Origin of the sequence: Rhizobium sp. L51/94 (assembly GCF_019355555.1) — a bacterium.
GTDB classification, from domain to species: domain Bacteria; phylum Pseudomonadota; class Alphaproteobacteria; order Rhizobiales; family Rhizobiaceae; genus Rhizobium; species Rhizobium rhododendri.
On the sequence record NZ_CP072141.1, the window covers coordinates 1,363,792 to 1,419,636 of the forward strand.

The window sequence follows — 55,845 nt, forward strand, 5'->3', positions numbered from 1 at the left end:
CGATCGCTCCGGAAGCGCGCGGGACGGCAATGCGCGCTTCTCCTCGCTCGGAGAGCAGATGCTGGCCGTCGTCCGTGCCGGTCATCCGGACCATCGCGTCATGGACCCGCGCCTGATGGTTGCTCCGAGCGCCGGCCCGACCGGCATGTCGGAGGGCATCGCAGCCGACGGCGGCTTCCTCGTGCAGACGGACTTCGCCAACGACCTGCTCCAGAACACCTATGAGGGCGGCGAGATCGCCAGCCGTATCATGCGCATTCCGATCGGCGCCAACTCCAACGGCATCAGCATGAACGGTGTCGACGAAACGAGCCGCGCCAATGGCTCGCGCTGGGGCGGCGTGCAGGCTTTCTGGACCGGCGAAGCGCAGCTGAAGCTTGCATCCCGTCCGAAGTTCCGTCGCATCCGCATGGACCTCGATAAGCTGACCGGTCTCTGCTACGCGACCGACGAGCTGCTGCAGGACAGCACGGCGCTGGCTGCCTGGCTCTACCAGGCTTTCTCGGACGAATTCCTGTTCAAAATCGAGGACGCCATCGTCAACGGCTCCGGCGCCGGTATGCCGCTCGGCTTCCTTAACAGCGGTGCGGTCATTACCGTTCCGAAGGAAACCAACCAGGTATCGGCCACGATCGTTGCGGAAAACATCTTCAACATGTGGGCGCGCATGCCGGCGCGCTCGCGCAAGAATGCCGTCTGGATCGTCAACCAAGACGTCGAGCCGCAGCTCTACCAGTTCAACGTCAAGATCAAGAACGTCGCCGGCACGGAAAACGTCGGCGGTATTGCCGCGCCGCAGATCATGTTTACACCGGCCGGCCAGGGGGGCAATCAGTATGCCACGCTGATGGGTCGCCCGATCATCCCCGTCGAGTATGCAGCAACGCTCGGCACGGCCGGCGACATCATGCTCGTCGATCTGACGCAGTACCTCGCGATCGACAAGGGTCCGATGGAGGCCGCATCCTCCATTCACGTCCGCTTCATCTATGACGAGACCTGCTTCCGCTTCGTCTACCGGTTCAACGGTCAGCCGATCTGGTCCGTGCCGATGACGCCCTACAAGGGAACGAAGACTCAGAGCCCGTTCATCGCGCTCCAGACGCGCTGAATTCATCTTCGATACGGCAGACCCGACCTGCCGTCTTTCTCAATCCGGTTCCTAGAAAGGAAAGCGTGCAATGACTCGTGTTACTCTCCCTCAGCAGATGAAGGTGGTCGAGGCGCTCGCGCCTGCCGCCGACGCCGCCGGCCGCAGCTCCGACATCGTGTCGCTGAAACATGCCGGTAAGGTCTACATCGTCGTCTCTCTCTCGCAGGGCAATGCGGCGACCGTCGCCCTGACCCTGATGCAGGCGCAGGATGTATCGGGCACCGGTGCCAAGGCCGTCGCCAATGCCGTGCCGATCTGGGCAAATCTCGACACGTCCATCTCGGATACGTTGATCCGCCGCACCGACGCGGTCAGCTACACCACTGACGCCGGCGTCAAGAACAAGCAGGTTATCTTCGAGATCGATCCGGTCAATCTCGATTTCAACAACGGCTTCGACTGCGTGTACTTCACGACGGGCGCGTCGAACGCTGCCAATATCACGGCGGCGCTCTTCATCCTGGCTGACCTGCGTTACCAGCAGGAAACGCCGCCGAGCGCGATCATCGACTGATCCAGGTTCATGCCTGATGTCGCCGGGCAAGATGTCCGGCGACACCTTTTTCATCTCATTTCCCACTTGAGGTTAGTGCCATGTATGTGAGACAGCTGATCGGCCGCGAAGCCGGAAACATCATTGTGATGCCCTATTCGGCGGCGACGTCCTGTCTCGCCATGGGTACTGTCGCAGAGGTCACCGATGAAGAAATCGAGGCTGCAGGCCTCGAGGTCGAGGTGTTCTCGGCAAATCTCCCGGACGCGCTCCCGCATGGCTTCCGTGTCGAGGCGCTGCCCGAGGGTGGCTTCGACCTCTATGATCCAGGCGGCGTAAACCTGAGTGCCGATATCAGCCTTCCGAACATGGTCGCGGCCCGCGACTATGCTCATTCCATCGTAAATCCCGTGGATGCGGCGCCAACGCTGGCGCTTCCCGCGCCGACGGCATTCGACAAGCTGAGCAAGGCCGAACTGCTGCAGGTCGCCGAAAGCGCCCATGTCGAGGTTCCAGCCTCCGCCAAGAAGGCCGACATCATCGCTGCCCTGATCGACGCCTGCATCAATGCGCCGGAAGACGTGTCCGCTGCTACTGGCGGCGAAGATCAGTCCGGCGCTGAAGGTGGTGGCGACGCTGCGGAAGGTGCGGCGGACGGCGATGCCATCGAAGCCGCAAGCGAGCCCGACTCCAAAGAAGCGCAGGCGTAACGAAATATGGGCCGCAACTCTCCCAGGAGCACGCTCGTCATCACGACGCCAGCGCCGGCGCTCACGCTTCTGACCGAAGAAGAGCGCCGCGACGCGGCCGGTCTCGAGCCAAGCGACACGAGCAAGGATGCGGCGCTTCTCCTGCTCGATCAGCGGGTCGCCGCAGCTATCTGCTCGGCCTGCAACATTGCTGTCGGGAGCGGTGGCGAGCCCACATTGCGCAAAGAGACGCTGACTGAAACGTTTTATGGCGTGCATGCAGGCCAGCTTATCCTGGCCCGCCGCCATGATGTCTTGATCACGTCCATCTCGGACTGCGGGCAGGATCTGACGGAGGACGATTACATCGTCGATCCGGAGTCCGCGATGGTAGCCAGGATGCGGTCCGGCTGCGAAGCCCTCTGGCATAGCTCGAAAATCGTCGTCGTTTACAAGGCAGGCTTTGAGACAGTCCCGGGCGACCTGAAGTTTGCGGCAATGGATTTCATGCGCTCATCATGGCTTGCCAAGAATCGCGATCCCTTCGTGAAGCGCGAGCAGACGGACGTCTTCGAAGTTCAGAGCACGACAAAGGAATACTGGGTTGGCTCCATCCCCGGCCAGGCAAACGAGGGTGCTGTTCCCGATATCGTTGCCGGCCAGCTGAAGCGCTTCCGGAATTTCAGGGTCTGAGATGCTGACTCCAGAAAAGATCATTGCTGACCTCGACGCCTTCCTTCTTGAAACCGGGGAAGACATTGTCGTGCGCCGCGTTGTAGCAAACATCAAGACCGATGTCGCATGCCGCGCGCGCGCCAGAGGTGTCAGTGCAAAAAAGGTCGTCGGCACGATCGCGGCGACCGACCTCGAGGTGATCATTTCGCCGACGCAGATCCTGGCGGCGGGATGGCCCGGAGAGGCGCCGCAGGATGGTGCTGCCGATCCGCGCATTCCGCGCATCAACGACTATGTGCTCGTCAAGGGCAAGCAGCGGCAGGTCAAGTTTTCGGACCCGATCTTCGTCGGCAATGAGTGGGTGCGCTGCAATCTGGTGGTCGCCGGCTGATGCGGATCTCGGCGTTGCAGAGCGATCCGGGGTATGCGGCTTATGCCGAACTTCGCTGGGCGCGACGGGGGTTTTCCATCCTGTTGTTCGGCGTTCATGTGCATGACGTCATCACGGCCGACGAGGAAGAGGGCGTCGTCGTCAAGTGCCTGCGCGATCCCATCTCCGGCCGATACATCGTCGATCACAGCACGGGCATCGGCCTACAGTTCAAGCTGCGCGGGCCTGTGCAGATCCTGGTAAAATAGCATGGCGTCGTCGTTCGAGATCTTTGATCGTGAATTGAAGCTGGCAACGCAGGATTTCGAGCCGGCGGTGCTGCAGAAGGCGCTGGCGACTTTTGCCAAGCAGAGCGTTTCGGAGCTGATCTCTTCGGGGCAGGCCACCGACAACTACGTTCGCTATGTCAACGGCCGCCAGGGCGTGGCGGAAGAGATGGTCGAGCTTCCCGGCCCGATCGTCTACGAATTCGCGCTCTGGGATTCGGTGATCAAGTTCGCGCTCAACGAATTGCGCTCGCGCTCGCCGGTCAAGTCCGGACGCTTCCGGGATTCGTTCATCGTGCTGGCCGACCAGAAGATCGTGACGGACTATGACGCGATCGGCGCGGGCGCCGAGGTGATCATCACCAACTTCCAGCCGTACATCCGCAAGGTGGAGGCCGGCGTGATCGGCAAGGGCAAGCGCAACCAGGTGTTCGACGCGGCCAAGCGCGTGACCGCAAGCGCCTTCGGATCGGGCGGAAGTCGCAATTCGGCTGGTGCCTTCACGTTCGAGACCAAGTGGCTGAACGTCGCCTCGGGCGTCCATGCCGGTATGCCGTACATCCTCAAAGGTTCGCAGGGGCGCCGCAAGGGTCGGCAGTCCGGCGATCCTATCACCTATCCCGCAATCGTCATCAACCAGGCGTTCTGATGTCATCTCCCGCGACCTACGATTCGTTTCATGACCGGCTGGTCGATGCGTGGACGGCGACGCCGCTGCGCTTCGAGAACGAAGATTGCCAGGACCTGATCGACAGCAACGTTGAGGCCTTCGTTTACGTCGAGATCTACGGCGACACCTACAATCAGGAAAGCGTCGGTGCGCCTGGCGAAAACATGTTCCTTGAGCAGGGTGTGACCTACATGCATGTGATGGTTCCCTCCATGCAGGGCAGCCGCCAAGCGCGCGTCTATGCCAATCAGCTGCTCAACCTGTTTCGCGAGCAGCCGATCGGACAGCTGTTCATGCCGCAGCTGTCGATCGGCGCCGGTGACCCTGGCGGCAACTTCCCGAACTATTTCTCAATCGCCGCGACGATCACCTGGTATCGCCGCGACATCACCAACCTCGGCTAAGGCCGTCAGGAGGCTCCCCATGAAGATGTTTCTTCCGACCGTATCCTTCACCTTTCCCGAAGGCAGCATCACCCGCTTCGAGGCGGGCATCATGTCGCTGCCCATCACGGATGAGGAAGCGGATCTGCTGGAGGCCAAGGGGCTCGGGACAGCCAATGCGGTGGGCGCCACAGACGCGCAGCCTGCTCCGGCGGAGGTGCCCGCGTCCGAGCCCGTCCAGGCAACTGAAGTCACCGAGGGCGGTCAGTCCGAAATCTGAATTCCGGCCTAGCCGGTCGCCGAAAACGAGCCTTCGGCAAGCTCGCCCGGCCCGTCACTGACGCGCCAAGCCCTTAGATGGAGCCTATATCATGACCGTATCAGACGGCTCACAGGTACGCCTTGCCGACATCTCCGAGGTGACGATCGGCACGACCCCCGCCACGCCGGCCTTCCAGATCATGCGCTACCTGACTGCCGACGTGCGCATCAACAAGCAGACCGATATCCCGAACGAAGTCCGCGCCGATCGCAACGTCGCATCTATCGTCGACGTCGGTCGCTCGGTGCAGGGCACGATCAATTGCGATCTGTCCTACGGCACGTTCGATACGTGGCTGGAGCGCCTGCTCTGCTCGGCGTGGGCAACCGATGTGCTGAAGAACGGCATTATCCAGAAGGCATCGACCCTGGAATTCTTCTATGAGCAGGGTGCCACGGATACCTATGTTCGGTATCAGGGTTGCCGGATCAATACGCTTGCGATGAACCTGCAGGCGCGCCAGCCGATTACTGCGAACTGGGGTATCATGGGTATCCGTTCGCCGACCCCGACGACAGCGATCATCGCCGGTGCCACCTATACCGATCCCACGACGACGCCGGTCATGAATGCCGGCCTCAACGTCGCTAACTTGGCGCTGACGGGTATCGCGAGCTCGCCGATGATCCGGTCGATGTCGATCAACATCACAAACAACATCTACCAGAACGATGTGGTCGGGGCCTATGAGCCATACAGCCATGGCCTCGGTCGCTTCGAACTGACGGGGTCGCTCGAGACCTATTTCGAGAACCTCGATGCCTACCAGGCAATCCTCAGCCATTCCGATGTTGGTATCTCGTTCACGGTCGGGAATGCGACCGGCCAGAAATACACCTTCGCCTTTCCGAAGGTGAAGCTGATGGACGGCGGCCCCGGCGCGCCTGGCAACGGCCAAGCCGTGATGATGACCGTTCCATTCCAGGCCTATTACGACGCGACGAGTGCGGCTTCGCTCTCGATCACACGTAACGTCGCCTAGGTGAAATCGGCGTCCCGACAGAGTTGACGCCTCAGAGGCTGACGGATCTTTCGAGTTCTGTCGGCAAACCGGGAAGCAGGATCGTCGGGAGCCTGCTTCCCACCCATCCCGACAATCAAAGGTAATCCAATGACTATCAAGCTACGCTCAGTTGCTGCCGACGTCGCCCAGGAAAAGAAGGGTATCTGGATCTCCTCCGCCGATCTTCCTGGTGTCGACTTCCTGGTCTCGTCGCTCTATTCTCCGGAATACGAGACGGCGCGAGACCTTTTGCTTCAGCGCCTTGGCGCGCAGTTCAAGGGCGCGACCGTGCCGACCGAGATCCTGCTTCCTCGCCTGGGCACCCTCTATGCGGAGCATCTGCTCCATGGATGGCGTGGGTTCGACGAGGAATACAGCCGCGAGGTCGCTGCGGAGATCCTGGGGCAGTTCCAGTATCGCGATATCATCAAGGCCGTCGAGTGGTGCGCCGGTCAGGTGACCCGGATCAATTTCCAGTTCGTGGATAAAGACGCGGGAAACTCCGGAAAGCCTTCCGCGCGCGCATAAGGAAGGCAAAGCCGGCGCTGCAAGGATGGCTTGCCGAACTTGCCGCCGAAAACCCGGATAAACGCTGGCTGCAGCCGGTAGCCGAGAGAGACTATGATCCGGAAGCCTGGCACAACTTATATTTCAGGGCATTCGATGCTTTGCAATATGAGCGATTTATAGGGTCCTTCGGTGGCGAGGGGCCGATCTACTACACGGCCATCAGCGCTTACGCCCGGGATCATGGGATCGTAGGCGATGACCTGAAACTCTTTCACATCTTCATCAATGCGGTCGACGCAGAGTACCTCGCCATTTCGGCCGAGGATGCAAAGCGGCGTGCCGACGCGGAGAAAAAGACCGGTGGCAGATAATAGCCAGACAAGAACGCTGCGCGTGACGCTCGACGGCGATTCTTCGGGTTACGTCAAGGCGATAAGCGACAAGGTTGCAGCCGACAAAGCTGCGACCGCGTCGAATAGCGCCTTCGCGGGAAGCTCTCAGCTTGCCGCTGCCGCCGCCCTGTCGTCCAGCCAAAAAATCACCAGTGCAGCTGACGGCGTCGAGCGCCTTAGGCGTACGTTGATTGCCGGATATTCGGCGACGGCGGATTTTCAGAAGGGGCTGGGTAATATTTCGCGGGCGCTTGATACCGGACGGTTTTCGACAGATGAGGCCGTCGCTTCGCTCGAAGGGCTCTATCGTAAATACGGCCAAATGGCCGATTCATCGAAACTGGCGGCGACCAATCAGACAGCGCTTGCCAAGGCGGTTGATCAGGCAAACTCCAAGATCCAGGCACAGCAGAAACTGCAGCCGGCCAATAACAACGTCAATCATTACCAGGCGCTGAGCGTCGCCTATCAGGCGCAAGACACGATCGTTCAAGCCGTCGGCGGCACCAACCCGGCAGTCATCGGGCTGCAGCAGGGAACTCAGCTTTCCAGCGCGTTGGCCGGACAGGGAGGCAAGCAAGCGCTGGCAACGCTAGGTACCGGTCTTTTGTCGCTCATAAATCCCGTCAGTCTCCTATCGGTCGGCTTTGTTGCTGCCGGTGCTGCGGCTATCCAGTTCGGGTCGAGAGCGATCCAGCCGGTGAAGACGCTCGATGATGCTATCAAGGCGCATTCCGATAACATTGATCTGCTGCGCAAGCGCTATGGAGAACTGGCCGACCAGATCAAGGTCTCTTCCTCGCTCTCGGGTTCTGGCTTTCTCGATGCGAACATTCGCGCCAACGAGCAGATCCTGCGTGCGGTATCGCGGCAGGAAGAGAAGAAATACGTCACGACGCTCCAGTCGAGTGCCGGCATGGCCGGCTACCTGCCGTTTTCATCGACGAATATCCAGCCAAAGGCGCTGACGGGCCTGACCGGTGGTCTTGCCGATTTTCAGCAGCCTGTCGACGCTCTGCTGAGTTCGATCCGTCAGGGCAATCCCGACCTTAAGCAGTTTCAGTCGTCAGTCGATCAGACGTTCAACAAATTGCTCGGCTCGTCGGAAAACCCCGATAACCTGGCGCGGTCGGCCGATGCTGTAAAGCTATTGGGCCAGAGCTTTCTGACTGCGGCGGGTTCGATCAAGGTACTTGGTGATGATGGAAAGGAGACGACGCAGTCTCTAGAGCCATTCTCGGCTGCAATCGCTCGTCTCAAGCTCGGATTGGCGGACAACTCGACCGATGCCTTTGGGCACTTTATCGAGGATGTAACGAAGGTCGGTCAAAGCCGGGGAATCCAGAACGTCGCAGACCAGGTCGTCGTGCTTGGTAAGGGCCTTATGGAACTGAACCAGCAGACGCGCGAACTGGACGCCAAAAAACTTGCCATCTTCAACAATATCGGTCCAAACGGTCAGTTGCTGTCGCAGGGCACGACCAACCAGAACGACATGGGCGAGTACGAGCTGTTCAAGTCTCGTCAGCGGATTTCCCTTCAGCGCTCTACGCAGTCGTTCGACGCGCAGGTCGCCGGCGTCAACGCCAGGTCGCCAGGTGAGCGGGCCGATGCGGCGCGCAAAAGTGCTGCGGCGCAGTACAACAATGACGAGACCCCGGCGCAGCGCAGCCAGCGCATAAACCAGGCCGGGCAACTTGCAGAGATCCAAGCTCAGAAGGCGCTCGCGGATGCGCAGCGCGATCGAAAGATGAACCTCGAAAAGACGGTCTCCGATCAGCAGATGGAGATCAACCTAATCGGTAAGACGGCAGGCGAGGCAGCAAAACTACGCCAGGAATATCAGCTGACCGAGCAGCTGCGCCAGGATGCTGCGAAAAATAATACTGAGGTCGATCAGAGGGAAATCGAACTCATCAAGCGGAAGTCGGACGAGCTCGGCAAGCTCACTGACCAATATAACAAGGCCAAGCTGACGAAAGACCTTAGCCTTGAGCGAGACCAGATCTTCCGCAGCCCACAAGATCAGCAGATTGCTTCGCGCCTCCAAGGCGCTGGATTGCCGATAGATATGCAATCAAGTGAAGCGAACCTCATTCGCCAGAACCTCAGAACCTCTGCGATCAAGGATAGTGTCACCGGTTTCATGAGTGACTTTCGTCAGCAGTTGGTCTCAAATGGCGGGAAGGTCGGCGAAGCCTTTGGTTCCTCACTAAAAAATGCAGCTCTGAGCGCGCTGTCGAAGATCGGCGATGACGCGGCGAACACGCTGAGTAATCTTGTCGTTCGACTGCTCACTGGTACGAGCGGTGGTGCAACATCGACTTCCTCACTTGCTTCGACAGGTGGTGGTTTGCTGGGCTCGATCTTCGGAGGAAAATCTTCAAGCGGATCTGGTATCGCGCAAGCCGCTAACGACAACTCGCCGGCAGCTGCCATCACAGGCGCTGGTGGCGTACAAGGTCAGGTCTGGAACTTCTTTGCTGGGAAGGGGCTGCAGCCGCACCAGATTGCCGGCATCATGGGCAATGTTGGCGCTGAGAGTGCGTTCAATCCGCTAGCAAAGGGCGACAATGGCAATGCGCTTGGTCTGTTTCAGTGGAACAGCCGTTCGCCGCAGCTGCTGAATTCGATCGGCGGACGTCAAAACCTCGGCGACGTCAATTCGCAGCTCAACTTTGCATGGAGCGAATTACAGGGCCCGGAAAATAAAGCGTTCAAGGCATTGATGTCCTCCAAGGACGTCGGTGGCGCAACGGCGGCGTTCGCAGGATTTGAGCGTCCAAAAGGCTTTACCTGGGCAAACCCGCAAGGAGCGGACAATTTTACGGGCCGGCTGAATGGCGCCGAAAACGCGTTGGGTAAGTTCGGTAGCACAGCGTCGCAGGCGACGCAGGGTGTCGGTCAGTTGGGTGCTGGTCTTAATCAGCTTGGCACAGGTCTAAGCCAGGCCGGCGGCTCATTGGCCAGTGGCGTCTCTGCCGGCGGCTCATCTGGTGGCGGCCTGTTTGGCTGGCTCGGCAACCTCTTCGGTGGCGGCACGAAAGGTTTTGATCTTGGTGCAGGAGCGACAGCGTATACTGGCGCAGCGCTTCCTGCATTTGCAAACGGTACAGACTTTTCTCCAGGTGGCGCTGCCATGGTCGGCGAAAACGGTCGCGAGCTTGTCAATTTGCCGCGTGGCTCGCAAGTGGTCCCCAACCACAAAACAGAAGCCATGATGCAGCGAGCAGCCAATTCGAACGGCGGTGGTGGCGGCGTGTCTGACGTCAATGTCGGCGTCACGGTCGACGACGATGGTAACCTGCAGGCCTACGTCAAGAAGGTCTCCAAGCGCCATGCCGATGATGCCGTCAACAGCGGCCTATTCAATTATAGCGAAGGCATGCGGCGGCAGGGTATCGGCACGATGAATGCAAGATATGCGTCGCAGAAGGGCTGATTATGGCGTCCTATATCAACCTCGACACGCTCTACATCGACTACCTGAAGCCGAGCCGGTTCGTGCTCGACGTCGTCGGAAGTGCGATCGAAGGCGGACGTAATGGGCTCAATCAGTCAATCTCGATCGAGATGGCTGGCGGCGGCTTCCTGACGCATTCGCTGGGACCATGCTTCATCCAGGACCGCGAAGAGCATGAGTACCTGAACTACCTGGGCGCGCTGTTGAACGGGTCGTTTCGGTTCATCAACGTGCCGATCAAGTCCGACTGGATGGGCCCGTTCCCGACGTTCGATCGCTGGCCGATCCCGGTCGTCAATGGGATTCCGCATTCTGACGGCGCTCTCTTCTCGGATACGTCCGGATACAGCCAGGCAACCGTCTGGGGCAAGGTCATCGAGGATGCGCCGCTCAACGCCGGGCAACTGCATCTGCGGATCTACAATCCATCGCGGCCGCTTCGCTGGTCGGACTGGTTTTCGATCTACCACTCGACGAAAGGCTGGCGCGCCTATCGGTATTGGCAGGTCGTCACTCGTCTTGATGATGGCATCGAGACGATATCGGGCACGCCAAATCCCTATCAGGAATATATCGTCGCGCTGGCGCCGCCGTTGAGGGAGGCGGCTTCAGCCGGAACGCGCATTGAATTTGCGCGTCCGCGTTGCGCCATGAAGCTAGCGCCGGGATCGACCGTTCCTTGGGACGTGCAAGGCTGGTGGCGTGCGAGCCCGACGCTGGATTTTGTGGAAGCCTTCTGATGGGGTGGGTCCGCGACGATATTATCGCCGAAATGCGCGGTAGCCATCAGCTTGGGATCTTCCTGCGGATGGCGACAGCGCCGGCGCTGCATCTCTGGCTTGGCGTGAACGATATCCCGGCCGGAATAGACAGCATCGATCCGTCCGGCACGGTCTACCTGGGCGGCGGCAGACTGATTGGCGTCCCGACACTCGAAGTCCTTGTCAACGGCACGGCCGACAGCGTCGACTTTACCGTGAGCGGTATCGATCCCTCGGCGGCGCAGCGCATGATCGACAGCATCCCGACTGTACGCGGCGCCGAAGTTCACATGGGCCTGACCACGCTCGATCAGTACTTCCAGCCGATGAGCTCGATCATTCCGATATGGCAGGGTACTGCCGCCTATCTCAGCGAGGCGAGCAGCTCGGTCAGCGGCACGGACAACCAGACACTCAACCTGTCGCTCACGGTCGCGACGGGCGAATCCACCCGCTCACGGGCCTCGCGCTCCCTGTGGTCGAGCGCGATGCAAAAGGCGATCGCGCCGACCGACAAGTTTTGCGACCAAACCGCGCGCATCGCTCGCGGCGTACAGCCGGCCTGGCCGAACTACTGATTTTCCGACACATGAAAGCAATGCCATGATTCTAGAAGAATTTCTGGAGGCGCATCACCGTTTCCGTTTTGGTGGGATCGGTGGCAATGATTGTATGACGTTCGCTGCGGCCTGGGTCAAGGAAGCAACCGGCGTCGATGTCATCGCGCATCTGCGGGGTAGTTACAGCGATGCTGTCGGCGCCGACATCGTTATCCAGCGTCATGGCGGCTTGATCGCGATCACCGATAACCTGCTTTCGGCACATGGATTCCAGCGGACCCGCAAGCCTTGCGACGGCGACGTCGGTATCGTCCGTATTCCGGCCGATCTGGCCTTCGGAGGCGAAGCCGTCAAGGAAATCGCGGCCGTGCGCTGGGGACCGTTGTGGTGCGGTCTGACACCGAAGGGCGGCGTGGTGCGCAAGCGGATGGAATGGGTTGCGGCCTGGAGGATCGCGGCTTGATGCGCGACGATTTTCCAATATCGCAATTCGAGGAATTGAACTGCGGGATGGCGAATACGCGCCGGCGCACGATGCGGCGCGGGCCGCACCGCAAGGATCCGATCTTCACACCGATCTTTACGTCTATCTTCTCGTCAATTGGTATTACCGGATCAATCTTCGGGGTCTCTGCGGCGTCGATCGCCGGCGCGATCGCAACGACGGCGGTCGTGACCGGGCTGCAGATGCTGCTGACGTCCAAGCCGAAGCTACCTACGCCTGACGATGGCAAGGTGCCGCTGACGCAGTCGACGCCCTATCGCCAATGGGTCGTCGGAACGACGCGCGTCGCCGGGGCCTATATGCTGTGGGAGGCCTTGGGATCCCGTCTGTTTGCCGTGCAGGCAGTCGCAGGCCATCGTATCCATGCCGTCAATCGCTGGTATCTCCACGACGACCAGGTGACGATCCAGTCGGATGGCACGGTCAATGGGCTTCCGGATGGTCGCTATGGCTCCAGCCAGGTGCACCTATATGCCCGTCTCGGCGTCAATCCGGAAACAGCGTACGACGTCATCGTCGGGTATTTGGGCGGTCAAGGTATATGGACAAGCGGGCATCGCGGCGATGGGCAGGCGTCCGTGGCGATGATCGCGACGACCCCGAAAGCGCAGGATTTCTCAAAGCGCTTTCCGTACAATATTCCGCGCCTGTCGGTCGAAATCGACGGCGCTTATGTCTGGGACTTCCGGGATTCGGCGCAGGATCCGGCGAACCCTTCGACGTGGACATTTTCGAACAATTCAGTGCTCGTCATGTGCTGGCACTGGTGCTTCAACGAATTCGGCCACCGACGCGACTATAGGGTAGCGATCCTGCCGTTGCTCGATATGTGGATCGAGGAGGCGAACATTTGCGACGAGGCTGTGCCGCTGAGTGGCGGCGGCACGGAGAACCGCTACGAGTGCAACGGGTTCGATACAGCCGACCATGATCCGAAGATCGCGACCAACGCAATCCTGGCGTCCTGCGACGGTTGGATCTGCGAGCGCGGCGATGGCGCCCTCCTGCTCACGGTCGGAAAATTCCGCGAAAGCCGCGTTCAGGTCCTGACCGACGAGGATATATCCGGCCATCAGGTGCAGTACGATGTCCTCTTCGAGGACGAGTGCAACCGCCTCATCCCGAAATTTACCTATCCGGCGACCGACTACACGACCAGCGACACGGACTTTTTCGAGGATATGTCGCGTCAGCTTTCCGCCGGCCGGGTTCTGGCGCAAGAGGCCGATTACGGCTGGGTCCATCAATGGCGCCAGGCGCGTCGTCTTGGCAAGCGTGAATGGTTACGCATCCAAATGCGGGTCAAAGGATCGCTTGATGTGCGGCTGTCCGGCGTCAATGGTATTTATGCTCGTTGGCTGCGCCTCGATACGCCCAACCGTATACCGCGGCTCGACGGCAAGCTGATCGAAAACCGCAAGTCGACGCTGAACCTCACCAAGGGCGGCTTCTCGATGGAGTTCAATCTCCATCCAGACAACATCGACGACTGGGCGCCGGCGACCGACGAAGGCCAACAGCCGCCGGTCCCGTCTGCGCCGAACGCAGCCGGCCTCGACACGCCCGTCATCAGTTCGGTGGTCGCCGTGCCAAACAATGGAACAGTTTATCTGCAGGTGACGATTAACGATCCGAACGACAGCAGCTTGACGCCGTCGGTTCGCTACCGCGTCGCTGACACCGGTGGCGGCGTTCCGGGGGGCTGGGTCGAAAAGGTTAATAATAGTGTCACACCCTCGGCTGGTTCTATCCTGCTGACGACCGATATCGTGCCATCCGACAAGGTGCTGGACGTGCAGGTCGCGTTCGTCAATGCCAAGGGACAGTACTCTGACTGGTCGGCGACCGAAGACGTCACGTCGACGTCTGACCCGACACCTCCCGGTCCGGTGACGAGTGTTTCGGTTACGCCTGGAACCGGCACGGCGACCTATGCCTGGACCGCGCCGAACAGCGCAAACTATTCCGGCTCCCGTCTTTACTGGAACACGACAAATAGCTTCAGCACGGCCACGGCCGTCGCGCCGCCAACCTATGGTGGTCCCGGCCTAGTCTATTCCAAGGCCGTCACCCTGACCGCTGGTGTCAAATACGGATGGATCGTTCCGTTCAATCGCTCCGGTGTCGCCGGCACACCGGTCGCAACCGGCGTATTCACCGTTACCTAATCGAGGAAAGACATGGTCAACCTTGCTGTTAACATATGGGCTGATGGCCCTTCATCTGCGCCCCTAGAGCCGTTCAAGGCCGATATACGGGAATGGGGTACGTGGATTGAATCATTTCTGGCTTCGATTGGCGCGAATAGCGGCTCTGTCTACACGTCCCGCAGTTCTCTTTATGCTGATCTTGCCCACGCAGCCAATTCGATGGCCTGGGTTATCGGTGACGCGACAGCAGCATATAACGGCATCTACACGAAGTTGGGCGGTTCAGGGGCTGGCTCATGGTCCCGCATTGCCGATCTTCCATACTCATTTGTTGTTGCATCAGACGCAGGCACCGGATCGCCCAATGCAATTCAAGCAACGACACCTATCCCAGTTTCGCCCTCGCAAATAATTGTTCTTTCCATCTTCGAAAATAACGATTCTTCGCCGGTGACAATTGCCTTCAATGGCGGATCGCCGCTCACGGTGAAGGACTTTCAGGGTAAGGACGTAGTTCAAAATGAACTGATCGGCGGAAGTGTCGTGACCGGAGTAATCAAGGGGTCGACGTTCCGGTTGCTGTACGACCAAAATTATCCTTACGCAAAAGCGACCAATACGGGTGCCGGCACAGCGGATGCTATTCAGGCGACTATCCCTGTAGGGGTTGATTTCAACTCGTCCAATAGCCTCATCAGCGTCAATGTCGTCGCGCCGAACACGACAACCACGCCTACGATCGCTTTCAATGGTGGAAGCGCGTTGGCGATTAAGACCAACAGTGGCAATAGCCCAGTCGTCGGTGGCCTTGTCGGAAACCTTTTGGGTTTTGTATCGGGATCTACCTTCCGTCTTATCAGCGATCAAGCCAGTGCTGCCATCTTGGCTGGTGCGGAAGCTGCAGAACAGGCGGCATCTGACTATGCTGACTTTGCCCGGAATAATTGGGCCGTCATGGGACCGTTCACGGGCACTGGCGTTGCCGATGATCTTTATCCGCTGACGATCGATCCTGGGTCCGCTAACAACATGTTCCCTATCATGGGGCGCACAGCGCAGATGATTTCGACGGGGGACTACGGACTTGTATACGTTTCCGGCGCGCCAAAAATAAAAATCAGCGTGCCGCTTGGTGTGCTTTTTGAAGTGCGCGTGTCGAATGCGATACCTATCGGGACGCCTCCTGATGGATCAGTCACAGAAGAAAAACACGCGACTGGTGGCGTAAGCACCAGAGCGCTGGCGAACAACGCCGCAACCTACGCCAAGATGCAGGCTATGTCCGCGCTTCGATTGCTTGGCTCGGTTGTTGGCGGCATCGTTAGCGAGATAACGCCGGCTGTTCTACGTGACAGTTTCTTCCCGATCGGCTCAGTTATAGATAGCGTTTCTACGACGTATGCTAGTGCAGGCGCTATAACAACCATTATCCCTGCTGATAACAGCGTTCCTCAGATCGGAGAGGGAACGATGATTATGTCCCTGTCCATTACGCCGAAGAGCACCAGTAATAAGCTGCGCTTGCGCGTCAGTGGAATTGGGTCGTGTGGGGCTGTTTCATCGTGGGCGGTATCGTTGTTCAAGGTGGGTACGGCGAATGCACTCGACTGCGTGCCTATGAATACCAAGGTAGCAGGTACTACCGATAACTTTTTTTTCGAACACGAGTTCGTTCCTGCGTCAACCACGTTGCAGAGTTTTCAAGTAAACGCGGGACCTGGTGGCGCGACATCCCTTGTTCTTAACCTTCCCGCGAGCGGAGCGGGTGCGGCAGGCGCGCACTGCACATTCACCATTGATGAAATAAAGGCTTGAACCAATGAGCAATTTAGTTCCCTCGTCAGTGCTGGCTCCGTTCACCCTCGTTGCCGCGCCAGCGCTGCGTACAACAGATGCCCGCTTTTGGGACAAACCGTCAATTCGCGACTTTGATGTCGGCGATACAGATCAAGGCATTTCACTTCAGTCGGCAATCAATGCAGGCGCATCTAACAAGAAATCTGTTTATATCCCTGCGGGCGATTATACCGTGGCGACAGGCGTTACCTTGAGTAGCGCCTTTGGTGTGCAGGGTGATGGAGACGGTCGTTCAACGATTACAACCGTCGACTTCAATGGGCCGTTGTTCTCTATTCTGACTACAGGCACATCCATCGAAAACTCTTTCATGAAAGATTTGAATGCTCGTGCCTATTTCACCTCTGATGCCGTTGCTGGTGATAATGCTGCTTTCCTCGAATATGCGAATGGTTCCCCAAACTATATCCAGCATAACAAATTTAAAGGCATCGGCATCGAGGGCTTCCCAGCCGGGTTCCGTGATGTTGCGACGACGGGCGAAACCGGCTTTGGCCGGGAAAGCTATGTAAACTGGACGCGGTATGAAGATATTCGCATCACAACTTTTTCGCGATCGGTAAAGGTTGCATTTGATTTCAGGGCCGGTTCGGGCACAGGAAACGTCTTTACTGGCTTTGATACCAATGTCGGGGGGCGTGATGCAGACGGCGTCAGTAGACCAGGAACTGTCATGCGAGTGGGTGGGGTCGGCTGTGTGGTTGGCGACATCATTATCAGCAACTCACATCTCGGTGGGTATCCGGGCTCAGTTCTTTTCGAGGGCGCAGTTGGAACGGCATATCGACAGAGAATAGGTGTTGTCGGTAGCCAGTTGGATGCTGGTCTAGACTATGCGTTTTCGCTAGACGCAGCAGGCGTTGAGTGGACGAACTTGGTATTCAATGGCAATAACGTCGGCGGCAATGCTCACATAGCTGATAATATGCCGGCGATAAGATCATCTATCGTTGATGACCAAAATGTCTCTCATTGGCGTTCGGGACACTTTGTTAGAGATCTACCTGCGGGTCCGCAGACTATCCAATTTTTCGATGTCGCAGTTGGTGACTACGATGGGACGTTCTTGACAATAACAGCAAGTGGTCTGGTACCGGGGGTCTCAGGAGGAGTGACGATCTGGCGCGGCACGATCTCTAGGACTTCTGCTAATGGCGTGGTCTCTGTGCTGGACAACAACATCCAAAACCCAGCGAATGCAGCATTTTTTGTAATCGGTGTTGCACCAACCTCCTACGGCGCACGTGTGACGGTAGCTTTGGCGCCAACCTCAGCAGGAGGGTACGTCGATGCTCAGATCCAGGCTATCGGCGGCAAGGTGAAAATTGTGCGAATTTAGGACATATCAGTTGATGCTGACCACGTCCTGATTTGCAACCTTGTCTCTAAGCCATATCCAAGGTAGCACGGCAGTCGGCGTATATCTCTACAGTGGAGAGAACTTTGACGATTCAAATTTTGCTGACGGCCATATTTTCTGCTTTTGCCTGCATTCTTCTGCCTGGGTGGGGGATGAAGCAGATCTTGCAGAGGAATGGCGTAAAATTCAGGACTGAAGCGATTTCAGGCTTACTGTCGGCATTCTCTCTGGGCGTTATCATCAATGCGATTGTCTATATCGCAATCTGGACTATTGGTAGTTCTGACAGGCCATTTCGTCTAGCGGTAGTGGTAGTCGGGATAAATTTACTGATAGGTATCTTGGGTGTTTGGTTTTCGGGGCTACCTAAATTCCGCATAGATCGAAGACTCGCAGTGCTGCTGCTGGCAGGATCCGCGATCGGATTTTTTGCCGCTTTTCGCTTCCCGAGCACGCTTGATTCGGTCCAAATATTTCAAATCCAAACCTTTATGCTGAAGACAGATGGCGGGCAACTAGTTGACGGCGGCCCCTTCTTGGCGATCTGGAAGCTATTGTTCGGCGGCCTTGGTGTTCCAATGCAGTCCGGGTTTGCGGGGTTAACACTCGTGCCCTCCCTGCTCGGATGGTCGCTTCCAGTTACTACGGTTGCCGCTGGCAATAAGGTTTTGCTTTTCGCTCTGGCCGCAATCGTTTCGCTTTATTCGGCGAGACAGTTTGGCTTGAGGCCGACTCTTCTTGCGGCGCTTCTAGTTTTTGTTAATTTCGCACTTAGCCAGTTTGGCCTCTATGGTCTGTTTGCTACGGGAAAGGACTCAATATTCTCCATTCTCATGGGCATCGCGTCCGTTGCTGCACTAATTGGCGACGATGAAAAGTCGAACGAATCTGGTCTGTTTATGTGTGCCGCCATCCTGCTCGGCGCGGTAACAGTCCCATTCCTGCTGCTATTTTGGGCACTCTACTTCGTTTTTTCCGGAGGAGCCATTTTCAATCGCGCAATCAGGCAAGCGGCGTGGTGCATATGCCCGTTGGTAATTTCTGTCGTTGGCGTTCATGCGGCCTTTGCTGCGCCGGGTACTCACCCGCTTGGTCTGCTGCCTGCCGTTGTTGCGGGTTTTGTTTTTGTTGCCGTGCTGGCTTGGGTTTCCAGACTGATAGATGGAAGGATGCTGCCGGTCTCGCCGTCGCTTTTGTCCGTTGCTTCAGTATTCCCAGCCGTCTGCTTGATCGGGATATCGCTTATGATGCCGGTAACCGGGCACATCATCATGGGTTATGAGGATGGCGCTCCGATAACTGTTTCTCATGCTCCACTCGACGGGACCACAACCGCGATCGGTTTTCTCTTGGGGCAATATCCGACCAACAACCCATGGCTTTCCGTACTATTGATAGTTGTGTTAGCCTTGGCTCCAATGCTATCGACAAGGCTTCGGACACCTTTCAATCTAGCATTGTTCTCATTCCTTCCATTGGCAGCAGCTTTCGCCATTGTGAACGTCAAATTCGGCATTCACATATTGCCGGACTTCAACCTTTGGGACATCACGCGTGACACCGTGCAATGGTTCGTCGGTGCATTCGGCGCGCTGCTGGTCATGATTGGGCTGGCTGCTGTTCTTCCGGGAAATCGCTCAGCTATTGCCGCCACAGCTATTGCATCCCTCGTTTTCATCGGGGGAACATTTCAGAATTATCAACACCATCTATGGCTTCTAACTCAGTCGCCAACAATTACATCATCCGGCGGCTTTGATGAGCCGGTATCTGCTTTCGGCATGGATTACACTTGGCGGCAGGGTCGATATCTTCCCCTCTACGTGTCCTCAGGTTCTGACTTTGACCCGAATTTCTATTCGTATCAAATGTTTGGTGCAAAGTCGGTCGCCCACTTTGAGCCTGGCGTTGTCGGACGCGAGAAAGAGCAGGTCTTCTTCGTAGGGGCGAACGACGCTGTTGCGATCCTCTCTGCGGCCCAGAAGGCGAAAAGCAGCGGATCGGCACAGCCAGTTGGGAAGAATTCCTTCGTTTTGAAGGTCTCAAACGACGGCAAATCAGCCTTCGATTATTCATCGCTTCCGGAGGTCGTTGTAGAACCAATAGGAACGTTCAATACAGAAGCTTCCGGGGGTACCTCGTTTGCGTGGGCATCTCAGGAAGCTTCATTGCGAGTAACCAAAATTTCGCAGCCAGGATCGAAGTATTGCCCTACAGTGAAAATTGTAAACGCATGGGCCGATCCTGACCTTACGGTAAGGTTGTCTAGTAATCTTGAAAGCCAGATATTGCCAGTCGCCAAAGATACGTCATTCGATCGTCCGGCTGAACAAAAAATATGTTTGCAACTGGATGACAATGGCAGCGGGATAATCAATTTAAAGTCTAATCACCCAGCGAAACAGTTCCCGAACGACACGCGGACCGTGGCCTTTGGCCTAGTATGGCCCGTCAAGTGAATCCAACATTGCAGCACTAATATTGGTGGGCCGAGATGGCCCATCAATTACTTCTGACCTGTCGTTCACGCAAAGTGAAATAGCCAGATGCAGTAAAGCTGGACCAGCAACCGTGAAGCATATTGCCGCTAAAAGAAATGCGCTTTTTAGGTTGTAATCCACTCTAGCAAAAACTCCAGGCGCGATGGGAGTGGATAACGTGGATACGATGCACGTTTGTTTCAATGACACTCCCCAAAAATAGATCAATCCGCCCGCCAGATTTCAAAAATGATCTTTAAAACGAGCTGCAAAGACATCTGAAGTAAGGCTGTAGGCCCTACTGCCATCCCCAGCAATGGTGCGGTGAGGCGAAGCTTTGCCTCATCATCACGACTGAACGCGCCTTCTCCAAGTAAGGACATCCCATGCCTTCCGAGCCACAGCCCATCAAAGGGGCGGCGAAGCGCAGCTTTGCCGCGTCCCTACGCGCGTTCGGCCTAGAGCCGATCGATCACTTCGCCCACGTCTTCAAGCGTGCCATGAGCGTCAAGCTCATCCTGATCGCCGCTGCATTCTCCGGCCTTGAGGTGGCGTTGCCATATATCGACGAGTGGATCGTCATCCCGCGCGGTCTGTTTGCGGCGATCTCTGGATTCACCACGATGGGCGCCTGCGTCGCCAGACTTACAGTTCAGTCCAAAATGACCATGCCGAAAGGACCTGAAGATGCCGATCAATAAATCGACACCAAGAGGTAAGGCCGCCGTCGCTGCGTCTGTCGTTGCGGCCGGGATTACCGGATGGGCGACATTTACCGGGAGTCATCTGACGCCCGCCAAGCCGTCGATGACGCCGGCGCTCATTCATCAGGCGATCGACCAGGGTGTGACCCCGCCGGCTGTGTTTGCCGCTGTTACCCTCATCAAGAAGTGGGAGGGGCTGCGCACCTCGGCTTACCTCGATATGGTGGGCGTGCCGACGATCTGCTACGGCGAAACGCTGCTCGACGGCAAGCCCGTCAAGCTGGGCACCATGCGAACGGAAGCGGCATGCGAGGCCATGCTGATCACCCGGGTCATCCGCGACTATTACCTGCCGCTCGTCGATGGCGTCAAAAACTTCGCCAAGGCCCCGGATAGCGTCCAGGGCTCGATGACGTCACTCGGCTACAATATCGGCACGAGCGGTGCGCGAACCTCGTCCTCGGCGAAGGATATCAGCCGCTATGACTACAAGGCCGCCTGCGAAGACTTGTCAAAGTTCAACCGTGCAGGCGGCCGGCCTATTCAGGGCCTCACCAATCGTCGCGGCATGGGCGATCCAGGCCGGGTCGGAGAGGGCGAGCTCTGCGTTTCGGGTCTGCCGGGAGCCCGCTGATGAGCAAGGCCACCAATGTCGTCGCCGTCCTCGTCGAGACCGACGAGCAGCATCGCTATGATGAGATCAATGCCACTCCTGGCGCTTTCTTCTGGTTTACCGACGAGGGCGAAACTGCTGAGGGTGGGATCTTTGCATCCTGCCCCTGCGGTTGCCAAAAGCCGATCAAGCTGCCGACGTTCGTTTCCGAGAAGAACAGAATCGCTTGGGAAAACGAAGGGACTCGTCAGCAACCGTCGCTCATACCGTCCATCGGCATCTATCCCTGGCAGGGCGAAATCGACAAGGAAGCCGATGGGTATCACTGGCATGGCTACCTCCTCAACGGCGTCTGGGTGTCAGACTGACCGGCTCCATCCGCTCGATTAAAGAAAGGCAGAGGCAGTACAATGTTCGCCAACCTCTCAGATATTATCAAGATCCCGGCGGCGCTGATCGCCGGCATGATCGTCTCGGCCGTCTTCCTACTCTTTTTCTACGAGGGCCTCAGGCTGCCCTTGATTGGGCAGGTCATAGACGGCCGCGTTGCCAGCCAGGTCAGGTCCGCGACCGCCACCATGGTCACCACGTTCGAGCGCGACGCTCTTCAAGCTCAACTCGACAAGGAACGGGCAGACAGGCTGGCCGCGGAACAGGCTGCGACCGAAGCGAAAAAACGCGCGGAGGCAACGGCCACCGCCAAGGCGCAAGCTGATGCCAAGATCAAGGATCTCGAGGCCGCAGCCAAGGCCGACAACATGCAGGGCTGGAGCCCGGAGGAGCTACAATGGTACGAAAAGCACTGATCCTTTTGCCGGTGGTCATTCTGCTGACCAGCGCCAAGGGCTGCCAGACGCTCGATCAGCGGGCGACCGCCGCCGCAGAGATGCAAGGGCAGGCCAAGGCTTCGTCCGAGCTCCCCGAGCATCAAGACGGATCCTGTACAGTTCATATGGAGCGCGTCAAGCCGAAGGCTGATGAGCCGCGCGTGGTCACCCTGAAGCGGTGGGACGTCGTCGCCGACAATCGCGATCGCCAGGCGGATGACTGTTCTGCCTGGTGGGACGACTTCTATGCGCGCAAGGCAGCGGCGGTGACGCCCTAAAGTACGGATTATGCCTTCCTACTGCCCGGGTAGGCCTTGTCGGCACTGCGATGGCTGATGATCACGCCTCCGATCGCGCCGCACCGGCTGCAACGAAACCGCTGGTCGATCGTCGACCCGTCCGGCGGCATCGTGTCGGGATCAATCTCGATCATACGGTCGCACGGTGAGCAGCTTACAACATAGCGCAGGTTCATGGCTTTGAAACCGGCCCATGTCGCGCTGCTTGCCATCGTCCCTCTCAATCCTCTTCGCCTGATGCTGACCAATATCGTCTGCAGGGCAAAATTCAATCGAAACAGGAGATATCATCATGGCAATTTCTGGCGCTCATGTGCAGTGCGGCTACGTCCAGGACGTGAGGGGGGCCAAATTGTTTTTCCCGATCTGGTCTGAAACAATCCCGCTTGGTGGCACGACGACGCAGCAAGCCCCTTCCAGCCTCGCACCGGAAAATGCGGCCTCGATGGTGTTCAGGATCCGCGCGTCGTCCAGCGGCGAGATGTTTTCGGCCTCAGGGCTGTCTCCTGACGCATCGCAGGCAATCGGCGCAAACCAGAATACCGCTCGCGCGCACCATGTCGCAAGCGAGGAAAAGGATGTGCCGGCCGTGGCGGGCTGGAAGTGCAACGTTGCGAGCGCCTGATTATGACGGGTATCGCAACACGCATTCCGAACGTCCGTGGGCTAGATCGGACAATCGACAAGGTGGTCGATAAGCGCCCCAACCGACCTCAGGGTGGGGGGTCTGTCGCATTCCAGAACCGGCATCTTGTTGGCGTTCGCGTCAACTCTCAGGCCGAGCTCACACAATTCGGAACTTGGCTAGGTCGCACGCCGGACATGATCCACATGTTCTGCGAGAACACCAATGGCCAGACGACGTGGGCGCAAAATCTCGCCATCGTCCAGGCGTTTCCTGCCGCCTTCTCTTGGTATACAGGCCGGTATGATTGGGCATTTCCCCTCGCGACCGGCACGGCTGCATCTCCTACCGCAACGTGCGCAGACACAGCTGCTGGGACGTATGACGCGATCATCACACAGATGCTTCAAGTCATCGTAGGGATGGACGCCAGCGATGTCATCATCCTGCGCATCGGATGGGAAGGTAACCTGAAGTCTGCCTACCCGTGGAGCTACAACAATGCCTCCGGTCCCTCTGACTTCATTGCGGCCTTCCGGCATGTCGTGGCCCTCGCGCGCGCTGTCAGTTCTCGTTTCCGCTTCTCTTGGGTAATCACCCCGAACACGCTTCACTATTCCGGAACGGGCGTCTATGACGCACTCACCTCCTATCCCGGCGACGACGTTGTCGACATGGGCGGCGCTGACCCGTACTACAATTCACAGGACGATGGTGACAGCCCAGCCAAGGCTTTTTACAGCAAGAGGATTGGTATCGCTGGGCTTGACGCTCACTACGCTTTTCTCGCGGCCAAGGGCAAACCCTATGCCATCCATGAGTTCGGCGTAAACTCCAACAGCGGTGACTATCTCGACAGCATTGGCGAGTGGTGCCGTGGAAAGAACATCACGAACATCGGCTATTGGAACCAAGGGACGACGACTGGCGGTTCCTTTGCCGACAAGCTTTCAGGCGACCAATATCCGTTGGCTTCAGCGGCTTACAAGCGCCAGTTCGGACCGCTGCAGATTGTCACGCCATCTGCCTTCAATGCTCCGTCTGGCAGCGTTCTGACGCTAATCCTTGAGGCCAACCGTAAATCCATATGGTCTATTGTCGGCGGGGCCAACGCTTCGTCCTTCACGATCCTGGCGGGTATCCTGGTTTCAAACTCGGCCTTGGCCGCTGGCGGTTATTCCGTCACTGTTCGAGCAACAGACGAGGCGGGGCTTACGATCGATCGTACGCTGACCATTACGGCATCAGTCGGTGCATTGCAGCCTGAAACGCAGTTTGCCGTCGCTCGCATGACGGTTGCGCCATCGGCCTCGATGCAAGCCGCAGACGACGCGTTCATTGCCACGCTGAAATCGATCGGGTGCTGGAAATATCTCGATTATCTTTTTCTGATGGGGAAAACGGCAGAACAGTCGGATTACATCAATCTCGCCTCGGCTACGTCGCGGTTCGATCTTATCAAGAGCGGCGCTCCGGTGTTCACCAGCAAAGGTGGCCTCTCGGGCGACGGTGTCGGTGGCGTTTACAGCACGATGTTCACGCCAAACGTCTTTGGATACAAGGCTCAGCCAGACAGCTTCTACCGTGGGCATCACTCGTTGACGGCGCTCCTGAACGCAGGGGCTCAGTCGACGGATATTGGTTGCGATGTCTCGTTGCTAGTAAACCGGACTACCACTCCAGCCATCACGGGGCGAGACGGTAACGCAGCGACAAAGACCTTTGCGCCGTCTGCAGCCGCGTATCCGGGATGGCTCGGCATGTATCGCGTCGGTACGACTTCAAAGGAAGCCTCGCGGGGCATAGAAACAGCCTCCAACACGTCAACGCCTGACTTCCAGATGAATTACCCTGTGCAGATTGGGGGGTCTAGTAAGCCTGGCGTATATGGCGTCAACCGGATCGCGGTGGAGATGATGGGCGGGCCAGAGCTTTATGCCTTCGATGCTCAGATAAAGTCTGCAGTGGACGCATGGCTGACCGCTGTTGCGGCTGCGGCCTAACCCATCGCCCTAAACACGGCGCACCGACAGCATGCCGCCTGGAGCGGTGGCGCGCTATCCGTAAATTGTCGTAGATTTTTCCTCGCGTCCCAACAAGTCGCGGGGTTTCGCATTCTGAGCGAGTCTCAGGCGACCAGCAACATATGGATTTCTTGCATTGAAAGGGCATAAACCAGAAATGGCTTCAGGATCGGTTGATATGGCAAACGGCAATAGCTTCGACCCAATGGCTTCTTGGGCTCGGCTTTCAGAGCGCGTCGAGAACCAGGGCAAGGATATCGTCGACCTTCGTTCCAACATGAATACTGGTTTTCAGACGATCCAGTCTTCAATAGGCACACTGTCCAACGAGCTTCGAAACAACAGCAAGACCCAATGGCCGGTGATCTGGTCGGCTGCCGGCGTATGTATGGCGGCATTGCTGGCTGCAGGTTCGTTTTTTTATGGAACCCTTAATAAGGGGCAGGACAAACTCGACACGCAAATCACGCTCGGCAACCAAAATCTGACAGATGCGATCTCGAAGCTTGCATCAGCTACTACCGTCCAAATTAATGACGTACGCGACAAAATGGTTACTCAGCAGGAGCTCAAGTGGCGTACTGATCGAGGCATTGAGGACCGCAAGCGCACCGACGACACGCTTGCTGATCTCCGCATTGCCCAGGTGCCGCGCGCCGAGTTAGAGCGCGTCTGGCACACCGATGATCTTGTGAATGCTCAGCTCCAGAAACAGATTGATGAACTGAAGGCGTCAGCGGCCGGCACCTATGGGGCAAGGGACGTGATCCTTGACCTTCGCGAGCGGTTAGACCGGATCGAGCGTGAACGCGCCAAGCCGTCCAGCTAGATGCTGCTCTCAAACTGATACTGGTTGAACCTGTCGGCCATCCTACGGCCAGCGTTCCGTCTTGGCGTGACGTAGGTGCTTAGGAACACTGTGGGGCTCTTCCAATCGCCGGCAGCCATCGCGGTCGCTACGTCCATGCCGAGATCGATCGCCGTGGTCGCGAATGTATGACGCCCGCATGCGTGGCTGGACTTGTAAGCGATCTCAGCACGCTTGCAGACGGCCTCGATCCTCTCATTGACAGAATATCGGCTCTTGTAGCGGAACACCCGCCCTTCCCCGCTCTCCGCATGCAATCTCTGAAACCTCAAAACGAGCTCGTCGGTCAGGCACCTGGCAGAGTTCGTGCCGGTTTTGGTTCTCAACAGCAACGCGCTGCGTCCTGAAAAGTCTACCTCCGACCAGTGGAGAGCAACCGCCTCGCTCACCCTTGCTCCTGTCTGCGCCATAAACAGGACCAAGGCGGATAGATGCTGAAGGCCATCCCGATCGCATTGGCGAACGAACAGCTGCATCCAGACGGCAGACGCCGGCACCTTCCTCTTTGGCGTGTCTTCCTTGAAATTCCGGAGGCGGATGAGGTTACACCACCCTCTGTCATAGGCATGGTTGATCACCGCACGGACTGGCGTCAAAGCCTGCCGGTTTCTGGTAGCGCTCAGCTGATAGGGGAATAGAGCTTTCGCCATCTCTCGGACATCGAATGGGAAGATGGAGGTAAGCGGCCTGTCTCCAAGGATTTCGAGAACCCTCGAAAGGTATCGCTGCTCGCCTCCGTGCTTCACGTAGCTTGCGGCGGCCTCGGCAAAGGTGACGTTCGGAGCGCCGGTGACAAGTGGTGGCAAGACTTCGCCATGCAGTGATTGAACTGAAATATTCAATGTCGTTCTCCAAGATACAAAAAACACGGGTTCTCGGTGCGCCAGGTCCTTCATAGGGCCTGGCGCTTTGGTTTGGTTATTCTGATCGGTTGTTCCGGTTTACGGCTGCGGCTATCGCGGATTAGATTTTTATGGATCTTTCCTCATCAGCCGGCCGGTGATTTTGTGGATGAGGTAGCAAGGCCAAAATATTGGCCAGACCACGATGCAGATGAGATCAACAGTGTCATCTCCAGAGAAGCTGTCTCCGAAGGTAAATTCGCTGCGTAACCCAATCTCCCGCTGCGCCGCATTGGATGCGACGGCGCCGACAATCCAGATTATGAAGATCCCCATGTACATCATCGGCCTGACAACGTCGGTGCAGGCGTGGGGGTAGCGCTGATCTCGGTGATGTGAGGCGAGAACTTGCCGCGTCCTGGGATATCGTCGGGTATGACGACAGTGCAGATGGCTTTTTTGCCAAGCCTGTCGGCTTCCCTGCTATGTTCTTGCGTCATGCCGTAGCAGCGGATCAAACGCCCATCAGGGTGCCGCACGTCGATATTTCCACCCATTGTGATCCAGACCAGCGGCCCGGTGAAAGTCTCAGCCATCGGTGTCTCCGATCGTCTCGGGCGTGGGGTCTAGGGCAGCATACAAAGGCAACGTCGCAGCAGCGAAGCTATACTGGTAGAGTGCTATTGACCCAGCCAAAATGGGAAATCCTGCATGATCAGGATTGACATACCCAGAAGGCTCAGCCGCGCACAATATCGCCGAAAGCTTTTTTAGGTACACATCAACTGCGTGGTCAAAGGCGTCTGCAACATTGCCCTCTAGCATTCGTTTGGAGAGTTCATCCAAGGCCAATTTGCGGGCCTGTTTGCGAGTGATAGACCCACCTACTATTGAAACGGGCGTGGCCTTGTCGAGATAAGCGGATATTGCCGCCTCTACGACCGACTTAGGATATTTTGAAAGGACCGTATGCGCCGCTTCGATGCCCTCCGAATTGGAAGCGGTCGAGGCCTCCAGCGCCTCGGCGGCTCTCTTGAGTGTTTCGCGAAGCTCGTCTTCCGATTGGCACCATGCGGCGGTGTCGCGCAGCATCTGCGGGGTGATGTGATCGCCCTGAATTGAAACGGGTGGCAGCGTGTAAAGAGGGGTGATTTCAACGCCAGCCATCCGGTAAACCTCGACAGCCCCATCACCATCAAAATACAGGAAGCCGTCGCCATCGGGGTTCTTGGCCCGATATGCCGCCGGCCCCTCATTTGAACTGGGCGTGGGTGTCTGGGCACGGAGGAACTTCCCGCATTTTTCAGGGCCGCAGTGCTCGATCTGACGCACGGCCTGCTCAAATGGAATAATCCATGCGTCAGGCTTGCCAGCCCATGTGTAGCCACTGCCACCGGTGCGCCATACCCCGTTCTCGGTCTCAATGTGGACCATGACGCCGGCCCACGATTTGGCGCGTAAACTGTCCGGATATTGGCGCAGGTACCTTTGCGTGATGAAGTCGGGTCCGAAAAGTCTGCTCATGGCTTGGCCTCCGTGGTGGCAGAAAGAGCAGCTATCGACACATCCACGACCACGCTCTCTTCATTGCGCGTCTGGCTGAACGTTGCGCAATTGAAGACGAGGCCGTGCGCGACTTGCCATTCGTCGCAAGCTTGCTTGATACGATTGCGAAGATCCGCCTTCTGCTCTTTAGAGCATTCGAACCACGGACCCTCGTCGCTCTCGCTGCCTACTCGGTCGCTGTCTGCGAGGTTGTCCTCAGCACGATCGAAAATGTCGTCTGCGTCGATCCAATCCGCAATTCGCAAAGGCTCTTTCCGAGCCTCGACGATGTGAAACTGGAGCTTCCAGACGCCATCGTCTTCATACTCGCCAAGGCTGTCGTTCGTCGCTGCCTGGATGATTGCCTCTCGGGTATCCTCTGGACCAACCGCGAACCATTCGCCGCAGTCTCCGGCGAACCATTGCCAAGGCGCTTCTGCACCGCTCACATTTGCTGCCTCGCGGGCATCCATCGGACTTGTTTCGGGCGTGGGGGCGTCGAGCGCGTCACGCATCCCCGGCATGTCTTCACCGAGACCTTCAAAGGAGTATCCGGTTTTCTGTTTTCCGATCCACGTGGCCATGTGCTCGATGTGATCGAGAGCTGTTCGAAGTGCTCGCCGCAGCGTGTCGGGATAGGCGGCCGCGATACGCTCGCCACGCTGATAGATCATCATCGCAAAATTGGCGACGTCGATGGGATCGCCCTTGTCGATGTGGTCGCGCAGCATTGCCGACAATTGCTCGTTGGAGCACTTCGCCTTGTCATCCCACCCGCCATAACCCTGCCGGCGCTTGCGATCGAGCTTGGCTTTCATTGCTGCGAAGAACTGGTCGACTGCCAAGTCGTCAGGATGCTGACCTGAAATTGAAACGGGTGAGTCCTTCGCTCCGTGGATGCGCGCTTGAACATAATCTTCGAGACCAACTTCAAAGCGAAATGCCTGGATGGTGTCAGCTTCACGATAGGTCATGGACAGGTATGTTGTGTTCAGCCCCCATCCCTCGGGAACAGGGTCGTTGGTGCGCCCTGAATAGAGGGAAATCTTGCCGCTCGGATTTGAAACGGGTGCGTCATTGGTGGCGGACGCCATCGCCGCTTCAACCAACGGCAGTTGCGCGACCATCCAGCCCGGTCTGGCGTTCTCGCAACGACTGTCGAGCCATATGCGAGCGTCCTGAAGAAACTTACGCAGGAAGGTAGAATTTGTTTCGGGTGTGGGGCCGGCCTTGGAATTGGATAGGATTGTATTCTTCATGGTCACTCTCCGTAAAAGTGAGACGAACCTATTTCTCAAGCGACACGAGGCGGCTAGAGCGCGGTTTTTGTTTTACAGCCCTATTGAAATCATTGATTGATTTGGGGCTGAATTCCCAAAGTTTTACAGCTAAGTGATTGTGCCTGTTGTTTTGGGGCGAGCTTCCCAAGCTGAATACGAGGGTTCGATTCCCTTCACCCGCTCCAGTCATTTCTTTGTCCGACCCGTTGAGCGGACAGGCAGAGCTTTGAAGCTCTCGCCGCAGATGTGCTACCGCAACACACCTTCCCGAACTTGACACGGCTGTTGTGATAAACTGTAGGTACCAAGGATTTTATTCCTCTTGGCGTCTTTACGAATGTTAACACTTAGATTAACCTCGCGCGTGGATGGGGATGGGACGCCTCGATCTCAAGGCCAGGCGACGATGCTGTCACACGATCAGATATGGAGTGCAATCGACGGGCTTGCCGAGCGGCATGACCTGACGCCCTCCGGCCTCGCGCGTCGTGCAGGTCTCGACCCCACCTCTTTCAACAAATCCAAACGACTGAGTGCCGATGGCCGCCAGCGCTGGCCGTCGACGGAATCCATTGCCAAGGTGCTCGATGCAACAGGGGCCAGCGTCGAGCAGTTCATGGGATTGCTGCGGCCTGGGTCCATGCCGTCAGGCATGCCGGACGGTGCCTTTCCGCCGCAGGCGGGCTCTATTCCGCTGCTGGGCTTTGCGCAGGCCGGAGCAGGCGGCTTTTTCGACGATGGCGGCTTTCCGGCCGGGCAGGGCTGGGATGTCGTCGAGTTCCCGGCGACCCCGGCGCAGAAAGCTGGCGTCTACGCGCTGGAAGTGCAGGGCGACAGCATGATGCCGCTTTATCGCGATGGCGACGTGCTGATCGTCGAGCCCGGTGCGCAGGTCCGGCGCAACGACCGCGTGGTTGTTAAAACGCGTGAGGGCGAGGTCATGGCCAAGGTCTTGCTGCGCCAGAGCCCGAAGTCGATCGAGCTTCTGTCGCTCAATCCGGCCCATCCCAACAGAAGCATCGAGCTTGTCGATGTGGAGTGGATGGCGCGGATCATCTGGGCGAGCCAATAGGAAAGTTGTCTTGATGCGTTCCCCCACTCTGCTGACCGGTGTCACCGGCGCCGTGGCCGTCATGGTCCTGGTCTACGTCGGGCTGACGGCGATGAACCTGCAGCCGCATATCACCTTCGGCGATCCGGCACCGCGCGTGGCCAGTCTCGACAAGCCGCCGGAGAAGCCGGATGCACCGCAGCCTGTGACAGCGGCGCCTGAGCCTACGGCGTCTCCGAAAGTTTCGGAGCAGCCCGCGACTTCCTTGGCGCCGGCGCCGGCGCCGACACCACAAAGTTCAGACAATTCCGCTGCTAGTGAGATGCCGGCCCCCGCGCCGTCGTCATCTCCCGCCGAGCCAGCGCCAGTGTCGCCATCGACCCCGGTTCCACCTTCTGAAGCACCACCGCCGCCCGCCGCTGCAGTGCTGCCGCCTGCTCCGCCTGTCGTGGCGGCTACATCGCCGCGGCCGGCAACTCCGGAGCCGGGCGCAACCGGCCAAATGCTTCCCTCTCCCGAACCCGCGTCGCCCAGCGCTCCCGCTGTCGCGGCCTTGCCGCCCGCTGCCCCGGTAACTGCCACGTCGAAGGAGGCGACAAGCCCGTCGGCGGCATTGCCGGACCGGACGCCGCCGGTTGCCACGGCCGAACCCCCGTCTTCACCGGTGGAAGACAGCGCCATTGCCGACAGAATGGCGCCGCCGCCGATGCCTCCGTCCTCTCCGACTCCGCCGACACCCCCGGTGCCGCTTGCAGCCTCGGTTCCGACGCCGCTGACGAGACCGCAGCCGCCAGCGGAAAAACTTGCCAGCGCCGAGCCTCTGCCTTCGGATGACAAGGACGCGGTCGCATCTTCGGGCAAGCAGGCACCGCCGACGCAATCTGCCGCGCTGGCGCCGCAGCCGGAGCGGCCGGAAGGCGATGCTGGCGCCACTCCGCAAGCGAATGCGGACCTGAAGCCGATCGATCTCTCCCGTCCCTTTGCCGAGCGCGCCGGTATCCTCACCATCGGTGGCAGGAGCGTGCAGCTTGCCGGCATTGTGCCAACCGATCCGTCACGCAGCTGTACCGGCCCGAATGGCAAGGAATGGCCGTGCGGCACGCTGGCCCGTACCGCGCTCCGCTCCTTCCTGCTTGGCAGGACCATCACCTGCGACGTGCCCGACCCTGAGTGGAAAGGCTCGATCACGGCAGATTGCCGGTTTTCGAGGGTTAATCTCGGCGACTGGCTGGCGCGCAATGGCTGGGCCGAAGTGGCCGCAGGCTCGCCGTTTGCCGGTGCCGCGGACGAAGCCCGCAAGGCCGGCCGTGGCGTCTATGGCAACGATCCGCGCAAAAAGCATCAGTCGACATTGGCGCCCGAGCCGCCGAAGGAAGATCCGCTCAATCCCATCTGACGCCGGAAGTTACTGTCGGCCATCAGGGATTTTATCCCGACCCTTGTTATCGCTGGCGTGACTTCCTACTCTCGGGGAAGCTTAGAGGGACACATATTATGAATGCACAGCTTTCCGCCCAGGACGCCCTGATCTACGTCATGGTCATGGCTTCAGCCGTCGACCGTACCATGAACGACCGGGAGCTGGGCCGGATCGGCGAGCTGATCGAGGCATTGCCGGTTTTCAAAGGCTTTGACGAGGATCGCTTGATCGCCGTATCGCGTGATTGTGCGACCTTGCTCTCGGGCGCCGAGGGGCTGGACATCGTGCTGGAGACGATCCGCGACGCCGTGCCGCCCCGCCTCTACGACACCGCATACGCGGTTGCAGTCGAGGTCGCCGCTGCCGATCTTTCGGTGACTGCCGAAGAGCTGCGGTTGCTGGCGATGCTGCGCGACCGGTTGCAACTCGACAAGCTCACCTGCGCTGCAATCGAGCGCAGTGCAATTGCCCGCTACCGCAAGGCCTGATCCAAGCCTAATAGAGGCTGGTCGGGAAATAGCGTCGATAGATTTCCTGAAGGCGACCGTTGCGCGATAACGTCGCCAGCGCGTGGTTGATGGCTGCCGTCAGATCGGTATCCTGCTGACGCAACATGACGGTCATCCCTTCGCCGAGAAACTGTTGCGAAAGATAGGGGCCGTCGAAGAGGGCGCAGCATTTCTCTGCCGCAGGCGATGTTGTCCAGAAGGACAATTGCAGCCCGTCGGCAAAGGCTGCATCCACCGAACCGCTTTTCACGGCTGACAAAAGCTGCGCGCTGTCGTCGAATTCAACAGCCGTGATGGCCGGAAAGAAGGCCTTGAGCATCGCTGCATGCGCTGTTGCCTTGATCACGCCGACGCGCTTGCCCGAAAGCGCCGCCGCCGTAGTTCCGGGGAGGTCGGCTTTGAGATTGCGGACGAAGCGCGCCGGCAACATCAGATAGGGCCTCGAGAAAGCGAACTGGTTTCGCAGATCCGCTGTCACCGCGATGCCGGCGAGCACGGCGTCGCCCTGCGATGCGGCAAGCGCCGGACGAAGTTCGCCGAACGGCAATGCCTGGATCTGGCATCTGTCGGCAATTGCCAATTCTGCGCAGATTTCGCGAGCGAGATCGACATGGAAGCCGGCAAGCTTTCCGGACTGGTCCAGAAAATTGAAAGGCGGGAAGTCGGTTGCGGTCAGAAAACGCAGGCGAACCAGCGACGAAAGATCGGGTTTTGGCAATCGCTCACGGGAATCGAACAGGATTGGCAGGTTGCCAACAGGCTTTTCATCGGCAAAGGTTGACTGCGGCATGAGAAAAGATGAAAATATCGCGCATACCGTGTAAAAACCCCTTAAATTGAGGGGTGATTTAAACCTGCGCATGATTATCATCCAAGGCTAAGCGGCGTGGGGCGTTGCATTGCGTAAGGATGTATCACCTTGATGCGCTTCGGGGAATATCCACCACAAGCGGCAAGCACGGCGGCTGTGGCGCTATCAGACATCGTTGGTGAAATACTGCCGGCAGATGCGGCACTTCCCGTATTCTTCGGTCGATTGCAGGCAGAGGCCGTGGCACTGGAACGGATCGGCATAGGCCGGCCCTATGTCGCGACGGCAGCCGCAGCGGCGCTTCTCAACGGAACGCGTATCGAACAGGAGCTGTTGGCGGGAACGCTCGTCCGGGAGGATGCCTACTACGGCGCCATAGCCCGGGCTCTTCGAGTGCCGTTTACCGAAACAATCCCCGGTGGCAGCGTCATTGATATCGCCGGCCTCGACAGCCAGCTGTTGCGACCGACCACGCTGCGGGTCAATCATCCGCTTCGCCCACCGCTCACCCTGATCGCGCCGCAGATCGATCGGCTGGAGGAGGTGGCCGTCCTGCTGAGACGCTACCCGGACCTGAAGCACAGTCTGATAGTCACGACGCCGGGCGCCATTCGCGCCGCCGTATGGCAGGCGGGTGCGGATCGTCGCGTCCGCAAGACAGTCGGCGACCTGTTTGAAAGCCAGCCGGGGTTCAGCGCTCGCGTTGTCTTCCATGGCTATCAGGGGTTTTATGCCGGCGTCGGGCTAAGCCTGCTGGCGGTCGGGCTGGTTTCGGATCCGAACACCCAGACTATTCTGCATGTGCTGCTGTCCTTTTCCTATCTCACCACTCTGATGCTGCGGGGTCGCGCCGTCGTCCAGCGTCGGCGGCGGCGGCCAAGGCTAGCTGTCGATCCCTGTGGCCCGTGTCCCGTCTATACGGTGATGATCGCGGTCTATGGCGAGGCCGAAATCGTGCCGCAACTGGTGGCGACGCTGAAGCGGTTGGACTGGCCCGTCTCCAGGCTCGATATCAAATTCGTCTGCGAGGCGGACGATCGCGAAACGATTGCGGCCCTGCGCGCCCAGACGCTGGGACCGCAATTCGAGATCGTCGAGGTGCCGCCGATGCATCCGCGCACGAAGCCGAAAGCGCTGACCTACGCACTCAACGGTGCGCGGGGCGCCTATGTTGCCGTCTACGACGCAGAGGACCGCCCACATCCCCAGCAATTGCGGGAAGCGTATGCCAAGTTTCGGAGTGCGCCGGCCGATGTAGCCTGCCTGCAGGCGCCGCTGGTGATCGGCAATGGCGGCGAGAACTGGATCAGCGCCATGTTCGCGCTGGAATATTCGGCGCTGTTCCGGGCGCTTTTGCCGATGCTGGCAAGGTATCGCATGCCGCTGCCGCTCGGGGGCACGTCCAATCATTTCCGCACCGATATCCTCCGGTCATCCGGCGCCTGGGATCCATTCAACGTCACGGAAGATGCCGATCTCGGCATGCGGCTCTATCGCCTCGGTTATCGCTCCGATGTCATCGATCGTCAGACCATCGAGGATGCACCGACCGGCATAGCCATCTGGTCCCGGCAGCGCACGCGCTGGTTCAAGGGCTGGCTGCAAACCTGGCTGGTGCTGATGCGAGACCCGCGGGGCCTGCAGCGCCAGATGGGCTTCAAAGCATTCGCCATATTCCAGCTGCTGATCGGCGGAATGTTGCTCTCGTCGCTCGGTCATCCGCTGATCATGCTGTTTCTGCTGCGGTCGCTGACGGCGATGCTGCATGTTCCAACGGAAGCAATTTCATCGTTCGATATGACGATGTTCGTCATCGATTTTTCCAACATCTTCGGGAGCTACGCCATCTTCCTGTTGCTCGGTACTGCGGCGATGATCGCGCCTGAAAAAAAGCGTATCCGCTGGCGATGGATGACGGTGCCGTTCTACTGGATGCTGGTCTCGATCGCCGCCTGGCGTGCGGTGATCGAGCTCCGGACCAACCCGTTCCATTGGCACAAGACTCCGCACCGGCCATCGACACCCGCTCTGTGATGGCTATTGCCGGGCAATCGGGGCCCTTGGAGGAATAGAAGGTATTCCGCGATAATTTACCGCCGGACCATGGACATACCTCCGCCTTTTCGGCAAATCCCTATGCGACTGTTTTCTCGCTGGGAGCACCGCCATGGCCGTGATTTACAAGATCGTACCGGAACTCGCCTGGCAGGAAGCCCGGGAAGAGGGCATCTTCCACGGTGCGTCGATCGACCTTGCCGACGGCTACATCCATTTTTCGACCGCAGCCCAGGCGAAGGAAACGGCGGCACGCTATTTCGCTGGCCAGACGGACCTGCTGCTGGTTGCCGTCGATAGCGAGGTCCTCGGGGATGCTCTCAAATTCGAGCCGTCACGCGGTGGAGATCTGTTTCCCCATCTCTACGGACTTCTGTCGACAACCTCCGTCCTCTGGGCCACGCCGCTGCCTTTGGACAAGGATGGCGCCCATCAGTTTCCGGAGATGCTGCCATGATCGATCTCTTCAAGGCCGTCGCCCGTCGCGGCTTGTTCCTTATCGATCCCGAAACGGCCCATGGCCTGTCGATTACCGCTTTGAAGTCCGGACTTGTGCCGGCCTGCCAACTGCCCGCCGATCCGCGCCTGCGGCAGACGGTTGCTGGCCTCGACTTCGTCAATCCTCTCGGCATGGCCGCCGGCTTCGACAAGAATGCCGAGGTGCCCGAGGCGCTGCTGAAGCTCGGCTTCGGCTTCACCGAGATCGGGACGGTCACCCCGAAGCCGCAGCCAGGCAATCCAAAGCCGCGCGTCTTCCGCCTGGTCGAGGATGAGGCGGTGATCAACCGCCTCGGTTTCAACAATGAGGGTCATGATGCCGCCTATGCCCGGCTGGCAACCATCCGCAATGCCGGCATCATCGGCGTCAACATCGGCGCCAACAAGGACAGCGTCGATCGAACAGCCGATTACGTCGCCGGCATCCGTCGGTTCTATTCATTAGCCGGCTATTTCACGGTGAACATCTCTTCGCCCAACACTCCCGGCCTGCGCGATCTGCAGGCCCGTGAAAGCCTTTCAACCCTGCTTTCCGCTGTCCTTGCCGCACGCGATGCCGAAGCAGCCAGGGCCAACAGGAAGATCCCGGTGTTCCTGAAGATCGCCCCCGATCTGACGGAAGAGGGTATGGACGACATCGCCGACGAAGCCCTGGCGCATGGGCTGGAGGGACTGATCGTTTCCAACACGACGCTCGCGCGCAACGGGCTGAAGGACCGGAGCCAGGCTGGCGAGGCGGGCGGTTTGTCCGGCAAGCCGCTGTTCGAACCATCGACGGCGGTGCTCGCCCGCATGCGCAAGCGGGTCGGTCCATCGATGGCCATCATCGGTGTCGGCGGCGTCTCCTCGGCGGAGACTGCGCTGGAAAAAATCCGCGCCGGCGCCGATCTGGTGCAGCTTTATTCCAGCATGGTCTATGGAGGCCCTGGTCTCGCCGGCAGCATCCTTACCGGCCTGTCGAAGCTGCTGGATCGCGAACAGGTGACATCGATCCGCGAACTCCGCGACAGCCGCCTTGACTACTGGGCCAGTTGGAAGGTCTGATCGGCCTTCGGTTTCAGGCGGGTGGCGAGAAAGAAGCCGCGAAACAGCAGAAAGCCGTTCAGCGACAGCCAGAGGCCGGCATTGCCGAACGAGGGCACGAGGACGGCGAGTGCTGCGAGATAGCAGAGGAACGACAGCAGCATGCGGTTGCGCATCTCGCCCGACCAGGTGGCGCCGATGAACACGCCGTCCATCAGATAGGCAAGCGCACCGGTCAGCCCTGAAATCGCGGCGTAGGGCAGGTATTTCAGGGCCATCGCCCGCACATCGGGCGAGGTGGTCAGCACGCCGATGATCGAGGCTCCGAAGACGAGGAAGACAATGGCAGCAAGGCCTGCCAGCCCGAACGACCAGAGGATGGTCAGTTTCAGGCCGCGATCAAAGGCCGTCCTGTCGCCGGCGCCGATGGCCCTGCCGGTAATCTGCTCGGCGGCATTGGCAAGGCCGTCGAGATAGAATGCGGAGATCAGCACGAAATTCATCAAAACCGCATTGGCGGCCAGCGTCACCGCGCCAAAATGACCGCCGATACGGGTCATTAGCGTAAAAGCGCCGAGGAGCACGAAGGTACGGATCAGGATATCGCGATTGAGCCCGAACAGCTGGCCGAGCTTCTCCCGCGAGAGAATATCGGATCGCGATGGCCGGGGGACGCCGACAAACCCACGCAGCACGATCATCAGGCCAGCCACAGCGCCGATCGTCTCGCCGATCATCGTTCCCCAGGCGACACCCGCAACGCCCCATCCGAGCCAGAGCCCGAGCACCAGCGCCAGAACGATGTTGATGCCGTTGATCAGCGTCTGCAGGAAAAGGCCGATGCTGCCCTGGCCGCGACCGAGCACGAAGCCGAGAATGGCGTAGTTGGCAAGAGCGGCCGGTCCGGACAGCATGCGGATCGAGAAATAGCTGCGCGTGGCGACAGCGACGCCACCCTCCGGCCCCATCAGCTTCAGGCCGGCCAAGAGCAAAAGCGGCGACAGAAGCAGGAGCACCGCTCCGCAGACGAGCGCCGATACAAGCGCCCGCCAGAAGATCGCCTGCTGCTCGGTCAGGTCGCCGCGCCCGTAAGCCTGGGCAGTGAGGCCCGTTGTCGAGGCCCGCAGGAAATTGAAGCTGGCAAAGATGAGGTCGAACAGCACTGCACCGATCGCCAGGCCTGCCAGCGCGTCTGGCTGCCCCAGTTGGCCCACCACGGCGGTGTCGGTCAGCCCTAGCAGCGGCGTCGTCATGAAGGCGAGCGTCATCGGCAGGGCGATGGAGAGAACGAGCCGGTGCGTTACCGTAAAGGCCGGGCCGCGCTTGCCGTTCACGGTGTGATCCATTGTCCTGCCTTGCGAGTCGAGCGGCCTAGAGGCGAGACAGTACCATAGACCAATAGGGCATCTGACCGGGAGCAAAACCTGGCGATACCGCAACGCCGAGACCGGTATAGGGGCCTAGCATGTTTTCGAGGTGATGCGGCGAATGTATCCAGGCATTGACCACCGCATTGACGCTGCGCTGGCCCTCGGCAATGTTTTCCGCAGCCGGCAGCTTGACGCCGCTGGCCTTCACCCGTCGGCCAAAATCGTCGCCAAAGCCGATCAGGTGCGCCATCTTCCTGAGGTTTGCCATGCGCTTGGCTTGGTAGAGCGCCGCATCGGTGGCTGCGGGATCGATGGCGAGAGGTGGCAGGCCATGTTGCGCACGAAGGGCATTTACTAGCGGCAGGGCTGCGGCCGTCTGGTCAGCACCGGGAAGGTTTCTGGCGACGGGCAGGGGCTTGGTGGCGCAGCTTGCAACACCGGCGACAAGCGCAACGCCGCCGAGGCGCAATGCATTGCGCCGGGTCAGGAGGGAATTTTCCAGGGTCATGATCAGTTTCGATAGTTGAAGATGCGGAAGAGGATGAAAAGCGGAATGACGATCGTCGCTCCAAGCAGCAGGTAATCGCCAATACTGCCAAGCGCTGCAAAGCCCGTGTGCCAGAGTTCGAGAATGAAATGGCGGACATTTTCGATCAGATCCATCGGCCGCCAACCGAAGATCTTCATCACGAATCCGACGATCAGCGACACGACGATGAGCTTGACGATCGTCCGCCCCAGCGAGTCTCCGAGAAACCTGTTCACCTGATCTGACATTGATCTCTCCTGTTCGCCCTGAAATAAGCCGGGCAATTCCGCGCTGCAAGCAGTTTTGATCCCTCGCAGCGGTCTTGCCTGAAATAGGACTTGAGTTTTTTTGTGGCCGCGCCCACAGCCTGTTGTGAACAGGGGTTGCCCAATATGCTGCCGAGCCAGCTTTCTTCCGGAGATGTCACGGCCGACCGGCGCGCCGACTACGCAAAAATGCTTGACGAGAACGGCGAGCCCGGGAGCGCGGCCGAGTTGATGGAGCAGGCGCTGGAGCGTGCCCCGGAATGGGCCGCCGGCTGGTTCAACCTCGGCATATACCGAGAGAAGGCCGGCAATTTCGCAGGCGCCACCACCGCCTTCGAACGGGTCGTGCCGCTCGACCGGGGCGACCTTTTTGGCGCGCCTCTCATGCTGGCCTCGCTCGGTGCCGGCGCGATGCCCGATTACCCCTCGAGCCTCTATGTCGAGCGGCTCTTCGACGACTACGCAGAGCGTTTCGACCATGCGCTGATCAAGAAGCTCGCCTACAGCGTTCCCCGCAAGCTCGCTGCACTGATCGCCGAGACGGAGGGCCTGCCGCAGCACTTTCGCCTTGCCGTCGATCTCGGTTGCGGCACCGGCCTGCTAGGCCCGGAAATCCGCAATGGGATCGATCGCCTCGAGGGTTTCGATCTCTCGGGCAACATGCTGGCCAAGGCTGCGGAAAAGCATGTCTATGACCTGCTTGGCATCGCCGACCTCTCCTTGCCCGCGGCCGGCTCAGGGCTATTCGGCACTGACCTTTCCGACCATCGCGCCGATCTGATCACCGCGTCCGACGTGTTCATCTATCTCGGCGCCCTCGAAAATCTGTTTGCCTTGCTGGGTCGTCTTTCGGCGCCCAAAGCGGTGTTTGCGTTTTCCGTCGAGGATGCCGGGGAGGGCACGGGCTTCCGCCTCGGCCGCTCGCTGCGCTATGCCCATACCAGACACTATGTGCAGGAGATCTGCGGACAACACGGATTTGCGATTCGTGCGGAGAGCCGCACCTTCCTTCGCCTGGACGCCGGGCAACCTGTCTCAGGCCTGCTGTTTGTTGCGCAAATGGTCGCCTGAAATCCGGTTTATTGCAAAGACGAGATAGGTCAGCATTCCTTACGCTTTGACGCTTGATTGTCACCGCCTCTTTCCGCAACCTGCGGAAAAAAAGGGGATGCAGCATGTCGAAACTCAAAAGTGCTTTGGGCGTCTGGAACACCAGCGCTACCCGTCATTCGCTGGTCGAGGATATTCAGGGCGTGCTGACTGGCAGCATCGTCTCCTCGCTCGGGCTCTTCATCCTTTCGGCTGCGGGGCTATTGACCGGAAGCACGGCCGGTATCGCCTTCCTGCTGCACTACGCCACCGGCGTGAATTTCGGACTGGCCTTCTTCGTCGTCAATCTGCCGTTCTTCTATCTTTCCTTGAAGCAACTGGGCCGCGCCTTCACCATCAAGACCTTCATCGCCATCGCGCTGACCTCGCTCCTCACCAATCTGCAGCCACGCCTGTTCGAGATCGCCCATATCCATCCGCTCTGGTCGGCGATCCTCGGTGGCGTGCTCCTCGGTTTCGGCCTGCTGGCGCTCTATAGACACCGCGCCAGCCTCGGCGGGGTCGGCATCCTCGGTATCTATCTTCAGGAGCGTTTCGGTATCCGCGCCGGGCTGGTTCAACTCGTCGTCGACATGGGCGTTCTCGCCGTCGCCTTTGCCGTTACCACGCCCTACATCGTACTTTGCTCGGTGGCGGGGGCTGTCGTCCTCAATCTTTTCGTCGCCATCAACCATCGCTCCGACCGCTACATCGCCCTTTAATTCGGCAGCCCGACGAAAATCCGTGCATTGGCGACACCCTGCCGCCATCGTCATTGTGACAATCCACACAAAGGCGGAGCAAAGGGTTGACAGGCCGCCTGTCATGGCGGAACTTTCCGCCAAGGTTTACGAGAAGGTAAAAAACACAGGCTTTGTCATCCGCCTGTCGCAGAATTTACCCTACACGGGCAACGTCCCGGTGTCTGCCGAAGCTGTTCCCCCAGTCTTCGGGCAACCGAGCGAAGTCAGGCCGCACCGCGAAGGTGAAGGCTTGGTTCACGACAGCGGAAATGAGGGAAACGATGCCTAAAACCGAAGAACGTCTGCTCGACGCAATCAAGAGCGCCACGGGATTTCACGGACAGGTCTATCCGATGCGGCTCGCCGACCGCCAGATGGCTCGCAAGCTCGTCTCCGATGGCCGCATCGTCGAGGCTGCAGGGTCCTGGGGCACCACCATGTGCATCGGCTACCGCATCAACAAGTAGCATCCGGCACGTCGTAGACCGCATGCCTCAGCGGATCCTCATCCAATAGAGGCACAAATGCGCCTCCAGTTGCTCCCCCGTCGTTGGGTCGTTGGGCGCACAGATCGGTTTCGACGGTGGCCATTTTATGCCGGTTCGCTGCAAAATGTCGAATTAGATGGTGGAAAGTCTGGCGTCCTTGGCGGCGGAAGGTTATCGCTTGGCCAAATGACTGTCGCATGCAGTCGCAAGCCAATTGGAAAAGACACAGGCATGAGCAGTTTCATCCCGTCACCCCTGATACAGGAAAATATCAATTCGGCCGTGGATTGGATGACTGCGGATGACGATTTCCTGGCGGAGGTGCATCTCAGCACGCCGACCGACAGGGTGGTGCTCAGTTTCGGCGACACGCAGATGCATGGCGGTGTCTCTAGGCTGAAGGCGCTCTTCAAGGCGATCACAACGGGTAAGGACCATATCAAAGCGGTCCCTCTGAAACAGAGGTTCCTCTTCAAGCTCGACCATGCCGGTCGCGGCAATCACGCACTGGCAAAGGATCTGCGGGAGACATTGGCATGGGCCGATGCCAACGGGCTGATCACCAGCGGCATGATCTTCAATCAGCTGCTCAGCAAGAACATTGCCGAGGGTTTTGTCTGGTTCGGTTTCCCCGACCCGCAAAAGGCAGTTCTGTTCAAGCAGTCCGGCTACGAGCCCGCCTCTATCTAGGCGGGATCGCAATTGTCGGTTGGCTCTCTTCAAGCAGCCGCAGCGACCTTGTCGATCGGGTGCTGGCCACGAAATCCGACGGCGAGACGGTTCCAGACGTTGATCGCGCCGATGGCCACGGTGATCTTGACCATTTCCTCATCGGAAAAGTGCTGGCGAAGATTGTCATAGGCGTCGTCCGGAATGCCGGTCTGGGCAATGTTGGTCACCGCATCCGTCCAGCCGAGCAGCGCCCGTTCACGCGGATCATAGACCGGCGATTCACGCCAGACGCTCAAGAGGTTGATCCATTGTTCGCCGAGGCCGTCATGTCGCGCTTCCTTCACGTGCATGTCCACACAGAAGGCGCAGCCGTTGATCATCGAGGCTCGCAGCTTGATCAGGTGGATGAGACGCTTTTCCAGGCCCGAGTTCTGCACATGCACTTCCAGGGCCGACACGGCCTTATAGGACGACGGGGAGGCTTCAAAATAATTGAGGCGTGGTTGCATGATAGTCTCCTTGGGTTGGAGCCTCAGCGGCTCGTCTTGCGTTCATGGATCGCGAGAAAAGCACAGCCTCGGGCCGCAATGCTTCCGTCGTCGATGTCTGTCAGTTCCACGATAAGGTCGGCAATCGTGGTCTTGGCCAGCTCTGCCCGGTAGACGCGCTCTGCCCGCAACATCGCCGAAGAGATATTGCACGGCTGCGCGAAGAAGCGCGACGACACCGGGTTCGGTCCGCGCTGGCGTATTTCGTTGCAGCGAAAGGCCGGCGCCGGGCCTTCGACTGCCAGAACGACATCGAGCAGGGTAATCTCGGACTTTGCTCTCGCCAGCCGGTAACCACCCTTCGGACCCGGCAGCGTGCTGACGATGCCGGCGTTCGAAAGCGCCTGTAGATGCTTCAACAGATAGCTGGTCGACACGCCATGAAACTCGGCAAGCGCGGCCGCGGACAAAACGCCGCCCTCTGAAAGTCCAGCCAGCATCGCCACACAATGGAGTGCCTGCTCGACCCCGTCACCCAGTTTCATGATATCTCCTTCAATCATGGATAAATTATATCCGCGAATAGGCGGTGTCAAGCGGGATGATTGGCTTTATGGCTGAAGGTGATGTGCTGACGCCTCTTGCCGCTAGGATTTAGCGTCACCTGAACTACATATGGTCACGTGGATCGCATCGAGACTGAGACGCTACTGGCCCTGCCCATTCCCTTCACCCGCTGGTTTGCGGAAAAGGGCTGGCAGCCCCGCGCCCATCAGCTCGAACTGCTGGCCCGCGCGGAAGCTGGCGAAAGCACGCTGCTGATTGCGCCGACAGGTGCCGGCAAGACGCTGGCCGGCTTTCTGCCCTCGCTTACGGACCTGACGCGGCGCGGGAAGATACCGCCAGGGTCGGCCTTCTCCGGCATCCACACGCTTTACATTTCACCGCTCAAGGCGCTGGCCGTCGATATCGAGCGAAACCTGATGAAGCCCGTCGAGGAGATGGGCCTGCCGGTCACCGTCGAGAACCGCACGGGCGATACGCCGAGCGCCAAACGCCAGCGCCAGAAGCTCTCGCCGCCGGACATCCTGCTGACCACACCGGAGCAGGTGGCGCTGCTGCTCGCTAATGGCCAGGCCCAGCGCTTCTTCGGCGATCTGAGATATATCGTCCTCGACGAGTTGCACTCGCTGGTCTCCTCGAAGCGCGGCCACATGCTGTCGCTGGGGCTGGCGCGGCTGCGGCGGCTGGCGCCCGGTCTGCAGACCATTGGCCTGTCCGCTACCGTCTCCGACCCCATGGAACTGCAGAAATGGCTGGTCGGCCAGCGCGAGGGCGAGGATCGTCACGCAGGCCTCGTGACTGTCGCCGGCGGCGCCAAGCCTGATATCTCGATCCTTGCCAGCGAAGAACGCATCCCCTGGGCCGGCCATTCGGCGAAATACGCCATCCCCGACGTCTACAGCCAGTTGCTCGACCACAAGACGACGTTGCTCTTCGTCAACACCCGCAGCCAGGCTGAAATGCTGTTCCAGGAACTCTGGACGGTCAATGACGACAATCTGCCGATCGCTCTGCATCATGGTTCGCTCGATGTCGGCCAGCGCCGCAAGGTCGAGGCGGCGATGGCGGCCAACAAGCTGCGCGCCGTCGTCGCCACATCTACGCTCGACCTCGGGATCGACTGGGGCGATGTCGATCTCGTCATCCATGTCGGTGCACCCAAGGGTGCCTCGCGGCTGGCCCAGCGCATCGGCCGCTCCAACCACCGCATGGACGAGCCGTCGAAGGCGATTCTCGTACCGGCCAATCGCTTCGAGGTGATGGAGTGCCAGGCTGCTCTCGATGCCAATTACATCGGCGCACAGGACACCCCGCCGGTCGGCCGGGGCACGCTCGACGTGTTGGCCCAGCACGTGCTCGGCATGGCCTGCGCCGAGCCCTTCGATCCGCTCGAACTGTTCGACGAGATCACCAGCGCCTCTCCCTATGCCTATCTATCGTGGGAGACCTTCGAGCAGATCGTCGATTTCGTCGCCACCGGCGGCTACGCGCTGCGCGCCTATGAGCGCTACGCCCGCATCCGCAAGATGGAGGACGGCCGCTGGCGCATCTCCAATCCGGCCGTGGCGCAGCAATACCGCCTGAACTCGGGCACCATCGTCGAATCGCCGATGCTGAACCTGAAGATGGTCAAACGCGGCGCCGGCGGACGCATCGGCCGCGGCGGGGCAACGCTCGGCAAGATGGAGGAGTACTTCTTCGAGCAGCTTTCGCCGGGCGACACTTTCATCTTCTCGGGCAAGGTGCTGCGCTATGAGGGTATCCGCGAAAACGAGGCGCTGGCCAGCCAGGCCTATTCCAACGACCCGAAGATCCCTTCCTACAATGGCGGCAAGTTCCCGCTGTCGACCTATCTCGCTGACCAGGTCCGCTCGATGCTGGCCGATCCCGACCGCTGGCACGAGCTACCGGACCAGGTGCGCGACTGGCTAGCGTTGCAGCGGGAAAAGTCGATGGTGCCGAAACGCGACGAACTGCTGATCGAAACATTTCCGCGCGGCAGCCGCGCCTACATGGTGGCCTATCCCTTCGAAGGACGGCTTGCCCACCAGACGCTTGGCATGCTGCTGACCCGGCGGCTGGAGCGTGCCGGCGCCAAGCCGCTCGGCTTCGTCGCCACAGATTATTCGCTCGGCATCTGGGGGCTGGAGGACATGGGCCAGATGATCGCCACCGGCCGCCTCAGCCTGTCCACGCTGTTCGACGAGGACATGCTCGGCGACGATCTCGAGGAGTGGCTGGACGAGTCCTTCCTCCTGAAGCGCACCTTCCGCAATTGCGCTGTCATCTCCGGCCTGATCGAACGTCGCCATCCCGGCAAGGAAAAGTCTGGCCGCCAGGTGACTGTATCGGCCGATCTGATCTATGACGTGTTGCGCAGCCACGAACCCGATCACATCCTTCTTCAGGCGACGCGGCAGGATGCGGCAACGGGGCTTTTGGATATTGCCCGGCTTGGCGATATGCTGAGGCGAATCAAGGGCCACATCACCCACCGGGCGCTCGACCACATCTCGCCGCTGGCCGTACCGGTCATGCTCGAAATAGGCCGGGAATCCGTTCCAGGAGAGGCCCATGACGCGCTGCTGGCCGAAGCCGCCGACGATCTGATCGCCGAGGCGCTGAGCTGACGGGGGTTGGTATGGCGGGGGAGATTTGATCCTCCGGCGTCTCGACAGGCACAGGCATGAACGAAACTTGGAAAGCGGACTTTTGATAACCAGACTGGCGCTTGCGCGCGACATGACCGGCATTGCCACATCAGCCGGCGCGGAAACCAGCGTCCACGGCGTCGCTGCCGTCTGCGATCCTCTTGGTGGCCTTTACCTGCCGGATGCGGGCATCCTCGTCGTCTCGGACCTGCATCTCGAGAAGGGTGCAGCATTCGCCCGTCGCGGCATGATGCTGCCACCTTACGATACGCTGGCAACGCTGACGGTCTTGTCCGCCGTCATCGCTCGTTACGATCCGAAGCTGGTGATTTCGCTTGGCGACAATTTCCATGATCGCAAGGGATCGGCCCTGATGCCGGAGGCTTTCCGGACGCTGATCTCGGGAATGGCCCGAGGTCGCGAATGGATATGGATCAACGGTAACCACGACCCGGATGGCACAACCGGTCTTCCCGGCCAATCGCTGGACGAACTCGTACACAGCGGCCTGACATTCCGGCACGAACCGAAGGCTGGCCGACAGGCCGGAGAGATCGCCGGCCACCTGCATCCCTCGGCCACTGTGCGCAGACGGGAGAAGTCGATCCGCCGTCCGTGCTTTGCAACGGACGGAGGTCGCATGCTGATGCCGGCTTTCGGCCTGATGAGTGGCGGCCTCGATCTCGGTCACAAGGCGATGGCCGGACTGTTCGACCACCCGTTACTGGTTGCCCACCTGCTCGGTCGGGACCGTATCTATTCAGTCCGGTATGCAAGCCTCATCGGCTAATCGGGATCCTGTGGACTTCCCGTTGTCAGTGGTAAGCCTGGCTTGCCACAGCCGTCATATCGAGCTTCGGTCGTGCCAGGGCCAGGAAGCGATCGAGCGGGCAGGCACCCTCGACGCTCTCGCTTTCGCAGCCGGGCATCGTTATCTCTGCCTGGAGCGGCGGCGAGGCTGCATCGATCGTGGAGGCGTCACGAATCTGATCCAGGGTCGGCGCAACGAAGCCGAGACGGACATAGGCCTTGCCCGCGCCATCGCGCAACCGCTCGAAGGTCAGCGCCCCGGTCGGAGGCGTTTCGTCGTCCAGATAGGGCGGAATGTGCCAGTGCAGACCAAGAAGCGCCGCGATTTCGGCCTGTTGGGTATCGCTGCCCATGAAGAGCAGGAAGTTGGCGTTCGGTGGTCCTTCCGCTGATTTCGCGTCCTTCGGGTCGGCAGCGATGGCGAGCAGCACCTGGTTAAGGAAATTCGAAACGTCGCGCGCCGCAAGGTAGGGTACACGGTTGCCAATGTCGTATTTGACCTGGCGCAGCTGCGACAGGCGGATGATGTCGGCAGCGCTGGATGCCTTGTCGAAGGCCACCTGGTCTGCAGGAAAACCATTGGCATATTGCAGCAGGAAAACCTGCACGATCGTGCCGGCTTCGACGATGGGTCCCTTCATGGAAACGCTTGCCGGCTTTCCGTCCTTTGCCGCCTTGGTCTCGATCGTCCAGGGCCGCTGTTCCATCGAGCAGGCAGGCGTCGCGCATCCGAGGATGGTGTCGAGCTCCTTCATCAAGGGCGCCGCCTTGGCCTTCATCGCATCGAAACTGCCGCCGGCCGTGGCAAGGATGGCAGCTTCCGCCTTGGCCGGATCGACGGCCCCAAGGGAGGTTTCCGAGGCCGCGTAAAGCGCGTCGACATCCCTGGTCCCGTTGAAGCCGACGGAAAGGCCGCAGCCGGGGAACATCGCCGATAACAGCACATTCCCGGTATCGATGGTGCGCTGGATGGCACCATTGGCCCAACCGAAGACGGAACCAGGGACAGGGCAACCGCTCTTGGGAACGAGGTTCTTGGCGCGCAGCATGGAAACCTCCCAGGCGGCGAGTTTCTCGGCCGCCACTTTTCCGTGCCCTGTCAGCATGCCGTCGGCGACGTCCCATGTCGGCCACTGCCGGGACGAGTAATGCAGCAGCTCCCGGCTGCTGGTCTGCGGCCGGACGCCGTGACGCATGACTGCGATGTATTTGTCTGGGGAAAGCGCGCCCGCGCCAGCGGGGCTCCCCGCAGCAGCAAACATCAGGCTGGCGATGAGGATGGATTTTAACGACATGGTGGCTCCATGGGAAAGAGCGACCGGCCGCGTGATTGCAACGAAAAATGCCGCTCCGGTCAGAAGGTGACCGAAGCGGCATGTAATAGGATTACGTGAACATTGAGCGACAGATTTGTGGCGGACATAGCCAAGCAAAGTTGTGGCAGATGCCGCCTCGGTGCCGAGGAAAGGACCGTCAGACTATGCATTGTCGGTTCCGCGCAGGCAGTGCTGCCGGCACGGGCTCGATCAGTTTACGAATTCAACGACCACGCCGGGTTTGACCATGCCGGCCAGCTCTTCGGCATCCCAGTTCGTCAGGCGGACGCAACCGTGCGAGCCGACCTTGCCGATAAGGTCGGGCTCCGGCGTCCCGTGGATGCCGTAGGTCGGTTCGGTGAGGTCGATCCAGACGCTGCCGACAGGGCCGTTCGGTCCCTTGGGTATCGTCAGGACCTTGTCGTTCTTGCCCTGCTTGAAGTTCTTGTCCGGGTCGTAGCGATAGACCGGGTTGCGGGCGACGCGCTTGACCTTGTGCAGTCCCTTTGGCGATGGATTTTCCTCGCTGCCCACTGTCGCAGGATAGACGGCGATCGGCTTGCCTTCTGCGTTATAGGCAAAAACCTGGCCACTCTTCTTGTTGGCTTCGATGCGCTTGACCTGGCCCTGCATCGGCGGACCCGGCATCACCACCTGGATCGTCTTGCCAACCGCGAAATCGTTGCCTTCATTGAGTTTTTCCAGCAGCGCCTGAGCCATGTGGAAACGCTCCGAAAGCTTCTCGGCGACGCTGGTGTAGCCCATGCTCTCCATCTTGGCTTTTTCGGCGTAGTCCGTCGGAATGTGATCGACGATGCCCGTGGCATCGTCAGCGGTGATCACGTAGCTCTCGATCACCGGAACCTTGCCATCGAGACGGCTGGTGACATCAGGTCCAACCTTGCCGTCAGTCGCCAGCCCGTTCATCGCCTCGAAGCCTGCGACCGCCTTGCTGACGTTCTCGCCGTAGAAACCATCGATCACCCCTGGAGACGCGCCGGCGCGGTCGAGCAGCACCTGCAGGCGGACAATCGCCGGATCGGGATTGTCGGAAGCGGTCGCCGGACGGTCCGCCGGGATCGACGCGAGCGACGAGGCATTGATTGCGTCGGGCTTCATCTCCTGAGCCGTGGCGGCAAAGGGGACGAGGAGGGCGAGGGTGGTGAGGAGCGCGGTTGTTTTCATGCTGCTCAATGGTCTCGAACCAAAGTTGTTCCGTCGCCGTAGCATATATCGTCGGTGCTCTCGTGCGACGCCCCATAGTCCCTTGCAAACCAACGCAATTTCCGTGCTTAGCGCGACAGCGAAGTGGCGAGTTCTCTAGCTCTTCCGGAATACGAAGCTGGCGGTCCAGCCCGTCACGACGGCGAGGAAAACTGCGAAGAAACCGTAGGCGATCGGTTGCTCATGGGCGGCGTCGGTGATGGTCTGTTCGATGCCGGTCTTGATGACGCGCAGCGGCAGCGACTTTTCGGCGACAAATTTGCCGCTTTTGAAGAGATAGGCGCGCACAGTGTGTACGCCGTTGGGCACGTTGGCCGGCAGGCGTAGCGTCGCCTTGAACAGGCTGGAGCTGACGAAGCGCACGCCGCTCGGATCGCGGTCGTAGAGGCCGCCGCTCTCCTGCAGCCTCCGGAACGCGTCGCGGAACTCACGCAGGTTTCCGACGTCGCCAACGAAGCCGACCGGGTTGAGCGGAATATGATCGAGGCCGATGCCGTGGTCGTTCAGTTCCAGCGGCGTCGTGACGCTGTCGACGGCACGCGTGCTCGACAGCGAATAGGCTTCCGGCACCCGCTCGAAGGTCATCGACCGTGTGTTGACCCAGATGCCGAACACCCGTTGCTTCTTGCGCACCGTGGCATTCTCGCGCGGACCTTCCAGCACCACGACGATGTCATACTGGCCGATGGCCAGCAAAAGCTGGTCGGTATTGCCGAGTGCGCCGAAAATCGTCAGGTCGGCGCCGGCGAAATCCGACGTGATGGCGATTTCGCTGGTCGAGGTGCCGATCTCCATCGTCTCGGGCAGGGGCGTCGCCGGTGCGTCGAGCATGACCTGCGCCCGGGCGCCAAACGCTGCCAGCAGCAGGGCTCCGGCAAGGATAAGCGCACGTCCCATCATTGGCCGATACCCTCCATGACAATGGAGTAGATATCGGTCGGCGTAACGATCAGGGCGATGGCAAGGCGCACGCCGACGGCAAGTACGAGCAGGCCGAGCAGGGCACGCAGCTGCTCGCCGCGCAGCCGCTGGCCGACCCGCACGCCGTATTGCGCGCCGATGACGCCGGCCACCATCAGCACGAAGGCGAGCACGATATCGACGGAATAGTTGGTGGCTGCCTGGACGATGGTCGTATAGCCGGTGACGAAGATGACCTGGAACAGCGATGTGCCGACCACGACATTGGTCGGGATGCGCAGAAGGTAGATCATCGCTGGAACCAGGATAAAGCCGCCGCCGATCCCCATGGGGGTCAACACGCCGACGAAGAAACCGAGGCCGAATACCGGAATGACACTGAGATAGAGTTTGGATTTCTTGAAACGCATTTTCAGCGGCAGCCGCTGCACCCAGTTATGGTGGCCGGGCCGCTTGGGCAGCGGCTTGCCCTTGCCGGCTGCGCGTCGCAGCGCATTGATGCTCTCCCAGAGCATCAGCGTTCCCACCGTGCCGAGCAGGAACACGTAGAGAAGCGAGATGATCAGGTCGATCTGGCCGACGCGCCGCAGGATCACGAAGACCCAGAGGCCAAGCGTCGAGCCGACAAGGCCGCCGGCAAGCAGGATCGATCCGAGCTTTAGATCCAGTGAGCCGCGCCTGAAATGGCTGATAGCGCCGGAAACCGAGGAGGCAACGACCTGGTTGGAGCCTGTGGCGACGGCGACAATTGGGGGAATGTTGTAGAAGATCAGCAGTGGCGTGATCAAAAACCCGCCGCCGACGCCGAACATGCCCGACAGGAAGCCGACCGCCGCGCCCATGCCGAGGATGATGAAGATATTGACCGATAATTCCGCTATCGGCAGGTAAATCGTCACGGCCGGACCCCAAATGAACTGCGCTCGTTCAGCAAACCCGGCGCCTAATGAAATTTCCCCTTTGAACGCGCGACGCTCATACGAAACCCTAGCCGGAACCCGTTAAGGAAAGTTTGGGTTTGGCGATGTTAAGTCAATCGCCATTCCTGGGCCGAAGCATTTTTCCGAAAGGTGTGGTAAATGCCACAACGCCGACACCGCGCAGGAATGCTGTCGCTCATCGCGCCTTCTGGAACATCTCGAAAAACAACGAGAGAACAAATCCGACCAGAAACAGGATTCCAAACGATGGTAGCGAGTATTTTACGCTGTCATGCGGAAATGCAATTCCCCAAAAATGCTGCGCCGCGACAATTGTCAGGCTGATGATCAACGACCTCAACGCGATGAGGGCCACATGACGCAAATAAGCACTCCGGATTAGGCTCCCCACTCACGGGGGGACGTTGATGCCGCCAGGACGAGGCTTCACGAGGAGAATATCTCCCCGCCAGCGCGCCGCGTCAACGGTCGGCAGATCTGGCTACCTGACGCCGATGAACGGCAAGGCGCCGCCGGGCGTCATCGAGGTGGGCAGCTTGCCGTCCCAACCATTGCCGATAGCCTGGTATTGAATAAGCGCAGGGTTGTCGCGGAGCGCCTCTCCCTTGGCCCGGATGGCGTTCGCATCGGCCTCACCACGGAGCGTGATGGCTTTGGCCTGGGCAGTCGCGAGGGCAAGCTGGCTATCCGCATCGGCCTGCGCCTTGGTCACGGTGATCTGCGCCAGCTGCTTCTCGTTCTGCGCTTTCTGTGCCGATTTCTGAACCTCGACTTCCGCTGTCATGCGGGCTTCGATTGCCTCCTCGTACGGCTTCGAAAACTTGATGTTTTCCAGCTGTACGCCTTCGATCATGACCGGCCCCTTGACGGAGTCGCTCAGCGCCTGGCGGATATCGGTGTTGAGCTTGTCGCGCTGGCTGATGGCCGTTGCCGCCGTGTAATGTCCAAAGACGTTTTTGACCTGCTGCTGGATACGCGGACGGATCAGACGGTCGGCAAGTCCCTCGGCGCTGCCGAACTGGCTATAGACATCGACGACCTGCGAAGGCGTAATGCTGTAATTGACGGAAAGCTGCATATGGGCAGGCTGCTGGTCCTGCGAGTAGGCTTCCGTATCCTCGATCTTGATGATCTGTGTCTGGACCGGAAAGCGCGTAACGACCGTGACGAACGGCGTCTTGAAGCCAAGGCCCGGATCCGCCGTGCCAACGACTGCACCGAAGCGCGTGATCACACCGCGTTCGCCTTGATCGATCGTGTACCAGGAACCCAATATAACCGGCAGTCCGACCAGCGCGATGACTGCGACGCTGGCAATAAATTTGAGCGGTATGCGTGAGGCAGTTTCGGTCATGGTACTTCTCACTGTCTGTTGCGGCGGACTTTCACTGGGCTAGAAGCGGCACGATCATATTATATGAAATAAACGAAGGCTCCATGGCAATGGCCAGACGCTCGGCTCTCATGACATCGATACTGCGCGCGTTATGTTCGACGGGAACTTTCGTCCCAAAGGACCCGAACGACCGTCGTGCATCACGCCGGAGAGGCGGCCCCTGCCTTTAGCTCCGGATTGCTGTTTGCGCGCCGTTTTCCCAGCCTGTCGAGTAGCAGATAGATCACCGGGGTCGTGTAGAGCGTCAGGATCTGGCTGACGATCAGGCCGCCGACGATGGCGTAACCGAGGGGCTGGCGCAGTTCTGATCCCGTGCCATGTCCTATCGCCAAGGGAATTCCGCCGAGCAAGGCTGCCATGGTGGTCATCAGAATCGGCCTGAAACGCAGATGCGCCGCCTTGGTGATGGCCTGTTCGCTGGTCAGGCCCTCGTCCTTTTCCGCCTGTATGGCGAAATCCACCAGCATGATGCCGTTTTTCTTGACGATGCCGATCAGCAGGATGACGCCGATCATGGCGACGAGACCGAAGTCGAAGCCCGAAATCATCAGAGCCGCCAGCGCTCCGAGGCCTGCGGACGGCAGTGTCGATAGGATCGTCAGCGGATGCAGCAGGCTTTCATAGAGCACGCCGAGGATGATGTAGACGACGATCAGCGAAGCCAGGATCAGCAGCGGTACCGTCGCCAGCGACTCCTGGAAGGCCTTGGCGCTGCCGGAAAAGCTCGCCTGCAGCGATGCCGGTGGTTGCAACCCTTGTACGGCGGCCTCGATTGCCTGCGTTGCCTGTCCGAGTGCGACAGAGGGTGCCAGGTTGAACGAGATCGTCACTGCCGGCGATTGTCCCTGATGAGAGATCGAAACCGGCGACACCCCGTTCGTCGTCCACTTGGCAACAACTGACAGCGGAACTAGCGTGCCGCTGCTGGAGCGGACGGAAAGCTGGTCGAGCGTTGCGATCTTGCGCTGCAGGTCTGGTAGCACCTCGAGGATGACGTGGAAGGTGTCGGTCTGTGTCGAGTAGGACGCCACCTGCCGCTGTCCGAAGGCATCGTACAGGGTGTCGTCGATCGTTGCCGGAAGGACGCCGTAAAGCGAGGCAGCAGCCCGGTCGATATGGATCGACAGGTTAGGAGCCTCCGCCTGCTGGTCATTGCCGACGTCGCGCAGTTCCGGCAGGCTCTGCAGCTTGTTCGTCACCTTCGTTGCCCATTGCGAGAGCTCGCTGATATTGCCGTCCTGAAGCGTATATTGATACTGGGTCTTGGCGGGCCGTGCGCCGATGTTGATATCCTGCGCGGACTGCATGAAGAGCTTGATGCCCTGCTGCTGGTTGAGGGCAATACCAAGCCGCTGGATCACCTCCTTGGCACTTGCATCGCGCTCCGACAGCGGTTTCAGCGTGATGTTGACATGGCCCTGGTTGAGCGCGTTGCCGCCATTGCCGCCGCCGACATCCATGAACACGCTGTAGACCGCTGGGTCCTTGAGGATGATGGCGCTGACGCGCTCCTGCAGCTTGGCCATCTCGGTGTAGGAGATATCCGGTGAAGCCTGTGACTGGCCTGCGATGAAGCCGGTGTCCTGCTCCGGAAAAAAGCCTTTGGGGATGATATAGAAGAGGTACCCCGTCAGCGCGATGGTCCCGAGGAAGACGGTCAGTGTCACGTAGGGGTGTCGCAGCACGCGGGCCAGGCTGCGGGCGTAGAGCGAGAGCAACCAGTCGAAGAATGCCTCGCCCATGCGGTAGAGCCGTCCATGCTGCTCCTTGGGCACGGATCTGATGAAGCGCGACGCCAGCATCGGTGTCAGCGTGAGCGAGACAAAGGCCGAAATCGCGATGGCAATCGTCAGTGTCACGGCGAACTCGCGGAACATTCGGCCTACGATGCCGCCCATCAGCAGGATGGGGATGAGAACGGCGATCAGCGAAAGGCTGATGGAAATGATCGTGAAGCCGATCTCCCGCGCTCCCTTCCGGGCCGCCTCTTTTGGCTCCAGACCCTCCTCGATCAGGCGGGTGATGTTTTCGAGCATGACGATCGCGTCGTCGACGACGAAGCCGACGGCCACCACCAGCGCCATGAGCGACAGGTTGTCGAGGCTGAAACCCAGCACCCACATCGGTGCGAGCGAGCCAACAAGGGCAATCGGCAGGGTAAGCGCCGGGATGATGGTTGCCCTGATATCCCGCAGGAACAGGAAGATCACCAGCACCACGAGCCCGATGGTCAGCATCAGCGTAAACTGGACATCCTCGACGGACGCCCGGATCGTCGATGTCCTGTCGGTCACGAGTTCCAGCTTGATAGCGCGTGGCAACGATGCCTGCAGGGCGGGAAGCTGGGATTTGATTGCGTCAACGACGCCGATGACGTTTGCGCCCGGCTGCCTGAATACGTCGAGGGCTATCCCTCGCTCACCGTTCGTCCAGTGTGCCATCTTCGAGTCTTCGGCGCCATCGACGGCGGCACCGATATCGCGGATACGCACCGGCCCGCCGTTGCGGTAGGCGATGACAGCATCGTTCCAGTCGGCCGACTTTGTAATCTGGTCGTTGGTGTAGATCGGAAACGTCCGGGTCGGATCGTCGATGTTGCCCTTGGGGGCGCTGAGGCTGAGATTGCCGATGGCAGAGCGGACATCTTCCAGCGTCACATCTGATTGCGCGAGGCGACCGGGATCGACACCGATGCGGATCGCCGGCTTCTGCTTGCCGCCGATATTGACATAGGCAACGCCGGAAACCTGGCCGATCTTGGTGGCGACGTTTCGTTCAATGTACTCGTCGAGCTCCGGTAGCGTCAGCGTGTCCGAGGTCGCCGACAGCTGCATGACCGGCGCATCGGCGGGATTGACCTTCCGGACCGTTGGCAGGGACGGCATGTCCTTCGGAAGCGTTGCGGACGCCTCGCTGATCGCCGTCTGCACATCGCTCGCCGCTGTCTGTATGTCCTGGCTGAGCGCGAACTGGATGGTGATCGACGTGGTGCCGAGCGAGCTGCTCGATGTCATCTCGGTGATCCCGCTGACCCGGGAAAGCGCCTCCTCGATCGGCTGGGCAACGCTCGATGCCATCGTCTCCGGCGACGCGCCGGGAAGGCTTGCCGCGATCTGGATCGTTGGAAAGTCGATCTGCGGCAGTGCCGATACGGGCATCAGCGGATAGCAAATGGCACCGACGAGGAAAATACCGGCCATGATAAGGCCGGTGGCGACGGGGTGATCGATAAAAAAACTGAAGAAATTCGAGTCTTTAGGCTGAGCGGTCTGGGAGGGATCGATGCCGCTCATGGGGATT

The 55,845-nt window shown here is 59.5% G+C and carries 60 protein-coding genes (2 of these 60 cut by a window edge); 41 read left to right on the forward strand and 19 right to left on the reverse strand.

Features of this window, described 5'->3' with window-relative positions:
* The 20 genes from J5274_RS06655 to J5274_RS06750 all read left to right on the forward strand — a co-directional run.
* Positions 1 to 1,111, forward strand: the 3' portion of a protein-coding gene (locus J5274_RS06655) for a phage major capsid protein (RefSeq protein WP_219274858.1). Its footprint begins 230 nt before the window's first position; only the last 1,111 of its 1,341 coding nucleotides appear in the window; its start codon lies beyond the left edge, outside the window; the stop codon is at positions 1,109 to 1,111.
* Between the two features lie 70 nt (positions 1,112 to 1,181).
* Positions 1,182 to 1,667 (forward strand): hypothetical protein, encoded by a 486-nt coding sequence (locus J5274_RS06660; RefSeq protein ID WP_219274859.1) that lies wholly within the window; start codon positions 1,182 to 1,184, stop codon positions 1,665 to 1,667.
* Positions 1,668 to 1,747: 80 nt separating this feature from the next.
* Complete coding sequence (locus tag J5274_RS06665; protein ID WP_219274860.1) at positions 1,748 to 2,356, forward strand: Rho termination factor N-terminal domain-containing protein; 609 nt, start codon at positions 1,748 to 1,750, stop codon at positions 2,354 to 2,356.
* A 6-nt stretch (positions 2,357 to 2,362) separates the two neighbouring features.
* On the forward strand, positions 2,363 to 3,028 hold the full coding sequence (locus tag J5274_RS06670; RefSeq protein WP_219274861.1) for a hypothetical protein: 666 nt from the start codon (positions 2,363 to 2,365) through the stop codon (positions 3,026 to 3,028).
* 1 nt (position 3,029) lies between these two features.
* Positions 3,030 to 3,401, forward strand: coding sequence for a hypothetical protein (locus tag J5274_RS06675; protein WP_219274862.1), 372 nt, complete (start codon positions 3,030 to 3,032; stop codon positions 3,399 to 3,401).
* A 14-nt stretch (positions 3,402 to 3,415) separates the two neighbouring features.
* Positions 3,416 to 3,649 carry a hypothetical protein gene (locus J5274_RS06680; RefSeq protein ID WP_219274863.1) on the forward strand — a complete coding sequence of 78 codons (234 nt, stop codon included), beginning with the start codon at positions 3,416 to 3,418 and terminating at the stop codon, positions 3,647 to 3,649.
* A gap of 1 nt (position 3,650) precedes the next feature.
* A complete protein-coding gene (locus J5274_RS06685) occupies positions 3,651 to 4,316 on the forward strand; it encodes a hypothetical protein (protein ID WP_219274864.1) in 666 nt (221 codons plus the stop codon).
* A complete protein-coding gene (locus tag J5274_RS06690) occupies positions 4,316 to 4,741 on the forward strand; it encodes a hypothetical protein (RefSeq protein WP_219274865.1) in 426 nt (141 codons plus the stop codon). Before J5274_RS06685 ends, J5274_RS06690 begins: the two co-directional genes overlap by 1 nt.
* 19 nt (positions 4,742 to 4,760) lie before the next feature.
* Complete coding sequence (locus J5274_RS06695; protein WP_219274866.1) at positions 4,761 to 5,000, forward strand: hypothetical protein; 240 nt, start codon at positions 4,761 to 4,763, stop codon at positions 4,998 to 5,000.
* A 91-nt stretch (positions 5,001 to 5,091) separates the two neighbouring features.
* Positions 5,092 to 6,024 (forward strand): phage tail tube protein, encoded by a 933-nt coding sequence (locus J5274_RS06700; protein ID WP_219274867.1) that lies wholly within the window; start codon positions 5,092 to 5,094, stop codon positions 6,022 to 6,024.
* A 129-nt stretch (positions 6,025 to 6,153) separates the two neighbouring features.
* Positions 6,154 to 6,573 (forward strand): hypothetical protein, encoded by a 420-nt coding sequence (locus tag J5274_RS06705; protein ID WP_219274868.1) that lies wholly within the window; start codon positions 6,154 to 6,156, stop codon positions 6,571 to 6,573.
* Between the two features lie 140 nt (positions 6,574 to 6,713).
* On the forward strand, positions 6,714 to 6,926 hold the full coding sequence (locus J5274_RS06710; protein ID WP_219274869.1) for a hypothetical protein: 213 nt from the start codon (positions 6,714 to 6,716) through the stop codon (positions 6,924 to 6,926).
* Positions 6,916 to 10,389 (forward strand): phage tail tip lysozyme, encoded by a 3,474-nt coding sequence (locus tag J5274_RS06715; RefSeq protein WP_219274870.1) that lies wholly within the window; start codon positions 6,916 to 6,918, stop codon positions 10,387 to 10,389. Before J5274_RS06710 ends, J5274_RS06715 begins: the two co-directional genes overlap by 11 nt.
* A gap of 2 nt (positions 10,390 to 10,391) precedes the next feature.
* Complete coding sequence (locus tag J5274_RS06720; RefSeq protein WP_219274871.1) at positions 10,392 to 11,150, forward strand: hypothetical protein; 759 nt, start codon at positions 10,392 to 10,394, stop codon at positions 11,148 to 11,150.
* Positions 11,150 to 11,749: a hypothetical protein gene (locus J5274_RS06725; RefSeq protein WP_219274872.1), complete on the forward strand. Its 600-nt coding sequence runs from the start codon at positions 11,150 to 11,152 to the stop codon at positions 11,747 to 11,749. The genes J5274_RS06720 and J5274_RS06725 overlap by 1 nt, the downstream gene beginning before the upstream one ends.
* A 25-nt stretch (positions 11,750 to 11,774) precedes the next feature.
* Positions 11,775 to 12,194: a hypothetical protein gene (locus J5274_RS06730; RefSeq protein WP_219274873.1), complete on the forward strand. Its 420-nt coding sequence runs from the start codon at positions 11,775 to 11,777 to the stop codon at positions 12,192 to 12,194.
* Positions 12,195 to 12,241: 47 nt separating this feature from the next.
* On the forward strand, positions 12,242 to 14,404 hold the full coding sequence (locus tag J5274_RS06735; protein WP_219274874.1) for a hypothetical protein: 2,163 nt from the start codon (positions 12,242 to 12,244) through the stop codon (positions 14,402 to 14,404).
* Between the two features lie 12 nt (positions 14,405 to 14,416).
* Entirely contained in the window at positions 14,417 to 16,201 is a 1,785-nt protein-coding gene (locus tag J5274_RS06740) for a hypothetical protein (protein WP_219274875.1), read from the forward strand.
* A gap of 4 nt (positions 16,202 to 16,205) precedes the next feature.
* Complete coding sequence (locus tag J5274_RS06745; RefSeq protein WP_219274876.1) at positions 16,206 to 17,582, forward strand: glycoside hydrolase family 55 protein; 1,377 nt, start codon at positions 16,206 to 16,208, stop codon at positions 17,580 to 17,582.
* 104 nt (positions 17,583 to 17,686) lie between these two features.
* The gene (locus J5274_RS06750; protein ID WP_219274877.1) at positions 17,687 to 20,062 is read left to right on the forward strand and encodes a hypothetical protein; all 2,376 of its coding nucleotides are present in this window, start codon (positions 17,687 to 17,689) and stop codon (positions 20,060 to 20,062) included.
* A 245-nt stretch (positions 20,063 to 20,307) separates the two neighbouring features.
* Here the strand turns inward: J5274_RS06750 and J5274_RS06755 are convergent, their stop codons facing one another.
* Complete coding sequence (locus J5274_RS06755; RefSeq protein ID WP_219274878.1) at positions 20,308 to 20,466, reverse strand: hypothetical protein; 159 nt, start codon at positions 20,464 to 20,466, stop codon at positions 20,308 to 20,310.
* A gap of 3 nt (positions 20,467 to 20,469) precedes the next feature.
* On the opposite strand from J5274_RS06755, the gene J5274_RS28745 reads away from it, so the two are divergent.
* The 5 genes from J5274_RS28745 to J5274_RS06780 are packed head-to-tail and all read left to right on the forward strand — an operon-like array spanning position 20,470 to position 22,505.
* Positions 20,470 to 20,784, forward strand: coding sequence for a hypothetical protein (locus tag J5274_RS28745; RefSeq protein WP_257625662.1), 315 nt, complete (start codon positions 20,470 to 20,472; stop codon positions 20,782 to 20,784).
* Positions 20,771 to 21,421: a lysozyme gene (locus tag J5274_RS06765; protein ID WP_219274879.1), complete on the forward strand. Its 651-nt coding sequence runs from the start codon at positions 20,771 to 20,773 to the stop codon at positions 21,419 to 21,421. The genes J5274_RS28745 and J5274_RS06765 overlap by 14 nt, the downstream gene beginning before the upstream one ends.
* Positions 21,421 to 21,768 (forward strand): DUF6527 family protein, encoded by a 348-nt coding sequence (locus J5274_RS06770; protein ID WP_219274880.1) that lies wholly within the window; start codon positions 21,421 to 21,423, stop codon positions 21,766 to 21,768. The genes J5274_RS06765 and J5274_RS06770 overlap by 1 nt, the downstream gene beginning before the upstream one ends.
* 42 nt (positions 21,769 to 21,810) lie before the next feature.
* Positions 21,811 to 22,206, forward strand: coding sequence for a hypothetical protein (locus J5274_RS06775; protein WP_219274881.1), 396 nt, complete (start codon positions 21,811 to 21,813; stop codon positions 22,204 to 22,206).
* Positions 22,188 to 22,505, forward strand: coding sequence for a hypothetical protein (locus tag J5274_RS06780; RefSeq protein ID WP_219274882.1), 318 nt, complete (start codon positions 22,188 to 22,190; stop codon positions 22,503 to 22,505). Before J5274_RS06775 ends, J5274_RS06780 begins: the two co-directional genes overlap by 19 nt.
* 8 nt (positions 22,506 to 22,513) lie before the next feature.
* Here the strand turns inward: J5274_RS06780 and J5274_RS06785 are convergent, their stop codons facing one another.
* A complete protein-coding gene (locus tag J5274_RS06785; protein WP_219274883.1) occupies positions 22,514 to 22,738 on the reverse strand; it encodes a hypothetical protein in 225 nt (74 codons plus the stop codon).
* Between the two features lie 80 nt (positions 22,739 to 22,818).
* Between J5274_RS06785 and J5274_RS06790 the strand changes: the two genes are divergently transcribed.
* From J5274_RS06790 to J5274_RS06800, 3 genes are all read left to right on the forward strand, one after another.
* On the forward strand, positions 22,819 to 23,151 hold the full coding sequence (locus J5274_RS06790; protein ID WP_219274884.1) for a hypothetical protein: 333 nt from the start codon (positions 22,819 to 22,821) through the stop codon (positions 23,149 to 23,151).
* A 2-nt stretch (positions 23,152 to 23,153) separates the two neighbouring features.
* Positions 23,154 to 25,154, forward strand: a complete 2,001-nt coding sequence (locus tag J5274_RS06795) for a hypothetical protein (RefSeq protein ID WP_219274885.1) — start codon at positions 23,154 to 23,156, stop codon at positions 25,152 to 25,154.
* Between the two features lie 199 nt (positions 25,155 to 25,353).
* A complete protein-coding gene (locus J5274_RS06800) occupies positions 25,354 to 26,004 on the forward strand; it encodes a hypothetical protein (RefSeq protein ID WP_219274886.1) in 651 nt (216 codons plus the stop codon).
* Here the strand turns inward: J5274_RS06800 and J5274_RS06805 are convergent.
* From J5274_RS06805 to J5274_RS06820, 4 genes are all read right to left on the reverse strand, one after another.
* The gene (locus tag J5274_RS06805) at positions 26,001 to 26,849 is read right to left on the reverse strand and encodes a tyrosine-type recombinase/integrase (RefSeq protein WP_219274887.1); all 849 of its coding nucleotides are present in this window, start codon (positions 26,847 to 26,849) and stop codon (positions 26,001 to 26,003) included. The two genes, J5274_RS06800 and J5274_RS06805, sit on opposite strands and share 4 nt — an antisense overlap.
* Positions 26,850 to 27,226: 377 nt before the next feature.
* Positions 27,227 to 27,481 carry a hypothetical protein gene (locus J5274_RS06810; protein WP_219274888.1) on the reverse strand — a complete coding sequence of 85 codons (255 nt, stop codon included), beginning with the start codon at positions 27,479 to 27,481 and terminating at the stop codon, positions 27,227 to 27,229.
* The gene (locus tag J5274_RS06815) at positions 27,474 to 28,409 is read right to left on the reverse strand and encodes a hypothetical protein (RefSeq protein WP_219274889.1); all 936 of its coding nucleotides are present in this window, start codon (positions 28,407 to 28,409) and stop codon (positions 27,474 to 27,476) included. The genes J5274_RS06810 and J5274_RS06815 overlap by 8 nt, the downstream gene beginning before the upstream one ends.
* Positions 28,406 to 29,695: a hypothetical protein gene (locus J5274_RS06820; RefSeq protein WP_219274890.1), complete on the reverse strand. Its 1,290-nt coding sequence runs from the start codon at positions 29,693 to 29,695 to the stop codon at positions 28,406 to 28,408. Before J5274_RS06820 ends, J5274_RS06815 begins: the two co-directional genes overlap by 4 nt.
* Before the next feature lie 421 nt (positions 29,696 to 30,116).
* Between J5274_RS06820 and J5274_RS06825 the strand changes: the two genes are divergently transcribed.
* The 3 genes from J5274_RS06825 to J5274_RS06835 all read left to right on the forward strand — a co-directional run bounded on the left by J5274_RS06825 (position 30,117) and on the right by J5274_RS06835 (position 32,669).
* Positions 30,117 to 30,782: a helix-turn-helix transcriptional regulator gene (locus J5274_RS06825; RefSeq protein ID WP_142823944.1), complete on the forward strand. Its 666-nt coding sequence runs from the start codon at positions 30,117 to 30,119 to the stop codon at positions 30,780 to 30,782.
* A 13-nt stretch (positions 30,783 to 30,795) separates the two neighbouring features.
* Positions 30,796 to 32,157, forward strand: a complete 1,362-nt coding sequence (locus J5274_RS06830) for a thermonuclease family protein (protein ID WP_142823945.1) — start codon at positions 30,796 to 30,798, stop codon at positions 32,155 to 32,157.
* Positions 32,158 to 32,255: 98 nt separating this feature from the next.
* Positions 32,256 to 32,669 carry a tellurite resistance TerB family protein gene (locus J5274_RS06835; protein ID WP_142823946.1) on the forward strand — a complete coding sequence of 138 codons (414 nt, stop codon included), beginning with the start codon at positions 32,256 to 32,258 and terminating at the stop codon, positions 32,667 to 32,669.
* 7 nt (positions 32,670 to 32,676) lie between these two features.
* Here J5274_RS06835 and J5274_RS06840 read toward each other — a convergent pair whose 3' ends face one another.
* Complete coding sequence (locus J5274_RS06840; RefSeq protein ID WP_374113742.1) at positions 32,677 to 33,555, reverse strand: transporter substrate-binding domain-containing protein; 879 nt, start codon at positions 33,553 to 33,555, stop codon at positions 32,677 to 32,679.
* Positions 33,556 to 33,612: 57 nt separating this feature from the next.
* Here J5274_RS06840 and J5274_RS06845 point away from each other — a divergent pair, with 57 nt between their 5' ends.
* From J5274_RS06845 to J5274_RS06855, 3 genes are all read left to right on the forward strand, one after another.
* Positions 33,613 to 35,535: a glycosyltransferase family 2 protein gene (locus J5274_RS06845; RefSeq protein WP_142824444.1), complete on the forward strand. Its 1,923-nt coding sequence runs from the start codon at positions 33,613 to 33,615 to the stop codon at positions 35,533 to 35,535.
* 133 nt (positions 35,536 to 35,668) lie between these two features.
* On the forward strand, positions 35,669 to 36,013 hold the full coding sequence (locus J5274_RS06850) for a DUF952 domain-containing protein (RefSeq protein WP_142823948.1): 345 nt from the start codon (positions 35,669 to 35,671) through the stop codon (positions 36,011 to 36,013).
* Positions 36,010 to 37,098, forward strand: coding sequence for a quinone-dependent dihydroorotate dehydrogenase (locus J5274_RS06855; protein ID WP_142823949.1), 1,089 nt, complete (start codon positions 36,010 to 36,012; stop codon positions 37,096 to 37,098). Before J5274_RS06850 ends, J5274_RS06855 begins: the two co-directional genes overlap by 4 nt.
* Here the strand turns inward: J5274_RS06855 and J5274_RS06860 are convergent.
* Genes J5274_RS06860 through J5274_RS06870 form a run of 3 tightly spaced genes read right to left on the reverse strand, consistent with a single transcriptional unit; the run spans position 37,074 to position 39,224 of the window.
* Positions 37,074 to 38,423, reverse strand: a complete 1,350-nt coding sequence (locus J5274_RS06860) for an MATE family efflux transporter (RefSeq protein ID WP_142823950.1) — start codon at positions 38,421 to 38,423, stop codon at positions 37,074 to 37,076. The genes J5274_RS06855 and J5274_RS06860 overlap by 25 nt on opposite strands.
* A gap of 25 nt (positions 38,424 to 38,448) precedes the next feature.
* Positions 38,449 to 38,955, reverse strand: coding sequence for a CAP domain-containing protein (locus tag J5274_RS06865; RefSeq protein WP_374113734.1), 507 nt, complete (start codon positions 38,953 to 38,955; stop codon positions 38,449 to 38,451).
* Between the two features lie 2 nt (positions 38,956 to 38,957).
* Positions 38,958 to 39,224, reverse strand: coding sequence for a DUF6460 domain-containing protein (locus J5274_RS06870; protein WP_142823951.1), 267 nt, complete (start codon positions 39,222 to 39,224; stop codon positions 38,958 to 38,960).
* Positions 39,225 to 39,368: 144 nt separating this feature from the next.
* Here J5274_RS06870 and J5274_RS06875 point away from each other — a divergent pair, with 144 nt between their 5' ends.
* From J5274_RS06875 to J5274_RS06895, 5 genes are all read left to right on the forward strand, one after another.
* Complete coding sequence (locus J5274_RS06875; protein WP_219274891.1) at positions 39,369 to 40,313, forward strand: methyltransferase domain-containing protein; 945 nt, start codon at positions 39,369 to 39,371, stop codon at positions 40,311 to 40,313.
* A gap of 104 nt (positions 40,314 to 40,417) precedes the next feature.
* Entirely contained in the window at positions 40,418 to 41,053 is a 636-nt protein-coding gene (locus J5274_RS06880; protein ID WP_111216688.1) for a YitT family protein, read from the forward strand.
* 103 nt (positions 41,054 to 41,156) lie between these two features.
* Entirely contained in the window at positions 41,157 to 41,363 is a 207-nt protein-coding gene (locus J5274_RS06885) for a hypothetical protein (protein ID WP_142823953.1), read from the forward strand.
* Entirely contained in the window at positions 41,356 to 41,541 is a 186-nt protein-coding gene (locus tag J5274_RS06890; protein ID WP_142823954.1) for a hypothetical protein, read from the forward strand. Before J5274_RS06885 ends, J5274_RS06890 begins: the two co-directional genes overlap by 8 nt.
* A 252-nt stretch (positions 41,542 to 41,793) precedes the next feature.
* Entirely contained in the window at positions 41,794 to 42,252 is a 459-nt protein-coding gene (locus tag J5274_RS06895; protein ID WP_142823955.1) for a hypothetical protein, read from the forward strand.
* A 29-nt stretch (positions 42,253 to 42,281) separates the two neighbouring features.
* Here the strand turns inward: J5274_RS06895 and J5274_RS06900 are convergent, their stop codons facing one another.
* A complete protein-coding gene (locus tag J5274_RS06900; protein WP_142823956.1) occupies positions 42,282 to 42,743 on the reverse strand; it encodes a carboxymuconolactone decarboxylase family protein in 462 nt (153 codons plus the stop codon).
* 23 nt (positions 42,744 to 42,766) lie between these two features.
* A complete protein-coding gene (locus J5274_RS06905; protein ID WP_142823957.1) occupies positions 42,767 to 43,267 on the reverse strand; it encodes an Rrf2 family transcriptional regulator in 501 nt (166 codons plus the stop codon).
* A 138-nt stretch (positions 43,268 to 43,405) separates the two neighbouring features.
* Between J5274_RS06905 and J5274_RS06910 the strand changes: the two genes are divergently transcribed.
* Positions 43,406 to 45,916, forward strand: a complete 2,511-nt coding sequence (locus tag J5274_RS06910) for a ligase-associated DNA damage response DEXH box helicase (protein WP_142823958.1) — start codon at positions 43,406 to 43,408, stop codon at positions 45,914 to 45,916.
* Positions 45,917 to 45,998: 82 nt separating this feature from the next.
* Complete coding sequence (gene pdeM / locus J5274_RS06915) at positions 45,999 to 46,727, forward strand: ligase-associated DNA damage response endonuclease PdeM (protein ID WP_202617126.1); 729 nt, start codon at positions 45,999 to 46,001, stop codon at positions 46,725 to 46,727.
* Positions 46,728 to 46,752: 25 nt separating this feature from the next.
* Here the strand turns inward: pdeM and J5274_RS06920 are convergent, their stop codons facing one another.
* The 7 genes from J5274_RS06920 to J5274_RS06950 form a co-directional block, all read right to left on the reverse strand.
* Positions 46,753 to 48,042 carry a histidine-type phosphatase gene (locus J5274_RS06920; RefSeq protein WP_142823959.1) on the reverse strand — a complete coding sequence of 430 codons (1,290 nt, stop codon included), beginning with the start codon at positions 48,040 to 48,042 and terminating at the stop codon, positions 46,753 to 46,755.
* Positions 48,043 to 48,273: 231 nt separating this feature from the next.
* Positions 48,274 to 49,248, reverse strand: a complete 975-nt coding sequence (locus tag J5274_RS06925; protein ID WP_142823960.1) for a L,D-transpeptidase — start codon at positions 49,246 to 49,248, stop codon at positions 48,274 to 48,276.
* Between the two features lie 135 nt (positions 49,249 to 49,383).
* Positions 49,384 to 50,187, reverse strand: a complete 804-nt coding sequence (locus tag J5274_RS06930; RefSeq protein WP_374113735.1) for a TIGR02186 family protein — start codon at positions 50,185 to 50,187, stop codon at positions 49,384 to 49,386.
* Positions 50,184 to 51,107 carry a sulfite exporter TauE/SafE family protein gene (locus J5274_RS06935; RefSeq protein WP_142823961.1) on the reverse strand — a complete coding sequence of 308 codons (924 nt, stop codon included), beginning with the start codon at positions 51,105 to 51,107 and terminating at the stop codon, positions 50,184 to 50,186. Before J5274_RS06935 ends, J5274_RS06930 begins: the two co-directional genes overlap by 4 nt.
* A gap of 523 nt (positions 51,108 to 51,630) precedes the next feature.
* A complete protein-coding gene (locus tag J5274_RS06940; protein WP_142823962.1) occupies positions 51,631 to 52,503 on the reverse strand; it encodes a prohibitin family protein in 873 nt (290 codons plus the stop codon).
* A gap of 182 nt (positions 52,504 to 52,685) precedes the next feature.
* On the reverse strand, positions 52,686 to 55,838 hold the full coding sequence (locus J5274_RS06945; RefSeq protein WP_219274892.1) for an efflux RND transporter permease subunit: 3,153 nt from the start codon (positions 55,836 to 55,838) through the stop codon (positions 52,686 to 52,688).
* Positions 55,835 to 55,845 carry the 3' end of an efflux RND transporter periplasmic adaptor subunit gene (locus tag J5274_RS06950; protein ID WP_224128227.1) on the reverse strand. It continues 1,150 nt past the right edge of the window, so 11 of the gene's 1,161 nt are visible here — the last part of the coding sequence; the start codon falls outside the window, past its right edge — the gene reads right to left on this strand; its stop codon occupies positions 55,835 to 55,837. Before J5274_RS06950 ends, J5274_RS06945 begins: the two co-directional genes overlap by 4 nt.

What these genes read in the sequence shown, in the direction of transcription:
- J5274_RS06800 (WP_219274886.1), top strand. Translation starts at nt 25,354, where the DNA reads ATGGCAAACGGCAATAGCTTCGACCCAATGGCTTCTTGGGCTCGGCTT.
- J5274_RS06930 (WP_374113735.1), bottom strand. Translation starts at nt 50,187, where the DNA reads ATGATGGGACGTGCGCTTATCCTTGCCGGAGCCCTGCTGCTGGCAGCG.
- J5274_RS06885 (WP_142823953.1), top strand. Translation starts at nt 41,157, where the DNA reads ATGGCGGAACTTTCCGCCAAGGTTTACGAGAAGGTAAAAAACACAGGC.
- J5274_RS06765 (WP_219274879.1), top strand. Translation starts at nt 20,771, where the DNA reads ATGCCGATCAATAAATCGACACCAAGAGGTAAGGCCGCCGTCGCTGCG.
- J5274_RS06865 (WP_374113734.1), bottom strand. Translation starts at nt 38,955, where the DNA reads ATGACCCTGGAAAATTCCCTCCTGACCCGGCGCAATGCATTGCGCCTC.
- J5274_RS06690 (WP_219274865.1), top strand. Translation starts at nt 4,316, where the DNA reads ATGTCATCTCCCGCGACCTACGATTCGTTTCATGACCGGCTGGTCGAT.
- J5274_RS06720 (WP_219274871.1), top strand. Translation starts at nt 10,392, where the DNA reads ATGGCGTCCTATATCAACCTCGACACGCTCTACATCGACTACCTGAAG.
- J5274_RS06755 (WP_219274878.1), bottom strand. Translation starts at nt 20,466, where the DNA reads ATGTCCTTACTTGGAGAAGGCGCGTTCAGTCGTGATGATGAGGCAAAG.
- J5274_RS06795 (WP_219274885.1), top strand. Translation starts at nt 23,154, where the DNA reads ATGACGGGTATCGCAACACGCATTCCGAACGTCCGTGGGCTAGATCGG.
- J5274_RS06900 (WP_142823956.1), bottom strand. Translation starts at nt 42,743, where the DNA reads ATGCAACCACGCCTCAATTATTTTGAAGCCTCCCCGTCGTCCTATAAG.
- J5274_RS06940 (WP_142823962.1), bottom strand. Translation starts at nt 52,503, where the DNA reads ATGACCGAAACTGCCTCACGCATACCGCTCAAATTTATTGCCAGCGTC.
- J5274_RS06695 (WP_219274866.1), top strand. Translation starts at nt 4,761, where the DNA reads ATGAAGATGTTTCTTCCGACCGTATCCTTCACCTTTCCCGAAGGCAGC.
- J5274_RS06700 (WP_219274867.1), top strand. Translation starts at nt 5,092, where the DNA reads ATGACCGTATCAGACGGCTCACAGGTACGCCTTGCCGACATCTCCGAG.
- J5274_RS06870 (WP_142823951.1), bottom strand. Translation starts at nt 39,224, where the DNA reads ATGTCAGATCAGGTGAACAGGTTTCTCGGAGACTCGCTGGGGCGGACG.
- J5274_RS06925 (WP_142823960.1), bottom strand. Translation starts at nt 49,248, where the DNA reads ATGAAAACAACCGCGCTCCTCACCACCCTCGCCCTCCTCGTCCCCTTT.
- J5274_RS06705 (WP_219274868.1), top strand. Translation starts at nt 6,154, where the DNA reads ATGACTATCAAGCTACGCTCAGTTGCTGCCGACGTCGCCCAGGAAAAG.
- J5274_RS06735 (WP_219274874.1), top strand. Translation starts at nt 12,242, where the DNA reads ATGGCGAATACGCGCCGGCGCACGATGCGGCGCGGGCCGCACCGCAAG.
- J5274_RS06845 (WP_142824444.1), top strand. Translation starts at nt 33,613, where the DNA reads ATGCGCTTCGGGGAATATCCACCACAAGCGGCAAGCACGGCGGCTGTG.
- J5274_RS06780 (WP_219274882.1), top strand. Translation starts at nt 22,188, where the DNA reads ATGGTACGAAAAGCACTGATCCTTTTGCCGGTGGTCATTCTGCTGACC.
- J5274_RS06785 (WP_219274883.1), bottom strand. Translation starts at nt 22,738, where the DNA reads ATGGCAAGCAGCGCGACATGGGCCGGTTTCAAAGCCATGAACCTGCGC.
- J5274_RS06665 (WP_219274860.1), top strand. Translation starts at nt 1,748, where the DNA reads ATGTATGTGAGACAGCTGATCGGCCGCGAAGCCGGAAACATCATTGTG.
- J5274_RS06670 (WP_219274861.1), top strand. Translation starts at nt 2,363, where the DNA reads ATGGGCCGCAACTCTCCCAGGAGCACGCTCGTCATCACGACGCCAGCG.
- J5274_RS06895 (WP_142823955.1), top strand. Translation starts at nt 41,794, where the DNA reads ATGAGCAGTTTCATCCCGTCACCCCTGATACAGGAAAATATCAATTCG.
- J5274_RS06875 (WP_219274891.1), top strand. Translation starts at nt 39,369, where the DNA reads ATGCTGCCGAGCCAGCTTTCTTCCGGAGATGTCACGGCCGACCGGCGC.
- J5274_RS06850 (WP_142823948.1), top strand. Translation starts at nt 35,669, where the DNA reads ATGGCCGTGATTTACAAGATCGTACCGGAACTCGCCTGGCAGGAAGCC.
- J5274_RS06880 (WP_111216688.1), top strand. Translation starts at nt 40,418, where the DNA reads ATGTCGAAACTCAAAAGTGCTTTGGGCGTCTGGAACACCAGCGCTACC.
- J5274_RS06860 (WP_142823950.1), bottom strand. Translation starts at nt 38,423, where the DNA reads ATGGATCACACCGTGAACGGCAAGCGCGGCCCGGCCTTTACGGTAACG.
- J5274_RS06730 (WP_219274873.1), top strand. Translation starts at nt 11,775, where the DNA reads ATGATTCTAGAAGAATTTCTGGAGGCGCATCACCGTTTCCGTTTTGGT.
- J5274_RS06830 (WP_142823945.1), top strand. Translation starts at nt 30,796, where the DNA reads ATGCGTTCCCCCACTCTGCTGACCGGTGTCACCGGCGCCGTGGCCGTC.
- J5274_RS06905 (WP_142823957.1), bottom strand. Translation starts at nt 43,267, where the DNA reads ATGAAACTGGGTGACGGGGTCGAGCAGGCACTCCATTGTGTGGCGATG.
- J5274_RS06740 (WP_219274875.1), top strand. Translation starts at nt 14,417, where the DNA reads ATGGTCAACCTTGCTGTTAACATATGGGCTGATGGCCCTTCATCTGCG.
- J5274_RS06660 (WP_219274859.1), top strand. Translation starts at nt 1,182, where the DNA reads ATGACTCGTGTTACTCTCCCTCAGCAGATGAAGGTGGTCGAGGCGCTC.
- J5274_RS28745 (WP_257625662.1), top strand. Translation starts at nt 20,470, where the DNA reads ATGCCTTCCGAGCCACAGCCCATCAAAGGGGCGGCGAAGCGCAGCTTT.
- J5274_RS06825 (WP_142823944.1), top strand. Translation starts at nt 30,117, where the DNA reads ATGCTGTCACACGATCAGATATGGAGTGCAATCGACGGGCTTGCCGAG.
- J5274_RS06675 (WP_219274862.1), top strand. Translation starts at nt 3,030, where the DNA reads ATGCTGACTCCAGAAAAGATCATTGCTGACCTCGACGCCTTCCTTCTT.
- J5274_RS06815 (WP_219274889.1), bottom strand. Translation starts at nt 28,409, where the DNA reads ATGAGCAGACTTTTCGGACCCGACTTCATCACGCAAAGGTACCTGCGC.
- J5274_RS06745 (WP_219274876.1), top strand. Translation starts at nt 16,206, where the DNA reads ATGAGCAATTTAGTTCCCTCGTCAGTGCTGGCTCCGTTCACCCTCGTT.
- J5274_RS06890 (WP_142823954.1), top strand. Translation starts at nt 41,356, where the DNA reads ATGCCTAAAACCGAAGAACGTCTGCTCGACGCAATCAAGAGCGCCACG.
- J5274_RS06945 (WP_219274892.1), bottom strand. Translation starts at nt 55,838, where the DNA reads ATGAGCGGCATCGATCCCTCCCAGACCGCTCAGCCTAAAGACTCGAAT.
- J5274_RS06770 (WP_219274880.1), top strand. Translation starts at nt 21,421, where the DNA reads ATGAGCAAGGCCACCAATGTCGTCGCCGTCCTCGTCGAGACCGACGAG.
- J5274_RS06855 (WP_142823949.1), top strand. Translation starts at nt 36,010, where the DNA reads ATGATCGATCTCTTCAAGGCCGTCGCCCGTCGCGGCTTGTTCCTTATC.
- J5274_RS06685 (WP_219274864.1), top strand. Translation starts at nt 3,651, where the DNA reads ATGGCGTCGTCGTTCGAGATCTTTGATCGTGAATTGAAGCTGGCAACG.
- J5274_RS06775 (WP_219274881.1), top strand. Translation starts at nt 21,811, where the DNA reads ATGTTCGCCAACCTCTCAGATATTATCAAGATCCCGGCGGCGCTGATC.
- J5274_RS06920 (WP_142823959.1), bottom strand. Translation starts at nt 48,042, where the DNA reads ATGTCGTTAAAATCCATCCTCATCGCCAGCCTGATGTTTGCTGCTGCG.
- J5274_RS06835 (WP_142823946.1), top strand. Translation starts at nt 32,256, where the DNA reads ATGAATGCACAGCTTTCCGCCCAGGACGCCCTGATCTACGTCATGGTC.
- J5274_RS06810 (WP_219274888.1), bottom strand. Translation starts at nt 27,481, where the DNA reads ATGGCTGAGACTTTCACCGGGCCGCTGGTCTGGATCACAATGGGTGGA.
- J5274_RS06790 (WP_219274884.1), top strand. Translation starts at nt 22,819, where the DNA reads ATGGCAATTTCTGGCGCTCATGTGCAGTGCGGCTACGTCCAGGACGTG.
- J5274_RS06725 (WP_219274872.1), top strand. Translation starts at nt 11,150, where the DNA reads ATGGGGTGGGTCCGCGACGATATTATCGCCGAAATGCGCGGTAGCCAT.